This window comes from Streptomyces sp. NPDC006384, from assembly GCF_042870695.1.
Lineage (GTDB): Bacteria > Actinomycetota > Actinomycetes > Streptomycetales > Streptomycetaceae > Streptomyces.
Genome location: NZ_JBIAHR010000010.1, coordinates 166,929 through 221,799, shown reverse-complemented (window position 1 = coordinate 221,799; position 54,871 = coordinate 166,929). Strand labels below are relative to the sequence as shown.

Annotated in this window: 52 protein-coding genes and 3 pseudogenes (2 of these 55 only partly in view); 22 read left to right on the top strand and 33 right to left on the bottom strand. The window is 74.7% G+C overall.

The annotated features are described in order from the left end of the window. A protein-coding gene (locus ACFYOJ_RS16420) for a helix-turn-helix transcriptional regulator (RefSeq protein ID WP_356557108.1) crosses the window boundary here: on the top strand, positions 1-179 show its final stretch. 742 nt of this gene lie to the left of the window's left edge; only the last 179 of its 921 coding nucleotides appear in the window; the start codon falls outside the window, past its left edge; its stop codon occupies positions 177-179. A 62-nt stretch (positions 180-241) separates the two neighbouring features. Here the strand turns inward: ACFYOJ_RS16420 and ACFYOJ_RS16415 are convergent, their stop codons facing one another. From ACFYOJ_RS16415 to ACFYOJ_RS16375, 9 genes are all read right to left on the bottom strand, one after another. Further along, a complete protein-coding gene (locus ACFYOJ_RS16415) occupies positions 242-1,060 on the bottom strand; it encodes an SAM-dependent methyltransferase (protein ID WP_356557107.1) in 819 nt (272 codons plus the stop codon). Positions 1,061-1,205: 145 nt separating this feature from the next. Then, complete coding sequence (locus tag ACFYOJ_RS16410; protein ID WP_356557106.1) at positions 1,206-2,498, bottom strand: ABC transporter substrate-binding protein; 1,293 nt, start codon at positions 2,496-2,498, stop codon at positions 1,206-1,208. Further along, positions 2,495-3,634 (bottom strand): branched-chain amino acid ABC transporter permease, encoded by a 1,140-nt coding sequence (locus tag ACFYOJ_RS16405; protein ID WP_356557105.1) that lies wholly within the window; start codon positions 3,632-3,634, stop codon positions 2,495-2,497. The genes ACFYOJ_RS16410 and ACFYOJ_RS16405 overlap by 4 nt, the downstream gene beginning before the upstream one ends. Beyond that, positions 3,627-4,523, bottom strand: coding sequence for a branched-chain amino acid ABC transporter permease (locus tag ACFYOJ_RS16400; protein WP_356557104.1), 897 nt, complete (start codon positions 4,521-4,523; stop codon positions 3,627-3,629). The genes ACFYOJ_RS16405 and ACFYOJ_RS16400 overlap by 8 nt, the downstream gene beginning before the upstream one ends. Beyond that, positions 4,520-5,380 (bottom strand): ABC transporter ATP-binding protein, encoded by an 861-nt coding sequence (locus ACFYOJ_RS16395; RefSeq protein ID WP_356557103.1) that lies wholly within the window; start codon positions 5,378-5,380, stop codon positions 4,520-4,522. The genes ACFYOJ_RS16400 and ACFYOJ_RS16395 overlap by 4 nt, the downstream gene beginning before the upstream one ends. Further along, entirely contained in the window at positions 5,377-6,234 is an 858-nt protein-coding gene (locus ACFYOJ_RS16390) for an ABC transporter ATP-binding protein (RefSeq protein ID WP_356557102.1), read from the bottom strand. The genes ACFYOJ_RS16395 and ACFYOJ_RS16390 overlap by 4 nt, the downstream gene beginning before the upstream one ends. A 398-nt stretch (positions 6,235-6,632) precedes the next feature. Then, positions 6,633-7,916 carry a helix-turn-helix domain-containing protein gene (locus ACFYOJ_RS16385; protein WP_356557101.1) on the bottom strand — a complete coding sequence of 428 codons (1,284 nt, stop codon included), beginning with the start codon at positions 7,914-7,916 and terminating at the stop codon, positions 6,633-6,635. A 116-nt stretch (positions 7,917-8,032) separates the two neighbouring features. Then, positions 8,033-10,891: a LuxR C-terminal-related transcriptional regulator gene (locus tag ACFYOJ_RS16380; protein WP_356557100.1), complete on the bottom strand. Its 2,859-nt coding sequence runs from the start codon at positions 10,889-10,891 to the stop codon at positions 8,033-8,035. Between the two features lie 239 nt (positions 10,892-11,130). Next, positions 11,131-12,051, bottom strand: coding sequence for a dienelactone hydrolase family protein (locus ACFYOJ_RS16375; RefSeq protein WP_356557099.1), 921 nt, complete (start codon positions 12,049-12,051; stop codon positions 11,131-11,133). Between the two features lie 295 nt (positions 12,052-12,346). Between ACFYOJ_RS16375 and ACFYOJ_RS16370 the strand changes: the two genes are divergently transcribed. Beyond that, positions 12,347-13,231: a Gfo/Idh/MocA family oxidoreductase gene (locus ACFYOJ_RS16370; RefSeq protein ID WP_356557098.1), complete on the top strand. Its 885-nt coding sequence runs from the start codon at positions 12,347-12,349 to the stop codon at positions 13,229-13,231. 6 nt (positions 13,232-13,237) lie between these two features. On the opposite strand, the gene ACFYOJ_RS16365 is transcribed toward ACFYOJ_RS16370, so the two are convergent. From ACFYOJ_RS16365 to ACFYOJ_RS16355, 3 genes are all read right to left on the bottom strand, one after another. Next, entirely contained in the window at positions 13,238-13,423 is a 186-nt protein-coding gene (locus tag ACFYOJ_RS16365) for a hypothetical protein (protein ID WP_356557123.1), read from the bottom strand. A 103-nt stretch (positions 13,424-13,526) separates the two neighbouring features. Further along, a complete protein-coding gene (locus ACFYOJ_RS16360; protein WP_356557122.1) occupies positions 13,527-13,898 on the bottom strand; it encodes a MerR family transcriptional regulator in 372 nt (123 codons plus the stop codon). Positions 13,899-13,924: 26 nt separating this feature from the next. Continuing rightward, the gene (locus ACFYOJ_RS16355) at positions 13,925-14,683 is read right to left on the bottom strand and encodes an SDR family oxidoreductase (RefSeq protein ID WP_356557097.1); all 759 of its coding nucleotides are present in this window, start codon (positions 14,681-14,683) and stop codon (positions 13,925-13,927) included. A 54-nt stretch (positions 14,684-14,737) separates the two neighbouring features. Between ACFYOJ_RS16355 and ACFYOJ_RS16350 the strand changes: the two are divergent. Continuing rightward, positions 14,738-15,026: pseudogene (locus ACFYOJ_RS16350) on the top strand (beta-1,3-glucanase family protein); the annotation flags it as partial. Between the two features lie 100 nt (positions 15,027-15,126). Here the strand turns inward: ACFYOJ_RS16350 and ACFYOJ_RS16345 are convergent. After that, the gene (locus tag ACFYOJ_RS16345) at positions 15,127-16,074 is read right to left on the bottom strand and encodes an RNA polymerase sigma-70 factor (protein WP_356557096.1); all 948 of its coding nucleotides are present in this window, start codon (positions 16,072-16,074) and stop codon (positions 15,127-15,129) included. Between the two features lie 200 nt (positions 16,075-16,274). Here ACFYOJ_RS16345 and ACFYOJ_RS16340 point away from each other — a divergent pair, with 200 nt between their 5' ends. Further along, entirely contained in the window at positions 16,275-17,783 is a 1,509-nt protein-coding gene (locus ACFYOJ_RS16340; RefSeq protein ID WP_356557095.1) for an MFS transporter, read from the top strand. Positions 17,784-17,883: 100 nt separating this feature from the next. Further along, complete coding sequence (locus ACFYOJ_RS16335) at positions 17,884-18,105, top strand: hypothetical protein (protein WP_356557094.1); 222 nt, start codon at positions 17,884-17,886, stop codon at positions 18,103-18,105. Positions 18,106-18,189: 84 nt separating this feature from the next. On the opposite strand, the gene ACFYOJ_RS16330 is transcribed toward ACFYOJ_RS16335, so the two are convergent. The 4 genes from ACFYOJ_RS16330 to ACFYOJ_RS16315 all read right to left on the bottom strand — a co-directional run bounded on the left by ACFYOJ_RS16330 (position 18,190) and on the right by ACFYOJ_RS16315 (position 23,499). Next, complete coding sequence (locus ACFYOJ_RS16330; protein WP_356557093.1) at positions 18,190-18,675, bottom strand: DUF5709 domain-containing protein; 486 nt, start codon at positions 18,673-18,675, stop codon at positions 18,190-18,192. Positions 18,676-18,774: 99 nt separating this feature from the next. Next, positions 18,775-20,253 carry a hypothetical protein gene (locus ACFYOJ_RS16325; protein ID WP_356557092.1) on the bottom strand — a complete coding sequence of 493 codons (1,479 nt, stop codon included), beginning with the start codon at positions 20,251-20,253 and terminating at the stop codon, positions 18,775-18,777. Between the two features lie 154 nt (positions 20,254-20,407). Then, positions 20,408-22,762: a glycosyl hydrolase family 65 protein gene (locus ACFYOJ_RS16320; RefSeq protein ID WP_356557091.1), complete on the bottom strand. Its 2,355-nt coding sequence runs from the start codon at positions 22,760-22,762 to the stop codon at positions 20,408-20,410. Next, positions 22,759-23,499, bottom strand: a complete 741-nt coding sequence (locus tag ACFYOJ_RS16315) for a beta-phosphoglucomutase family hydrolase (protein ID WP_356557090.1) — start codon at positions 23,497-23,499, stop codon at positions 22,759-22,761. The genes ACFYOJ_RS16320 and ACFYOJ_RS16315 overlap by 4 nt, the downstream gene beginning before the upstream one ends. Positions 23,500-23,655: 156 nt before the next feature. On the opposite strand from ACFYOJ_RS16315, the gene ACFYOJ_RS16310 reads away from it, so the two are divergent. Next, on the top strand, positions 23,656-24,327 hold the full coding sequence (locus ACFYOJ_RS16310; protein WP_356557089.1) for a nucleoside/nucleotide kinase family protein: 672 nt from the start codon (positions 23,656-23,658) through the stop codon (positions 24,325-24,327). Between the two features lie 414 nt (positions 24,328-24,741). Here the strand turns inward: ACFYOJ_RS16310 and ACFYOJ_RS16305 are convergent, their stop codons facing one another. After that, positions 24,742-24,903 (bottom strand): hypothetical protein, encoded by a 162-nt coding sequence (locus tag ACFYOJ_RS16305; RefSeq protein ID WP_356557088.1) that lies wholly within the window; start codon positions 24,901-24,903, stop codon positions 24,742-24,744. A 224-nt stretch (positions 24,904-25,127) separates the two neighbouring features. Between ACFYOJ_RS16305 and ACFYOJ_RS16300 the strand changes: the two are divergent. Together ACFYOJ_RS16300 and ACFYOJ_RS16295 are read left to right on the top strand one after the other, a co-directional pair. Beyond that, positions 25,128-25,286, top strand: a pseudogene (locus tag ACFYOJ_RS16300) (ANTAR domain-containing protein); the annotation flags it as partial. A gap of 171 nt (positions 25,287-25,457) precedes the next feature. Next, positions 25,458-26,627, top strand: a pseudogene (locus ACFYOJ_RS16295) (PP2C family protein-serine/threonine phosphatase); the annotation flags it as partial. Between the two features lie 9 nt (positions 26,628-26,636). On the opposite strand, the gene ACFYOJ_RS16290 reads toward ACFYOJ_RS16295, so the two are convergent. Then, positions 26,637-27,125, bottom strand: coding sequence for a flavin reductase family protein (locus tag ACFYOJ_RS16290; protein WP_356557086.1), 489 nt, complete (start codon positions 27,123-27,125; stop codon positions 26,637-26,639). Positions 27,126-27,362: 237 nt separating this feature from the next. On the opposite strand from ACFYOJ_RS16290, the gene ACFYOJ_RS16285 reads away from it, so the two are divergent. Continuing rightward, the gene (locus tag ACFYOJ_RS16285; protein ID WP_356557085.1) at positions 27,363-27,776 is read left to right on the top strand and encodes a zinc ribbon domain-containing protein; all 414 of its coding nucleotides are present in this window, start codon (positions 27,363-27,365) and stop codon (positions 27,774-27,776) included. Positions 27,777-27,783: 7 nt separating this feature from the next. Here ACFYOJ_RS16285 and ACFYOJ_RS16280 read toward each other — a convergent pair whose 3' ends face one another. The 6 genes from ACFYOJ_RS16280 to ACFYOJ_RS16255 form a co-directional block, all read right to left on the bottom strand. Beyond that, positions 27,784-28,170, bottom strand: a complete 387-nt coding sequence (locus ACFYOJ_RS16280; protein ID WP_356557084.1) for a PPOX class F420-dependent oxidoreductase — start codon at positions 28,168-28,170, stop codon at positions 27,784-27,786. Positions 28,171-28,323: 153 nt separating this feature from the next. Further along, on the bottom strand, positions 28,324-28,509 hold the full coding sequence (locus ACFYOJ_RS16275; RefSeq protein ID WP_356557083.1) for a hypothetical protein: 186 nt from the start codon (positions 28,507-28,509) through the stop codon (positions 28,324-28,326). Positions 28,510-28,686: 177 nt separating this feature from the next. Beyond that, positions 28,687-29,382: a L,D-transpeptidase gene (locus tag ACFYOJ_RS16270; protein WP_356557082.1), complete on the bottom strand. Its 696-nt coding sequence runs from the start codon at positions 29,380-29,382 to the stop codon at positions 28,687-28,689. Positions 29,383-29,661: 279 nt separating this feature from the next. Next, positions 29,662-30,576 carry an SDR family oxidoreductase gene (locus ACFYOJ_RS16265; RefSeq protein ID WP_356557081.1) on the bottom strand — a complete coding sequence of 305 codons (915 nt, stop codon included), beginning with the start codon at positions 30,574-30,576 and terminating at the stop codon, positions 29,662-29,664. Positions 30,577-30,718: 142 nt separating this feature from the next. After that, the gene (locus ACFYOJ_RS16260) at positions 30,719-31,348 is read right to left on the bottom strand and encodes an MBL fold metallo-hydrolase (protein ID WP_356557080.1); all 630 of its coding nucleotides are present in this window, start codon (positions 31,346-31,348) and stop codon (positions 30,719-30,721) included. Further along, positions 31,348-32,436 (bottom strand): S-(hydroxymethyl)mycothiol dehydrogenase, encoded by a 1,089-nt coding sequence (locus ACFYOJ_RS16255; protein ID WP_356557079.1) that lies wholly within the window; start codon positions 32,434-32,436, stop codon positions 31,348-31,350. The genes ACFYOJ_RS16260 and ACFYOJ_RS16255 overlap by 1 nt, the downstream gene beginning before the upstream one ends. Positions 32,437-32,893: 457 nt before the next feature. Between ACFYOJ_RS16255 and ACFYOJ_RS16250 the strand changes: the two genes are divergently transcribed. Beyond that, positions 32,894-34,165 (top strand): YncE family protein, encoded by a 1,272-nt coding sequence (locus ACFYOJ_RS16250; RefSeq protein WP_356557078.1) that lies wholly within the window; start codon positions 32,894-32,896, stop codon positions 34,163-34,165. On the opposite strand, the gene ACFYOJ_RS16245 is transcribed toward ACFYOJ_RS16250, so the two are convergent. From ACFYOJ_RS16245 to ACFYOJ_RS16235, 3 genes are all read right to left on the bottom strand, one after another. After that, positions 34,162-34,737: a metallophosphoesterase gene (locus ACFYOJ_RS16245; RefSeq protein WP_356557077.1), complete on the bottom strand. Its 576-nt coding sequence runs from the start codon at positions 34,735-34,737 to the stop codon at positions 34,162-34,164. The two genes, ACFYOJ_RS16250 and ACFYOJ_RS16245, sit on opposite strands and share 4 nt — an antisense overlap. A gap of 95 nt (positions 34,738-34,832) precedes the next feature. Next, on the bottom strand, positions 34,833-35,012 hold the full coding sequence (locus ACFYOJ_RS16240; RefSeq protein WP_356557076.1) for a hypothetical protein: 180 nt from the start codon (positions 35,010-35,012) through the stop codon (positions 34,833-34,835). Between the two features lie 297 nt (positions 35,013-35,309). Next, positions 35,310-37,751 (bottom strand): SpoIIE family protein phosphatase, encoded by a 2,442-nt coding sequence (locus tag ACFYOJ_RS16235; RefSeq protein WP_356557075.1) that lies wholly within the window; start codon positions 37,749-37,751, stop codon positions 35,310-35,312. A 649-nt stretch (positions 37,752-38,400) separates the two neighbouring features. Between ACFYOJ_RS16235 and ACFYOJ_RS16230 the strand changes: the two genes are divergently transcribed. The 9 genes from ACFYOJ_RS16230 (at position 38,401) to ACFYOJ_RS16190 (ending at position 47,956) form a co-directional block, all read left to right on the top strand. Next, complete coding sequence (locus ACFYOJ_RS16230; protein ID WP_356557074.1) at positions 38,401-38,616, top strand: type A2 lantipeptide; 216 nt, start codon at positions 38,401-38,403, stop codon at positions 38,614-38,616. A gap of 129 nt (positions 38,617-38,745) precedes the next feature. Then, on the top strand, positions 38,746-39,552 hold the full coding sequence (locus ACFYOJ_RS16225) for an HlyD family efflux transporter periplasmic adaptor subunit (protein ID WP_356557073.1): 807 nt from the start codon (positions 38,746-38,748) through the stop codon (positions 39,550-39,552). A 104-nt stretch (positions 39,553-39,656) separates the two neighbouring features. Then, positions 39,657-41,774, top strand: coding sequence for an NHLP family bacteriocin export ABC transporter peptidase/permease/ATPase subunit (locus tag ACFYOJ_RS16220; protein WP_388597140.1), 2,118 nt, complete (start codon positions 39,657-39,659; stop codon positions 41,772-41,774). Position 41,775: 1 nt separating this feature from the next. Next, positions 41,776-44,637, top strand: a complete 2,862-nt coding sequence (locus ACFYOJ_RS16215; RefSeq protein WP_356557071.1) for an NHLP bacteriocin export ABC transporter permease/ATPase subunit — start codon at positions 41,776-41,778, stop codon at positions 44,635-44,637. A gap of 55 nt (positions 44,638-44,692) precedes the next feature. Continuing rightward, a complete protein-coding gene (locus ACFYOJ_RS16210; protein ID WP_356557070.1) occupies positions 44,693-45,703 on the top strand; it encodes a Ppx/GppA family phosphatase in 1,011 nt (336 codons plus the stop codon). An 85-nt stretch (positions 45,704-45,788) separates the two neighbouring features. Then, positions 45,789-45,965 (top strand): hypothetical protein, encoded by a 177-nt coding sequence (locus ACFYOJ_RS16205; RefSeq protein WP_356557069.1) that lies wholly within the window; start codon positions 45,789-45,791, stop codon positions 45,963-45,965. A 55-nt stretch (positions 45,966-46,020) separates the two neighbouring features. Continuing rightward, positions 46,021-47,052 carry an iron-containing redox enzyme family protein gene (locus ACFYOJ_RS16200; protein WP_356557068.1) on the top strand — a complete coding sequence of 344 codons (1,032 nt, stop codon included), beginning with the start codon at positions 46,021-46,023 and terminating at the stop codon, positions 47,050-47,052. Between the two features lie 30 nt (positions 47,053-47,082). Then, positions 47,083-47,727, top strand: coding sequence for a HemK2/MTQ2 family protein methyltransferase (locus ACFYOJ_RS16195; RefSeq protein WP_356557067.1), 645 nt, complete (start codon positions 47,083-47,085; stop codon positions 47,725-47,727). After that, positions 47,708-47,956: a CDGSH iron-sulfur domain-containing protein gene (locus ACFYOJ_RS16190; protein ID WP_356557066.1), complete on the top strand. Its 249-nt coding sequence runs from the start codon at positions 47,708-47,710 to the stop codon at positions 47,954-47,956. Before ACFYOJ_RS16195 ends, ACFYOJ_RS16190 begins: the two co-directional genes overlap by 20 nt. Positions 47,957-48,006: 50 nt before the next feature. Here the strand turns inward: ACFYOJ_RS16190 and ACFYOJ_RS16185 are convergent, their stop codons facing one another. The 3 genes from ACFYOJ_RS16185 to ACFYOJ_RS16175 form a co-directional block, all read right to left on the bottom strand. After that, positions 48,007-48,612 (bottom strand): class I SAM-dependent methyltransferase, encoded by a 606-nt coding sequence (locus tag ACFYOJ_RS16185; protein ID WP_356557065.1) that lies wholly within the window; start codon positions 48,610-48,612, stop codon positions 48,007-48,009. 67 nt (positions 48,613-48,679) lie between these two features. Further along, on the bottom strand, positions 48,680-49,057 hold the full coding sequence (locus ACFYOJ_RS16180) for a toxin Doc (RefSeq protein WP_356557064.1): 378 nt from the start codon (positions 49,055-49,057) through the stop codon (positions 48,680-48,682). A gap of 3 nt (positions 49,058-49,060) precedes the next feature. Next, the gene (locus tag ACFYOJ_RS16175) at positions 49,061-49,309 is read right to left on the bottom strand and encodes a hypothetical protein (protein WP_356557063.1); all 249 of its coding nucleotides are present in this window, start codon (positions 49,307-49,309) and stop codon (positions 49,061-49,063) included. A 304-nt stretch (positions 49,310-49,613) separates the two neighbouring features. On the opposite strand from ACFYOJ_RS16175, the gene ACFYOJ_RS16170 reads away from it, so the two are divergent. Both ACFYOJ_RS16170 and ACFYOJ_RS16165 read left to right on the top strand, forming a co-directional pair. Further along, positions 49,614-51,992, top strand: coding sequence for a SpoIIE family protein phosphatase (locus tag ACFYOJ_RS16170; protein WP_356557062.1), 2,379 nt, complete (start codon positions 49,614-49,616; stop codon positions 51,990-51,992). A gap of 109 nt (positions 51,993-52,101) precedes the next feature. After that, positions 52,102-52,806 (top strand): DUF4232 domain-containing protein, encoded by a 705-nt coding sequence (locus ACFYOJ_RS16165; RefSeq protein WP_356557061.1) that lies wholly within the window; start codon positions 52,102-52,104, stop codon positions 52,804-52,806. 61 nt (positions 52,807-52,867) lie between these two features. Here the strand turns inward: ACFYOJ_RS16165 and ACFYOJ_RS16160 are convergent, their stop codons facing one another. Next, the gene (locus ACFYOJ_RS16160; RefSeq protein ID WP_356557060.1) at positions 52,868-53,410 is read right to left on the bottom strand and encodes a flavoprotein; all 543 of its coding nucleotides are present in this window, start codon (positions 53,408-53,410) and stop codon (positions 52,868-52,870) included. 196 nt (positions 53,411-53,606) lie between these two features. On the opposite strand from ACFYOJ_RS16160, the gene ACFYOJ_RS16155 reads away from it, so the two are divergent. Then, positions 53,607-54,056: a nitroreductase family deazaflavin-dependent oxidoreductase gene (locus tag ACFYOJ_RS16155; RefSeq protein WP_356557059.1), complete on the top strand. Its 450-nt coding sequence runs from the start codon at positions 53,607-53,609 to the stop codon at positions 54,054-54,056. A gap of 65 nt (positions 54,057-54,121) precedes the next feature. Here ACFYOJ_RS16155 and ACFYOJ_RS16150 read toward each other — a convergent pair whose 3' ends face one another. Beyond that, positions 54,122-54,871: the 3' portion of a cation diffusion facilitator family transporter gene (locus tag ACFYOJ_RS16150; protein ID WP_388597084.1), read on the bottom strand. It continues 333 nt past the right edge of the window; the window shows 750 of its 1,083 coding nt (coding positions 334-1,083); its start codon lies off the right edge, out of view; the stop codon is at positions 54,122-54,124.

Here is a 54,871-nt window from a genome sequence, read left to right as displayed (position 1 = left end):
GCGACCTGCCCGACGTGGTCTACCTGGAGCACATCAGGAGCGCCAACTTCCTCGAGGACCGGGACGAGACCGAGGAGTACCGGGTCGCGCTGGACCGTCTCGCGGACGAGGCGCTGACGCCGCGCGAATCGCTGGAGCTGCTGCGCAAGACGATCGCGGAGCGTTACGCCGCGAAGTGAACGGCCGTGCGCCCCGCTTCCGCGGTCGCGCACGGCCCGGAGTCGTGCTCCCCGCCCGGCGTCTAGCGGATGCGGCCCAGGCCGCCGAACTCGATCCACTCGTCGGTGAGCTGACGGGGCACCACCTCGTTGTCCGGGCGCCAGGTGGAGACTTCCACCAGTCCCGGCTCCAGGATGTCCATGCCCTCGAACCAGGCCTCCACGTCCTTCGGTTCGCGGACGCGGCCCCAGTGCCCCTGCGTCACCTTGTCCATGAACTCCGTGACGAACTTCCGCACCTCGGGGTCCTCGCTGACCAGCTGGCACATCACGGCGTAACTGCCGGGCACGAGCCGCTCGGTCACACGGCGGACCACGGCCGGCGGACCGTCGGTCTCGCTGTCCGGGATGCAGTGGAAGACCGAGTTGAACAGCACCGCCACCGGCTGCGAGAAGTCGATCAGGCGCCGGGTCTCCGGGTGGGAGAAGATCTCCTCGGTCGAGCGCATGTCGGCGTGTATGACGGCGGTGCGGTCGTTCTGGTCGAGCAGGGCCCGGCCGTGGACCAGCACCATCGGGTCGTTGTCCACGTAGACGACGCGGGACTCGGGGGCCACGCGCTGTGCGATCTGGTGCACGTTGTCCTGCGTGGGCAGGCCGGAACCGTGGTCCAGGAACTGGCGTATGCCGTAGTCCTCGGCGAGGACCCTGACGACGCGCTGGAGGAAGCGCCGGTTGTTCAGTGCCAGGCGACGCGTGCTGGGGACGACCTTGTCGAGTTCCTCGACCGCCGCGCGGTCGGCCGCGTAGTTGTCCTTGCCGCCCAGGTAGTAGTCGTACATGCGTGCTGCTGTGGGCACGTTGGCGTCGATCTCCGTGGACAGCTGCCTGTCGGCTTGCATCTTTCCCCCAGCTCGTACTGCGCCAACTGCACTGGCATGACAGAGAGTACATCTTAGAGACGCGGTGGTCAGGTGAACCAGTGGGGTGACCGAGGGGGCCGCCAACACCGCCGGGCGCAAGGTGAGTTGGCGGCCCCTCCCGGGGTCAGCCGCGCTCGGCCAGGTAGGCCTTGATCTGCGGTGCCTCGTGGGCCTCCTCGACGCCGATCAGGCCGCCGACGGCCTTGGCGTCGGGCTTCAGCACGTAGGTGGCGCGGCTCGCGGGCGCGGAGACGTCGGTGAAGTTCTGCGGGGTGCCGAGGCCGGTGTCGGCGTTCGCCTGCGAACGGTGTGCCTTGACCACGTCCTCGCGGGTGAGGCTGCCGGCCTCGCACGCCTTCTTCAGGTCGGCGCCGATCAGCTGGGCGGCGTTGTAGCCGGAGAGCACGCCCGAGTCGACCGGGGAGCCCGGGTACTTCTTCCCGTAGGAGGCGACCATCTTCTGGACGCCGGGCAGGTCCGAGCTGGTGGCCGGGGCCGCGCTGACCACGTGCACCATGGCCTCCAGCGCCTTCGCCGCGGGGGTCTTCATCAGCTGCGGGGCGTAGCCCGGCGCGCTGCTGACGATCGGCACCGTCAGGCCCTTGGAGGCGGCCACGCCGGCGAGGGAGGCGGTCTGGGCGGGGCCGGCGCTGATCAGGACGGCCTTGACGCCGGCCTTGCTGAGCGCGGAGACCTGGGCGGACAGGTCGGTGTCGGTGGCCTTGATCTTCTGGCCGGCCACCTTCATGCCGGCCTTCTCGGCGGCCCACGTCGAGCCCTCCAGAGCGTTGGCGCCGTAGTCGCCCTCGAAGTAGACGTGGCCGATGGTGTCGCCCTTGGCGATCTTCTTGGTGCGGGTGAGGAAGTCGACGGCGGCGATCATGTCGAGGTCGTAGGTGGTGCCGAGGACCTGGACGGAGTCCCTGCCGAGCAGGGAGGCGGCCCAGGCCTGCGGGAAGGTCAGCAGGTGGTCGCGTTCGATGTCGTCGAGCAGGGCCGCGACCACCGGGGAGCCGATGACCTGGGGCAGGGCGACGACGTCCGGGGAGATGTCGGCGTAGGCGGTGACGGCCTTCTGCACGTCGTAGCCGTGGTCCTTGACGACGATCTCCACCTTGCGTCCGCAGATGCCGCCCGCGGCGTTGGTCTCGTCGGCCCACATCTGCTGGGCCTGGACGATGGACTTGCCGAGGGTGGCGTAGGGGCCGGTCAGGTCGGTCAGGGCGCCCAGCCTGATCGTCTTCTCGGTGACTCCGGGTCCGGCCTTGACGCCGTCGGCCGCGTCGCCGGTGCTCTTGTCGTCGGCCTTGGAGCTGCAGGCGGTGCCCGCGAGCAGCACGGCGGCCAGGGCCGCGGCCAGGGCGGCGGTCCGGGTGGTGGTCCGGGTGGTGCGGGACCTCGGGTGCGTGGCGTTCACGGGGTGTGCTCCTTGGCTCGTGCGGTGGTGGCGGAGGTGGTCGGGGATGTGGTCGCGGTGCCGGGCGGGCCGGAGGCGGAAGGCCTGTGGCGCAGCCGGGCGCGGGTCCGGCGGGCCAGGCCGTGCAGGCCGTCGGGGGCGTAGAGGAGGATCACGACGATCGCGGCGCCGTAGAGGTAGCGGGCGGCCTCGGTGGGGCCGAGCGAGCCGTCGCCGGAGCCGGGGGCCGCGACCAGGGGCAGCTGGTCGGCGTAGCGCGTCATCAGCAGGGGCAGCGCGGTGACGAAGACGGCTCCGGCGGTGGCGCCGGCGACGGAGCCCAGGCCGCCGATGACGATCATGGCGAGGTAGTCGACGGAGAGGGCGAGGGAGAAGTAGTCGGGCACGACGCGGCGGAAGGAGAGGGCGAGCAGCACCCCGGCGAGGCCCGCGTACATCGAGGAGACGACGAACGCCGCGGAGCGGTACCTGGCCACGTGGACGCCCATCACACAGGCCGCGGTCTCGCTGTCGCGCAGTGCCACCAGGGCCCGTCCGGGCCGTCCACGCAGCAGCCCGCGGGCGGTGAACCAGGTGACGGCGAGCAGGACGAGGCCCAGGTACCAGAGCCGTTCCTCGGCGCCGAAGGGCACGCCGAGCACGGTCAGTTCGGGGTCGGACTCGGCGAACGTGAATCCGCCGATCTCCAGCGGCGGCACCGAGCGTCCGTTGAATCCGCCGGTGACGGAGTCCGCGGTGAGCAGGACGTGGTGGCCGAGGAAGACGAGGGCGAGGGTGGCCACGCCCAGGTAGATGCCCTTGACCCGGCCGGCGACGGGGCTGAACAGGCCGCCCGCGGCCCCGGCGAGCAGGACGGCGAGGACGGCGGCGAGCGCGGGCGGCAGGCCGGGGCCGGGCTCGCCGGCCAGCCACACGTAGCCGTAGGCGCCGACGGCGAGGAAGAAGGCGTGCCCGAGGGAGAGCTGGCCCGCGGTGCCGCTGAGCAGGCCGAGGCCGACGGCGCCGATGGCCGCGGCCATGGAGAACAGGCCGATGCGCAGCCAGAAGGCGTCCAGGTAGAAGGGCAGGGCGCACAGGAGGAGGGCGGCCGCCAGGGGCGCGCCGCGCCCGCGGAGGCCGGAGCGGAGGTCAGACACGGGCGGCTCCCTTCGCTGCGAACAGTCCGGTGGGACGCACCAGGAGGACCAGCACCATCACCGCGTACGGGGCGACGTCGCCGAACCCCTCGCCGAGGACGTGCAGGTCGGACTGGTAGCCGGCGACGAACGCCTCGGTGAGGCCGATCAGCATGCTGCCGACCAGGGCGCCGACCGGCGAGGCCATGCCGCCGAGGATGGCGGCCGGGAAGGCCTTCAGGGCGATCTGGCCGGTGGTGCGCTCCAGGCCCGGTGCCGGGAAGGCGACGAGGAAGACCGCGGCGAGCGCGGCGAGGGCGCCGGCCAGGCACCAGGCGACGGTGCGGATCCGGGTCAGCCGTACGCCCATGAGGGCGGCGGCCTCGGCGTCCTCGGCCGCCGCACGCAGGGCGAGGCCCCAGGGGGTGAACCGGAAGAGGGCGAAGGCGCCGCCGATGGCCACGGCGGACACCAGGATCGCGGCGACGCGGCTGTCGGCGATCGTCACCGGTCCCAGGTCGGTCACCGCGTCGCCCCAGGGGTCGCCGAGGGGCAGCAGGTCGCCGCCGATGCGCCGGGCGAGGTCGGTGACCAGGACGATGTCGATGCCGATGGTCACGATGGTCTGCACATGGGCGCCGTGGGCGTCCTGCTCCCCGCGCTGGAGGAGCAGCCGGTCGAGCGCGCCGGCCACGGCGGCCGTGACGACGACGGCGAGGGCCAGCGCGCCGGCGAAGCCGAGGTCGTCGTGGAGGACGGCGACGAGGTAGCCGCCGAGCAGGAGCAGGGAGCCGTGGGCGAAGTTGAGGACGCCGGAGGCCTTGAAGATGGTGACGAAGCCGAGCGCGATCAGGGCGTAGACCGAGCCGAGGGCGAGGCCGTTGAGGAGGTTGTCGAGGAAGCCGTTCACTCCGCGTCCTCCCCGGTGGTGTCGATGGTGGCGGCGGTGGTGGTGCCGGTGCCGAGGTAGGCGCGCAGCACCTCGGGGTCGCGGCGGACCTCGTCGGGGGTGCCGTGGGCGATGGCCCGGCCGAAGTCGAGGACGGTGACGTCGTCGGCGAGCCGCATGACCAGGCCCATGTCGTGCTCCACCAGGACGACGGACAGGCCGAGTTCGGCGCGGACCTCCCGGACCACCTCGGTCATGCGGACGCGTTCGGCGGCGTTCATGCCGGCCACGGGTTCGTCGAGCAGCAGCACACGGGGCTCCAGGCAGAGGGCGCGGGCGAGTTCGACCCGCTTGCGGTCGCCGTAGGACAGCAGGGCGACGGGTGAGTCGAAGTGGGCTCCGAGCCCGGTGAGTTCGGCGATCTCCCGGGCCTTGGCGAGGTGCTCGCGCTGCTCGCGCACGGCGCGCGGCAGACGCAGGGCGCTGGCGGCGAAGCCGGCGCGGGACAGGGCGTGGCGGCCGAGCATCAGGTTGTCGGCGACGGTGCCCTGGGTGGTGACGATGTTCTGGAAGGTGCGGGCGACGCCGAGGGCGGCGATGCGGTGCGGGGCGAGCCGGGTCAGGTCGGTGTCGCCGAGCCGCACGGTGCCCGTGGCGGGCCGGTACAGGCCGGACAGGACGTTGAAGCAGGTGGACTTGCCGGCGCCGTTGGGGCCGATGACGGCGTGCACGGTGCCGGGGGCGACCGTGAAGGAGACGCCGTCGAGGGCGGTGAGGCCGGCGAAACGGACGGTGACGTCGCGCACTTCGAGCACGGGGGGTGCGGTGGGTGCGCCGGTCGTGGGGGCCGCGGTGGCCGCGGTGGTCCGGGGGGTCATGCCGCCCCCCGGTCGTCGGTGGTCCGGTCGGTGGTGGTCCGGTCGGTGGCGGACCGGTCGGTGGCGGGCTCGTCTTCCGCCGGTTCGTCGCCGTCGGTCTCACCCAGGTAGAGGCGGCGTACGGCGTCGGTCCGCGCGAGTTCGCCGGCCGGGCCGGACAGGCGGACCTCGCCGACCTCGAGGACGTGGGCGTGGTCCGCGAGGGAGAGCGCCATGCCGGCGTTCTGCTCGACCAGCAGGACGGCGGTGCCCTGCGAGTTGATCTCGCGGACCACCTCGGTGATCCGGTCGACCATCAACGGGGCGAGTCCCAGGGAGGGTTCGTCGAGGAGGAGCAGACGGGGGGCGGCCATCAGGGCGCGGCCGATGGCCAGCATCTGCTGCTCGCCGCCGGACAGCAGACCGGCGGCCTGGCGGGTGCGTTCGGCAAGGCGCGGGAAGAGGGTGAAGACCCGGTCCCGGGCCTCGCGGACCTGATACGGGGCGCGCCGGTCGAGGCCGAGGCCGCCGGCCCGCAGGTTCTCGTCGACGCTGAGCCCGGCGAACACCCGCCTGCCCTCGGGCACCTGTACGACACCGGCGCGTACGGCGGCGACCGGGTCACGGCCGTCCAGGACCGTGTCGCCGTAGCGGACGCGGCCGGCCGTGATCGCGCCGCGGTGCAGGCGCAGGGTGCCCGACACCGCCCGCAGCAGGGTCGTCTTGCCGGCGCCGTTGGCGCCGAGCAGCGCGACGACGCCGCCGTGGGGGACGGTCAGGGACACGGAACGGAGGGCGGACAGTGCGCGCCCGTACGTCACGTCGAGGCTCTCGACGTGCAGCGCGGGCTCACCGTCCGGTGGTGCTGCGGGCATCGCGGCTCCTGAGGACCGTGCCGGAGCGGCACGGTGACGGGGAAAGAGGGGGCCTCACGACAGCACGGGTGCCGGGGGCCGTACAGGGGGTTCACACAGGGTCGCTGCGGCGTCCCAGTCCGGGGGCGGCGAGTCTGTGCGGATGCCCAGGGGTGCGGGCCGGGGGTGGGTGGGCTGCTCTGTGCGGGCAGGGTGTCCGGTGTGGACGCGGGCGCGGCGGTGGGTGCGCTGCCCGGCGTGAGCGGGGTGCCTCCCCCGGAGGGGGGACCCTCAGCGCCCTGGGGGTCCCTTCCAGGCCGTTCAGGCACTGGGGGAGGCACGACTTGCCCGCAGCTGGGGCGGCACAGCAGTGGCCCGCAGCCGGGGCGGCGGGCCGTCCGCGTCCGGTGCCGGTGAGGTCAGGGGTGGAGGAGGCGGTGGGCGGTGAGGGCGAGGCTGATCTCGACCACGTCGGCCGGGCGGGCCAGGGAGCGGCCGGTCAGCTGTTCGCAGCGGCGCAGCCGGTTGAGGACGGTGTTGCGGTGGCAGTAGAGGCGCTCTCCCGCCCGCTGCGCCGAGCCGTCGCACTCGAGCCATGTCGTCAGGGTGTCCAGCAGGACGTCCCGGTCGGCGGGCTCCAGCCGCAGCAGCGGGCCGAGCACCCGGCCGGCGAGGGCCCGGCCGAGGTCGGGGCCGGAGACGACCAGGGCGGCGGGGAGGTGCTCGGCCAGCCGGACGGTGCCGCCGCCCTCGGGGCAGATGCGCAGGGCGGTGTCGGCGAGCTCGCGCGCCTCGCCGACGGCGGCCAGTCCCTCGACGGCGCTGCCGACGCCGATCCGCAGTCCCGGGACCGTGTCGCCCGGGACCGGCGGCTCCTCGTCCCCGGCGCCGAGCAGCACGATGCCGTGGTCCACCTCCGCCCCGGTGTGCCAGTGGACGCGGACCCCCTCCGGCACGACGGCGGCACGGGCGGCGGCGGAGCGGACGGCCGCGGAACGGACGGGATACGCGCCGGCGACCGCGACGACGGCGTACCGGCCCTGTTCCGGCAGGTCCAGCGTCTGCGCCGCCTCCGGCAGATCGGCGATGCGGCTCGTGCCGTCGAGCAGACCGGCCGCCAGCAGCCGGGCCCGGTTCTCACGGCGCCGGCTCAGCTGCCACTCGGTCTGCCGGTAGGCGTCCGCGACGAGCGTGCAGTGCTCGTCGACGAAGTTCCACACGTCGGCGGCCACGTGCACCAGCAGCCGGACGTCCTCGGGCGCGATGCGCGAGGTCTCCTCGACCAGCCGCTGCCACACCAGGGACCCCCCGAGGCGGAAGGCGTGCAGCAGGGCGTCCAGCGGCAGTCCCTGTTCGGCGCGGGTGGTGCCGATCCGCCAGGAGCAGCGGCGGGCCGCCTCCCGGGCGCCCCGCGGATCGAGCAGCGAGGTCACGCTGTGCCGCAGTGAGCGGTGCACCTCCTGCCAGGTCACGGTCGGGTCCCTGGTCAGGGCGGTGCGGTACGCCGGTTCCTGCTCCCGCAGCAGGGCCACCAGCCGGTCGGTGAGCCCGGGCAGGTCGTCCAGCAGGAGGCGGGCCGCCCGGTGCAGGACGCGCAGGGCGTCGGCGTCCATGAGCGAGGCGACACCCGGCGTCCTCGGGCGCGGAACGGGCGTCAGTCCGGCGGTGCGGATCGCTGCTCGTGACCGTACGGCGTGCTGCATCGCGGTCCTCCCCGGGTCAGGGCTTGCGGGGGCGGCCCCGGCGGGCCGTCCGCCCGCGCCGGGCCTGCCCCCTGACTCGTCCTGCCCCGAAGGATGGCATACCGTCCGGTCGGTCCCTAGGGTTGTGCACCGGTCTTTTCGGCGCGTTGTGCCTGTTCCTCCTGTTCCGCCTGCCCGATCAGCCGGGCGAGCTCCAGCCGGGACCGTACGCCGAGGGCCGCGAAGACCTTGCGGAGGTGGTAGTCGACGGTGCGGGTGCTCACCGCGAGGCTCAGCGCGACCTCCCGGTTGGTGGCGCCCTCGGCGACCTGCCGGGCGATGCGCAGCTGCTGCGGCGTCAGCCGGGTGAGGGCCCCGGCCCCCGCGGTTCCCTGCGAGGGCGCGCCGAGGGCGCGCAGTTCGCCGCGCGTCTGCTCGGCCCAGACGCCGGCGCCGCACCGCTCGAAGCCGGCCAGCGCGGCGCCGAGGCGGACGCGTGCCTCCCGAGGCCGGCGCCGCCGGCGCAGCCACTTGCCGTACAGCAGCGTGGTGCGGGCCCGTTCGAAGTCGCCGCCCGCCTCGTCGTGCCGGGCGAGGGCGCGCAGGTACAGGGCGTCGGCCTCGTCCGGCGGGGCCAGCAGGGCGCGGCAGCGGGCCAGTTGCGCGGCCGCCTGCCGGTCGGCGCCGAAGGCCGCCCAGCCGGCGAAGTCCGTCATGAGCGTGCGGGCGTCCTCGTGCCGGCCGGCGAGGACGGCGGCCTCCACGAAGCAGGGCACGGCGAGCCGCCACACCGCGAAGTGCCCGCGTCCGGGGCCGGGCAGGACGAGGAGGCCGAGCCGGTCGGCGGCGTCGAAGGGGCGGCCGCGTCCGAGGTCGGCGCGGGCGGCGGCCCACTCGGCCAGGGTGGCCGTCTGGGCCAGCCCGTGCCGGCGGGCGGTGGCCAGCGCGGCCGTCACGTGCCGGGTGACGACGTCGGGCTCGTCCTCGATCGACGCCGCGAGGGCCAGCACCGCGTGGTGCTGGGCCGCCGTGTTGCACCGGCCGGCCCGCAGCGCGGCGCGCAGACCCTCCTCGGCGTGGGCGCGGGCCTGCGGGTGCCGGCCGGCGCGCAGTTCGGCGTAGGCGAGGTACTCCAGGGCCTGCGGGACCAGCGCGTCCGTCCCCAGGTGGCGGGCGGCGGCGAGGGCCCGCGCCCCGGCCCGGCGGGCGGCGTCCACCTCGCCCAGCAGCAGCGCGGCCGCGGCGGCCCGCAGCAGATTCTCGGGGCGCTCGTCGGCCCGGGCCCGCGCCACCACGTGCCCGAGCGGTACGGCCGCCCGGTCGAGCCGGCCCTCCAGCAGCGCCCGCAGGCCGGCTCGGTGGTCGCGCACGGGGTCGGACGGCGGCGGGGCACCCGGCGCGGCATGCGGTGCGCCGGGTGCCGCGGTGCCCGGTGCGGCGTCCGGCGGCGTGGTCGTGGTGCGCGGCGGGTGCCCGTGGGGCGGGCCGTCGCCGGGCCGGGCCGAAGGGCAGGGGACCGGGCCGGGTGCCGGGTCGGGTGCCGGGCCGAGGGTGGTCAGGCACGCGGTCAGGTCTCCGGCCGCCCAGGCCGCGTCGACGGCGGCCATGAGGGCGGCCGCCGCCCGGTCGGGTGCCTCGGCGGCGAGCAGGGAGGCGGCCAGCAGCAGGGACTGGTGGGCGTCACCGACGGGCCCGTCCCCCAGTTCCGTGAGTCCGCGCACCAGCTCGGCGCGGCCGCGCACCACGGCGGGCGCGGTGCAGCCCAGCGCGGCGGTGAGCAGGGGACGTACCCGGTCCGGGCGGCCGGCGCGGAGTTCCTGCTCGGCCGCCGCCGTGTACCGCTGCGCGCGTACGGCCCCGTCGGCCGACAGCTCGGCGGCACGCGCGTACGCCGCGGCGCGCAGCCGGTGCGAGGCCCCGGCCGCGCCGGCCGCCGCGTCCGCGAGCGGACCGGCCAGGTCCGGTGCGGGTCCGGCACCGGTCAGGGTCCAGGAGCGGTGCAGCAGCGCGGGCAGCCGGTGTCCGGCGGCCTCCAGTACGCCGGCCAGCGCGCGGTGGGCGGCGCGGCGCCGGTCGGGTGCGGCGGTGGCGTGGACGGCGCGGCCGGCCAGCGGGCTGTGGAAGCGGACCCGCCCCTCGGTGAGGGCAAGCAGTTCGGGCGGCGGTTCCAGGCACGGCTCCCGCCCCGCGCCGGCCGGCCCCAGGCGCCGTACGGCGCGCAGGACCAGGTCCGCGTCGGCGTCCGGGGCGTCGGGGACGTCCGCGGCCCGCGCGGCCGCCGCCACCGTCAGCAGCAGGTCCCGCGCGTGCGGCGGCAGCCCGGTCAGGGCGGCGCCCGCCACGGCCGCGAGCGTCCCGGCGTCGGCCAGGGGCCTGGGCAGTGGCCGGTGTCCGCGCAGTTCGGCGGGCGACAGGCGGCGGACCAGGGCGAGCAGCAGTCCCGGGTTGCCCTCCGCCTCGGCCAGCAGCGCCGCGCGCACGGCCGGGTCGGCGGCGCCGTCGGTCGCCTCATCGAGCAGCGCGCCGGCCTGCGGCGGCGTCAGCGGGTCCAGGCGTACGACGGGCAGGCGGGCGAACTCCGGGTCGACGGCCCGGTACCCGGCCACGGAGAGGAGCAGGCCGATCCGGTCGGCGGGACGCAGGCGTTCGGCGGCACCGGCCAGGGCGGCCCGTGCCGGGGGTTCCCACAGGTGTACGTCGTCGGCGCACACGAGCAGCGGCCCGCCGCCGGCCGCCGCCCGCAGGGCGGTGAGCAGCTGCCCGGCCGACTCCGGCGGGCGCGGGCACCTCGCCGCGTCGAGGCGCAGTACGGGGCCGGCCGTGAAGGAGTGTGCGGCCCACCGGAGGAGGGTGGTGCGGCCGGTCCCGGGTTCACCGGTCACGACGAGGTGCCCGCCGCGGGTGCGCAGCCGGTCCGTCAAGGCGTCCACCACCTGCCTCCGGGCGTCCCGGCCGTGGATCCGCGCGGCCGTGCGTACGGTCGTCTCTGCGGTCATCCCCGGGAGGTTACGCGCGCGTAACCGGATGCGGAAGCCATCGGTCCAGGCCCCGTCCGCGCCGGTCCGCACGCGTTCCGGCCGCTCCACCAGCGGTTCGGTCCCGCCGGGCCGGAACAGGGTGTGTGCCGCCGCCCAGCGCGCCGGCCGCCGGGCCGTGCCGGGGCACAACGCGCCGGCGGCGGCCGCGCCGTGCGCGCGACCGCCGCCGTCCGTGCAAAGGAGTTGCGGAGGGGGTGTCAGGAGCCGTGCGGGCAGTTGCCCCGGTACTCCTCGATGGTCAGGCTGGGCCGCGGCAGCGGGCAGAGGAACTGCTCGTAGCGGGTGTCGTTGTCGATGAACCGCTTGAGCCAGGAAATGCTGTACTTCGCGATGGTCGTGTTCGACGTGTTCGGTGCGAAGTGGGTGGCGCCGTTCAGCTCCAGGTACGCCCGGTCGGTGGTGGCGGGCAGGCTGGAGTAGAAGGGCTCGGAGTGGGAGGCGACCGGGGCGACGGAGTCGCCGTCGGCCCCCACGATGAGCGTCGGGGTCCTGACCTCCGGCCAGGTCTTGTCCAGGTTCCAGGGCGTGAGGGGGATCGCGGCCTGGAGCGAGGGCCTCGACTTGGCGGCCTCGAGCGCGCCGCCGCCGCCCATCGAGTGCCCCATCACGCCGAGCCGGCTGCTGTCGATCCGGCCGCGCACGGAGCTGCGCTCGGTGAGGTAGTCCAGCGCGGCGAGCAGCTGGCGGCCCCGGGAGTCGGGCTGGTCCATGGTCGTGAGGGTGTCGATGGTGAAGACGACGAAGCCCTGCGAGGCCAGGCGCGGGCCGAGCCAGGCGATGGAGGACTCGTACGCGGTGAAGCCGGGCGAGATCACGACGGCGCCGAACGTGCCGTCGCCGGTGGTGGTCGGGTAGTGGATCGTGCCGCCGCCGAAGCCGGTGACGGCGAGCGAGGAGACGTTGGTGTCCGCCACGGCGTAGGGGCCGCGCAGGGCCTCGATGCTGGAGTTCGTGGGCGCCGGGCCGCGCTCGTACGGGTTGTCGGCGGCGTGGGCGCCCGGGCCGGTGAGGGTGCCGAGCATGACGACGGCGGTGGCGAGTGCCGCCGTGACACCGGCCAGCCGCCGGCGCGTGCCGCTGCCGCGGGAGGCGGCGGGGGTGTGAGGGTGCTGTTGCACGACGAGTCGTCCTCTCTGTCCTGGCGAGCCGCCCGGCCGGTGGTCGCACACGTCCCGGAACGCGTGGGGTCGCGTCCGGCACATCCACCGGAGGGCCTCGCCGATGAGCTGGCGGTGCCACTGTCGACGGGCGGGGCGGCCGTGCGGATCAGCAGAATCACCGGTCTCGTGGGAGGACGGACGGAGGCGGAGGGTGCCGGGCCCGCGGACTTGCCGGGGTGCCCGGCGCGTGTGACAGGCTCGGTGGTGCCCGCGTGCCGGCCGGCGCCGGGTTCACCGTGGGAGAGGCGGCGGCATGCGCATCGGACTGCTCGGTACGGGCCCCTGGGCCAAGAGGACGCACGCGCCGGCCCTGAGCCTGCACGACGGCGTGGACTTCGCCGGTGTGTGGGGGCGCCGGCCGGACGCCGCCGGGGAACTGGCGGAGCGGTACGGCACCCGGGCCTACGACGACGTGGACGCCCTGCTCGCCGACGTGGACGCCGTCGCGGTGGCGCTGCCGCCGGACGTCCAGGCCGGGTTCGCGGTGCGGGCGGCACGGGCCGGGTGCCACCTGCTGCTGGACAAGCCGCTCGCGGCGACGGTGGAGCAGGGGCGGGCGGTGGCCGAGGCCGCGCGGGAGGCCGGAGTGGCCTCCGTGGTGTTCTTCACGCTCCGGTTCCGGCCCGAGACGCAGGCGTGGATCGCCGAGCAGGCGGACGCGGGCGGCTGGTTCACGGCGCGGGCGCAGTGGCTCGCCGCGGTGTTCACCGGCGACAGCCCGTACGCGCACTCGCCGTGGCGGCGGGAGAAGGGCGCCCTGTGGGACGTGGGCCCGCACGCCCTGTCCGTCCTGCTGCCGGTCCTCGGGGACGTACGGCGGGTGGCGGCGGCCGTGCCCGGCCCCGGGGACACCGTGCACCTGGTTCTCGGCCACGCGGGCGGGGCGTCCAGCACGCTCACGCTGAGCCTGACGGCACCGCCGGCCGCGGCGGGCGCCGCGGTGGAGCTGCGGGGCACGGCCGGTGTGGCCCAGCTGCCGCAGGCCTCCGAGGGCCCGGTGCCCGCACTGCAGCGAGCCGTGGACGCCCTCCTGGCCGCCGCACGCACCGGAAACCCGCACCCGTGCGACGCCGCCTTCGGACTCAGGGTCACCGAGATCCTGGCCGGAGCCGAGTCCCTGCTGGGCGACGCACGCTGAGACCGGTCAGCCGCCGCCGTCCCGCTCGGCCAAGGCGAGTTCGCGGGCGAACAGGTCCTGGAGGGCGGCATACGCGGCCCCTGGGGCGAACCGGCCCGAGAGCCAGGGGAAGTCCGCGTCGTCGACGACGATCCCGCCGGCCTCCGCTCCCGTCACGTCCCGCACGCGCCAGACCCCACGCTCGAACCCCACGCCGCTCCCCGCCCCTTCCGCCGACCTCGCTACGGGCAGCGTGCCACCCGGCACCGGGCGGCGGAGCGACGCGGCATCGCCCGGAGGACGGCAGGGCGGCGGGTCAGGCCGCCGGCCGGATGCGGTCCGCCGTCCGTTCCCGGAGTGCGGCCGCGAGCCTGTCGCGGACCTCGGTCTGGGCGGCGATGCGTTCCTCGAGGACCGCCAGCCGTTCCCGCGCCACCCGCAGGCCCTTGTCCGAGGGCGGGCCCGCGGTCACGTCGCCGTCCAGGCACGGCAGGAACACCCGTACGTCGTCCAGGGTGAGCCCGACAGCCAGCAGGCTGCGGATGTTGCGGACCCGTACCACGGCCTTCTCGTCGTAGACGCGGTAACCGTTGTGCTCCCGCTCGGAGGAGATCAGCCCGGCCTGCTCGTAGTGCCGCAGGGCACGAGCGGTCGTCCCGGTCTCCCTGGCCAGTTCCCCTATGCGCACCAGCCCCACCTCCCGGAGCATCCTTATCACGCCACGACCGCCCCGCCGTCGACGGGAAGAACAACCCCGGTGACGAACGACGCGGCGGGAGCGGCGAGTCGGGTGATCGCCCAGGCCACCTCCTCGGGCCGGCCGATCCGGCCCAACGGTGTGTGCGCCAGCTGCCACTGCCGCACCGCGGCCACCCGCTCCGGTGACAGGCCCTGGTGCTCGCCGATGGGTGTGTCGATCGCGCCCGGGGCGACGGCCACCACCCGGACTCCGCGCGGGGCCAGTTCGACCGCCCAACTGCGTGTCAGCAGTTCGAGGGCGGCCTTGGTGGCGGCGTAGACCGAGTTGCCCGGCCAGGCGCGCTGTCCCACCGACGTACTGACGTTGACGATCACCCCGCCCGCCGTCTCCAGGTACGGCAGCGCGGCCTGGGTCAGCAGGACGGGGACGACGAGGTTCGTGGCGAGCTGGGCGGTGATCTGCTCCGTGTCCAGTGCGCCGAGGCCGGCGCCGCGCACGATGGCGGCGTTGTTGACCAGCACGTCCAGCCGGCCGTGCCGTTCCACCACCGCGCGGACGATCCGCTCGGGCTCGCCCTCGGCGGTGATGTCGGCCGTCAGGGGTGTGATCCGGTCGTGGGCGGACGCCGTCTCCTCGAGCGGGTGGTGCCGGCGGCCGACGGCGACGACGTGGGCTCCTTCGGCGGCGAAGGCCCGGGCGGTCGCCCGGCCGATGCCGGTGCCGGCCCCGGTGACGACGACGGTCCTGCTGCTCCGCGGTGCGGTGGTCTCCATGCCGCAGATCGTGCAACCCTGCCGCCGGCGGCAGGGTCAACCCGTCGGGCCCCCGGTCAGCGGGCGGCCGTCTTCGAGGCGGTGCGACGGGTGCCGGAGTTCGCCGCGCCGGCTGTGGACGACCGCCGCGTGATCGCTCCCGGGCACGGCCTGGACGCCGGGCTGTTCCCCGGGGACTGCCTCGCCCCGTACATCGACGAGGTGTGGAGCACGTACACCGGCCGCGACCTCACGGTCACCACCGGCGCGGGCACGTTCACGGGCCGGGTGCGCGGCGACCGGCCGAGCTTCGACGGGCCCGCCCGGGTGTCCTTTCGCCAAGCCGTCCGCCCGGGACGTCCTGTCAGGACACCGCCCCGACCGGGATCCGGCTGACGCTCACCGCGTTCCAGCGGGCCGCCGCGAGCGGCACCGTGCCGCCGGTGCGCACCGGCGGTACGGCCTCAGCGGCTCACGGTGGTCACCCGTCCCATGTGCGACAGCTTCTCGGGGTTGCGCACGTGGTAGGCGCCGGTGACACGGCCGCCCTCGACCCGTACCGCCATCACTCCGTCGATCTCGCCGTCGACCCGGACCAGCAGGCCCGGACCGCCGTTGACCTGCACCACCTCGACCGACCTCGTGGCCTCGCGCCGCCACCAGCCGGCCGCCAGCAGGCGGGCCACCCTGTCGGCACCCACGACGGGCCGGGGCAGGGCGTGCTTGATCCCGCCGCCGTCGCTGAGGGCGACGACGTCCGGTGCCAGGATGTCGATCAGGCTCTGCAGGTCGCCGGTTTCGACCGCGCGCTGGAACGCCTCCAGCGCGGCGCGGATCTCGGCCGGGGTGACGGCGCCGCGCGGCCGGCGGGCCGCGACGTGGGAGCGCGCCCGGTAGGCGGTCTGGCGCACCGCCGCCGGGGTCTTGTCGACGGCTTCGGCGATCTCGCCGTAGTCCAGGCCGAACACGTCGCGCAGCACGAAGACCGCCCGTTCGACCGGCGCGAGTGTCTCCAGCACCAGCAGCATCGCCATCGACACGCTGTCGGCCAGTTCGACGTCCTCGGCCACGTCAGGCGTGGTCAGCAGCGGCTCGGGCAGCCAGGGGCCGATGTAGGTCTCCTTGCGCCGGCCGAGCGCGCGCAGCCGGTCCAGCGCCTGCCGGGCGACGATCCGCACCAGGTAGGAGCGCTGCTCCCGGACGGTGGCCAGGTCGACGCGGACCCAGCGCAGCCAGGTCTCCTGCAGGACGTCCTCGGCGTCGGCGGCCGATCCGAGCATCTCGTAGGCGACGGTGAACAGCAGGTTCCGGTGGGTGACGAAGACCCGGGTCGCCGCGTCCACGGTGTTCGCCCGGCGGGGACCGCCGGGCCGCCCGGCCGTGTCCGCCGCGAATTCGCTCTGCTGGTCCATACCTGGCTCCCGCCTGTCCGGCCTCGGTCCTGTCACACCCACCGGACGCCGCCGCCCGCCGCCCTGTGACATCCGCGGCGCGTGACCCGCCTCACACATCCCGTGCTGTTACGGCTCCCGGGTCGCCAGCGTCCTGTGGCCGTCGGGAGGCCGCGCCGACGAGCCGCGCGGCACGCGGGACCACGAGTGAGGACGAAGTCATGCCGACCACGAAGGAGCAGGCCGCGGGGGACGACCCGCGCCGTTGGGCAGCGCTGTTCTTCATCGCGCTGGCCCAGCTCATGATCGTCCTGGACGGGACGGTCGTGAACATCGCGCTGCCGTCGCTCCAGCGGGACCTGGGGATCTCCGACGGCGACCGGCAGTGGGTCGTCACCGCGTACACGCTCGCCTTCGGCAGCCTGCTGCTGCTCGGCGGCCGGATCGCCGACGTCGCGGGCCGCAGGCGGACCTTTCTGACCGGTCTGCTCGGCTTCGCCGGCGCGTCGGCGCTCGGTGGCGCGGCGGACGGTTTCGGGACGCTGCTGAGCGCCCGTGCCCTGCAGGGCGGTTTCGCCGCACTGCTCGGGCCCTCCGCACTGTCGTTGCTGACGGTGACGTTCACCCGGCCCGGGGAGCGTGCCAGGGCGTTCGGGATCTGGGGCGCCGTCACCGCCGTCGGCGGCGCGATCGGGCTGCTGGCTGGCGGGGCGCTGACCGCCTACCTGGACTGGCGCTGGTGCCTGTACGTCAGTGTTCCGATCGCCCTGGTCGCGCTGGCCGGCGGCCGGGTACTGCTGACCGAGTCCCGGAGCGGGGCGAGGGCCCGGTTCGACCTCCCCGGCGTGCTGCTGGTGACCACCGGACTGGTCGCGGTCGTGTACGGCACGAGCCGGGCGGAGTCCGACGGCTGGGACTCGGCGAGCGTCCTGGGGCCGCTGGCCGCGGGCGCCGTGCTGCTGGCCGCGTTCGCTCTCGTCGAGAGCCGGGTCTCCCAGCCGCTGCTGCCGCCCCGGCTGGTCGCCGACCGGACCCGCGGCGGCGCCTATCTGAGCGTCGGGCTGGCCATGGTCGGCATGTTCGGGGCCTTCCTCTTCATGACCTACTACCTGCAGGTCGTCAAGGGTTACTCGCCGATGAGGACAGGCGTGGCCTTCCTCCCCATGACCGTCGCCGTGCTCGTGTCGGCCGGCGGTGTCGCCACCCGGCTGCTGCCCAGGGTCCCCCCACGGGCGCTGATCGTGCCGGGCATGTCACTGCTCGCCTCCGGCATGCTGTGGCTGCGCACCATGGAGACCGGCACCTCCTACGCCGAGGGCGTGCTGGTCTCCGGGCTCCTGCTCGGCCTCGGGGCGGGCATGATCATGCCGGTGGCCTTCGACTGCGCCACCCACGGTGTCGACCGGCGCGACGCGGGCGTCGCCTCGGCCGGCGTCAACACCGCGCAGCAGATCAGCAGCTCGGTGGGGACCGCGCTGCTCAACACCATCGCCGCCGGCGCGACCGCGGACCACCTGGCCTCGCACGCCTCGCGGGGCCCGGGTCCGGCGGCGGCCCGGGAGGCGATGCTGGAGGGGTTCGTGACGGCCGGCACCTGGGCCGCGGGGATCCTGCTGGCAGGCGCGCTGGTCGTCGCCGTCCTGATGAACACCCCGCGTCCCGGGCGGCGGGGCGCCGCCGCGGACGCCGGGGACGTACGGGACACGGGCCCGGCGCCCGCTCACCGCTGATGTGTGGTGCACTCCGGCATTGAATGGTGTTATCGGGATAGTCGGGACCGATAGCGTCGCATCGGCGCCGACGCAGCGAACCGGACCGAGGAGCAGTGACATGTCGACGACAGAGCCCGATCCCTCCCGCCCGTCCGCAGTCCGTGCGGACGAGGACCGCATCACCCCGGACGACCGGCTCCACGCCCGTACCGGCACCGAGGTGTCCCCCGAGGACATCGTTCTCGCGGCCGGCCGGGACCTCACCCCGAAGAACCTCGACTGGGCCAGGAACAAGCTGGCCGAGGAGGGCCCCGCCGCCCTCGACAAACTGCTGCCCTGAGCGAACCGCACAACGAGTACGACCGAGTACGAGGGGGTCCCCCGGCCGGACGGCCGGGGGACCCCCTCGTACTCGGTCGGCCCGCTATCTGCCGTCGCCGTCCGGCAGTGCCGTGTCGTCCTCCACGACGTGCACGGCGGCCTCCTCGGCGCCGGCCGCGCCCCCGTCGATGCCGACGTCCTCGGCCACGGCCTCCTTCGTCGTGTCGGTGTGCGCGCCCTCGTCGGGGGCGACCAGGCGGCCGGAGCGGCCGGTGCCCGCCTCGGGGTCGACCGGTTCGCCCTCGCCGCCGGGCTGGTCGCCCACCCCGTCGCCGGCGGGCTGCGACACGTCGGGGACCTCCTGCGCCAGCCGTTCGTCGAGGGTCTCGCCGTCGTGCTGCTCCGCGGCCGTCGTGCCGTGCTTGGTCACACCGAGGGGCTTCTCCGGCGGGGAGTAGCCCTCGTCGAGCATGTCGTCGTAGTCCCGCTCGTCGACGGCGTCCTGGAGGTCGAGGGGCGCGGCGTCCTCCTGCTCCTCGTTGGTTCCGGTGGGCTGGTAGGCGTCGTCGGCCATCGGGTCCGTGCCCATCGCTGCCTCCCTCTCGCGCTGCGGCGGCTCGGTGTTCTGCGTGGTTCTGCGTGCCCGGTTCGCGTTTCCCGTCACGCGATCTTTAACCGTTCCCGGCTGTCACCCCGGTGGCGCGATCCGGACGCTCAGGTCGCCGATGCGGTGCGAGGGCCAGGTGCGGGCGTACGCGGGCGGGGTGCCGCCCGGCCCGGTGACGGCGGCCACGGGGATCCGGCGGGCGGTGTCCAGAATCTCGGCGGGGGTGGTGTTCTCGTTGTTGCCGCTGACCGCGCCGGAGGAGCAGCCGGTGTAGTAGCCGATCGGGATGGCCTCGTGGCCGGTGAGCAGGCAGGGCGGGCGGACGCCGAGGCGGTGCAGGGCGTCCGCGGTGCGGGCCCAGTCCTCGCGGCTCTCGGCGGTGCGGTCCACCAGGTACACGAGGACGACGAGCTGCACCGCGAGGTGTCCGGCCAGGGCGAGGGCGACCAGCGGGGCGCCCACCGGCCGCCACCGGCCGCGGGGGGTGCGGGCCAGGTGCCACAGCGCGTCGGCGACGGGGACGGCCAGCAGGGCGTAGGCGGGCTGCAGGAAGCGGGGCGCCGCGTATCCGATCATGAACAGGTACGGCAGGGCGGCGGTGGCGGCGCAGGCGAGCGGGACGAGCGTACGGGCGGTGCGCCGGGCCCGGACCGCGACGGCCAGGGCGAGGAGGGCGAGGACCGGCAGCAGGAGCCACCACAGGGTGACGGGCGGGGGCGGGATCGATCCGGTGCACGGGCGGCACAGCGCGCGTCCGCCCAGGCTGCGCAGCTGGTCGTCGACGGCGAACTGCAGGCCGAGGCCGCCCTGGACGCGGGAGGCCTCCGCCAGCCGCTCACCGAGGCCGCCGTACCAGGCGTACGCCTCGATCACCCACTCCACTCCCCCGGCCGCGAGGCCGCCCGCGAGGGCGAGCAGCAACCGCAGGTGCCGGCGCGCCAGGGCGAGGAGCAGCAGGGGCAGGGTCACCCAGACGGCGTCGGTGGGCCGCATCCACGCCATGAGGGCGGCGCCGGCCACCACGCCCCACAGCACCGCCCGGCCCGCCCCGTCCCGCCGGGCCCGCAGGAAGCAGCCGACGCAGACCAGCGCGCCGACGGCGACCCAGTAGTTGGGCATGGCCTGCGGGCCGTAGAAGAGGGTCACCCACAGGCCGGCGAAGAGGGCGCCGCCGGTGGCCAGGACGCGGACCGGGAACAGGCCCCGCCAGGCCCGCATCCCCAGGTACAGGCCGGCCCCGGAGAGCACGGCGAGGTAGACGCGCAGCAGTCCGGTGGACGACGACCAGGAGGCGACGGGCGCCACCAGCAGGGAGACCCCGCGGGAGCGCGGGGCGCTGAAGAAGGCGGCCGGGTGGTGGGTGGTGACCTGGCTGACGTAGACGATCTCGTCCCAGCCGAGGCCGAGGCCGGGGCGTACGAGGAGCAGCTGGGCGAGGGTGAAGACGGCGGCCACCGCGGCGAGCGGCAGGTCGCCGCGGAGGCGGCCGGGGGCACCCGGCGTGTCCGCCGCCCGGCGTCGCCGTCCGCCGGTGAGCAGGGCGGTCGCGCCGTCGGCCATCGTGCACTCCTCATCCCCGCCGTCCGCGGGGCCGCTCGAGATCCCACCTCCCGCCGCCGTCGGCGGGAGCCCGGCAACCCGGGGCCGGGGCCAACCTAACCCGCGCGTCACCCGCGCGCAGGCGATCCGCCGACCGCTGGGCGCCGGGCTGCGGTCAGCGGTCGTTCGGGCGGCGGTGCGGGGGCTGCTCGGGGGTGGGGCGCCGCGTGGCCTCGGGGACGGCGCGGGTGACCGGACCGCTGCCGTCGAGGAGCACCGGGCTCCCGTGGTGGTGGATGGTGAGCGGCGCTCCGCTCAGCAGGGTGTACGTCGCCTTGCCTGCGTCGATGTCCACGCTCAGGCACCGGCCGCGGAACTGGAGCCGGAAGGCGAGCCGGCTGAACTTCTCGGGCAGCCGCGGTGAGAAGCGCAGGCTGTCGCCCTCGCGGCGGGTGCCGCCGAAGCCGGCGACGAGCGCCATCCAGGTTCCGGCGAGGGAGGCGATGTGCAGGCCGTCGCGGGTGTTGTGCTCCAGGTCGGCCAGGTCCATCAGGGCGGCCTCGGCGGCGTAGTCGTAGGCCAGGCGCAGATGGCCGGTCTGGGCGGCGACGACGGCCTGGCAGCACGCCGACAGGGAGGAGTCGCGCACGGTCAGCGGCTCGTAGTAGGCGAAGTTGCGGGCGATCTGGTCCTCGTCGCAGTGCGCGTCGAACCAGCTGCCGCAGGTGTACATGGCGAGGACCAGGTCGGACTGTTTGACGACCTGCTTGCGGTACAGGTCGAAGTAGGGGAAGTGCAGCATCAGCGGGTACTGGTCCGCGCCGGTGTGCGCGAAGTCCCAGCGCTGGTGGCGGGTGAAGCCGGCGTCCTGCTCGTGCACGCGCAGCTCTTCGTTGTACGGGATGTGCACGGCCTCGGCGGCGTCGCGCCAGGCGGCGCTCTCCTCCTCGTCGACGCCGAGCCGGGAGGCCAGGTCGGGGTGGCGTTCGCAGGCGTCGGCGGCGTTGAGGAGGTTCGAGCGCGCCATGAGGTTGGTGTACACGTTGTCGTCGGCGATGGCGCTGTACTCGTCGGGGCCGGTGACGCCGTCGATGTGGAAGACGCCGTGGTGGTCGTGGTGGCCGAGGGAGCGCCACAGCCGGGCGGTCTCCACGAGGAGTTCCAGGCCGGTGTCGCGTTCGAAGCCGGTGTCGCCGGTGGCCGCCACGTAGCGCACCACCGCGTGCGCGATGTCGGCGCCCACGTGGAAGGCGGCGGTGCCGGCCGGCCAGTACGCGGAGCCCTCCGAGCCGTCGATGGTCCGCCAGGGGAACGCGGCCCCGCGCAGCCCGAGCTGGGCGGCGCGGTCCTTGGCCGCGGGCAGGGTGGCCTGACGCCAGCGCAGCGCCTCGGCGACGGCCTTGGGTTCGGTGTAGGTGAGCACGGGCAGCACGAACATCTCGGTGTCCCAGAAGGCGTGCCCGTCGTATCCGGAACCGGTCAGTCCCTTGGCCGGGATCGCCCGCTGCTCGGCGCGCGCGCCGGCCTGCAGGACGTGGAACAGGGCGAAGCGGACGGCCTGCTGGATCTCCTCGTCGCCGTGCACCTCGACGTCCGCGTGGGCCCAGAAGTCGTCGAGGTAGGCGCGCTGTTCGGCGACCAGTCCGTCCCAGCCGCTCTGTGCGGCGGCGGCCAGCGCCGCCTCGACCTGGTCGCTCATGGCGGGCCGGGAGCGGGCGCTGGACCAGCCGTGGGCGACCGTCTTCTGCACGCGCAGCCGCTGGCCCGGTTCCAGGACGGAGGTGATCGTCAGCCGGGCCACGTCGACGTTGCTCTCGCTGTCGGTGGTGGTGTGGTCGGGGCCGTCGACGACGTGGTCGGCGGCCACGGCGACCCGCAGGCCGCTGCGCCGGGTGCGGTGGACCAGGCGCAGGCGGGGGCCGAGCGCGAGGTCCTCCTCCGGTTCGAGCGGGGACTTGAGCGCCTTGGCGGTGCGCGGGTCGCCGTCGGGGTCGGGCAGGCTCTCGTTGGTGACGAGTTCGGACTGGATGACCACGCGGGTGCGGCTGTCGACGGGTTCCACCTCGTACTCGACGGCGGCGATGGCCCGTTGGGTGAGGGAGACCAGCCGGGTGGAGCGCACCCGGACGGTGGTGCCGGCCGGCGAGGTCCACTCGCAGACCCGTTCCAGGACGCCGCGGCGCAGGTCGAGGGTGCGTTCGTGCTTGACGAGGCGTCCGTAGCGCAGGTCGAAGGGCTCGTCGTCGACGAGCAGGCGCAGCAGTTTGCCGTTGGTGACGTTGATGACGGTCTGTCCGGACTCGGGGTAGCCGTAGCCGGCCTCGGCGTAGGGCAGCGGGTGGAGTTCGTAGACGCCGTTGAGGTAGCTGCCGGGCAGTCCGTGCGGTTCTCCCTCGTCGAGGTTGCCGCGCCAGCCGACGTGCCCGTTGGACAGGGCGAAGACGGACTCGCTCTGGGCGAGGAGGTCGAGGTTGAGCTCGGTCTCGCGCACCGACCAGGGCTCGACGGTGTAGGTGCGGTTGGTGATCACGCGTGACCCCCGAGCTCGGCGAGGTCCTTGACGACGCGGTCGGCGCCGTGGGCGTACAGGGCGTCGGTCTGGCCGACGCGGTCGACGCCGACGACGTAGCCGAAGTGCCCGGAGCGGCCGGCGTCCATGCCGGCGAGGGCGTCCTCGAAGACGGCGGCGCGGGCGGGTTCGACGCCGAGGTCGCGGGCGGCGGCCAGGAAGGTGTCGGGGCGTGGTTTGCCCGGCAGTTCCCGTTCGCGCGCCACGACGCCGTCGATCCGTACGTCGAACAGGTGCTCGGCGCCGATGGAGCGCAGCACGTCCACGGTGTTGGCGCTGGAGGAGACGATCGCGGTGGCGAGTCCGGCCGCGCGCACCGCGCCGATGTAGCGCAGGGTGCCGTCGTAGGCCTCGACGCCCTCGGTGCGGATCTTCTCCAGGACCAGCTCGTTCTTGCGGTTGCCGACCCCGTTGACGGTCTGTGCGTCGGGCGGGTCGTCGGGGTCGCCCTCGGGCAGTTCGATGCCGCGCGAGGCGAGGAAGGTGCGCACGCCGTCGGCGCGGGGGCGGCCGTCGACGTACTCGTCGTAGTCGGAGTCGGTGAAGGGGCGGAAGTCCGCGCCGTCCCGCTCGCGCAGGAAGGCGTCGAAGGTCTCCTTCCAGGCGGCGGCGTGCACCACCGCCGTCCGGGTGACGACCCCGTCGAGGTCGAAGAGGCAGGCCTGGATGTCGTCGGGAAGTCCGAGCTGCGTCGTCATACCCGTCACCGTTCCCCGCCGGGGCGCGTCCCATCGGGTGGTGCGTCCCACAGGGCGACGGGGCGGCCCTGTGACATGTGCCGGGGCCGTCCGGGCGCGGCCGGCGGGGCGGGGGCCGTCCGGGTGACGGTCCGCCTGGCTGGCACACTCTGCGGTGTGCCGCTGACCTTCGACGACCTCCTCGCCCGGGCCCGTTCGCTCCCACGGGACGGACGGCGCGCGATCCTCGGCATCGCCGGGAGCCCCGGCGCCGGAAAGACGACGCTCGCCGAGGCGCTGGTGCGGGAGCTGAACGGGACCGGCGGCGCATGGGCCGCGCACGTCCCCATGGACGGCTTCCACCTCGCCGACGCCGAACTGGACCGGCTCGGCCGCCGCGGCCGCAAGGGCGCTCCGGACACCTTCGACGCGGCCGGGTACGCGGCGCTGCTGCGCCGTCTGCGCGAGGAGGAGGCGGAGGGCGGCGACACGGTGTACGCGCCCGGTTTCGAACGGGTGCTGGAGCAGCCGATCGCCGGGGCCGTCCCGGTACCGCCGTCGGCCCGGCTGGTCGTGACGGAGGGCAACTACCTGCTGCTGGGCACGGGTGCCTGGGCGCGGGTGCGGTCCCTGCTCGACGAGGTCTGGTTCTGCGAGGTGCCCGAGGAGGAGCGGGTCCGGCGGCTGGTCGCCCGGCACGAGGAGTTCGGCAAGTCCCCCGGGGAAGCGCGGGCCTGGGTGCTCGGCACCGACCAGCGCAACGCCGGTCTGGTGGCGGCGACCCGAGGCCGCGCCGACCTCGTCGTGCCGGCGGGCGCGCTGCCCGGCCCGGATCGCCGGACGGTGTGATCCACCGCGCCGGCGCCCCCCCCGGGGGGGGCGAGCCGCCCCTCGTACCGGCCGCGGCGCTGTGCCGGTGCGTGTCACCGGGCGCATGCGGCCGTCGTGACGGCGCTCCGGGACGGCCCCGCCGTGCCGGCCGGAGCGGCGCTGTCCGGAACGGGGACCGCCGGGTGGTGCGGGCCACGACGGTACGGCGCCGGGCACCGGGTGCGCGTCGCGTGCCGCGCCGGCGGACGCTCCCCGGGTGGTGCCCTGTCCGCGGCGGGATGCGCGGAACCCGCGCCGCTCCTCACGCCGTGCCCGTCGGCGGTCGCCGTACGCGGGACCGGACGGGCGCGGTGCCGTGGGGAGACGGCACGGGGAGCGGCCGCGGCGGCTCTGTCCCGGATGTGCGCGCCGGCGCGCGACGCCGCGGTGCGGTCATTCCTCGTCGTAGTCGTCGGGGCGTACGTGTGCCTCCTCCAGCGCTTCCCGCATGGTCCGGCCGGTGCCGCCGGGCGGGCGGGGCGCGTTCTCCTCCCGCTGTCCGAGAACGTCGTCGGTCGTGTCGGTCTTCGGCCGGTTCTCTTCCGGGACGGTCATGACGGGCTCCTCGTCGAGGGTTCGGGTCCTTGCGTGCGGCGGGTTCCCGCACAGCACGGGGCTACCCCCCTGCGGACGGCACACGGGTCAGGGCCGGCCGGAGAATCGCATACCGACGAGCGGGTCATCACCCCCGGTCCGTGTGCCATGCTCGACGAGTGACGAGCGAGCACGCCACACCGGGGGATTCCGGCGCCGCGCCCGGCCCGGCCGCCCCCGGCCGGATGGCCGCCGCACAGCGTGCCGGGGCGGGCCGGCCGCGCGGTCCGGCCACGGCGTCCGCCGTCGTGGAGCAGGCGAAGGGCGCCGTGATGGCCCTCACCGGATGCTCCGCCGAGGCCGCGCACGAGACGCTGGCCCGGCGGGCGGAGGCCGGGCGGCGCACGCTGCTCGACGAGTGCCGGATCACGCTCGACGCCCTGGCGTCACCGCCCGGCGCGGCGCGCCGCTCCGTCTCCTCCCCCGCGCCCGGGCCCGTTCCGGCCGGTCTCCGCGGCGTCCTCGCCCCGCCCGCCGAGGACCGCCCCGGGAGCGCCGGGTCCGCCGGGACGGACCCCTCCGGCCGGCGGGAGCGGCGGCTGGCCGATCTGCAGCGGCTGGGCGACCTGGGCTGGGCGGACTGGAACCTGGTGACCGGCGAGGCCTCCTGGTCCGGCCAGGTCTTCGCCATCCTCGGACGGGATCCGGCACACGGCCCCGTCCGCCTCACCGGCCTGTCCGGCCTCGCGCTGCCCGACGACGCGCCCCCGCTGGCCCGGGCCGTACGGGCGCTGACGCGCGAGGGACGGCCGTGCGACGTCCCGTTCCGTACGCGGACGTCCGGCGGGGTCCGGCATCTGCGGATCGTGGCCGAGGCCGTGACGGACAGCGGCGGCACACCCGTGGAGGTGCACGGCTTCGTCCAGGACCTGACCGCCCGGCGGCGGGCGGAGCTGGCGCTGGTGGAGAGCGAGCGGGCGATGCTGACCCAGCACGACGTGCTGCTGGCCGAGCGGACCCTGGCCTCCCGGCTGCAGGACGCGCTGCTGCCCCTGCCCCGTGGGTTCGTGCGGCCGGCCGGGCTGCGCGTCGAGGTCGCCTATCTGCCCGCGCAGGCGGGTGTGCAGGTCGGCGGTGACTGGTTCAGCGCCATAGACCTGCCCGGCGGGGACGCCCTGTTCGTCGTCGGCGACGTCGCCGGTCACGGGGTGGACGCGGTCGCCACGATGGCCCAGCTGCGGTTCACCGCGAAGGGCATGGTGGTCACGGGCTCGTCGCCGACCGACGCCCTCACCCGCCTCAACGCGCTGCTGCTGCACTCCCGCGGGGCCCACGGCACCGCGAGCATGGTCCTGGCCCGTTACTCGCCCGGCCGGCGGCGGCTGGTCTGGGCCCAGGCCGGGCATCTGCCCCCGCTGCTGCTGCGCGGCGGTGAGGCGCGCTTCCTGGACCGGCCGAAGGGCGTCCTCCTCGGGGCGACCACCACGCCGGTGTTCGCGGAGGCGGAGTGCGCCCTCGAGCCGGGCGACCGTCTCCTCCTGTACACGGACGGCCTGGTCGAGCGGCCCCCCGACAGCATCGACCGGGGTCTGGAACGGCTCGCGCGCGCCGCGGCGGCCGGCGGGGCCGGCGCCTCGGGCACCCTGGAGCCGCTGCTGACCGCGCTGCTCCCGGGGGACGAGCTGCGCGACGACGTCTGCGTCCTCGACATACGGGTGCCGGACGGTCCGGTGCGACGGCCGTAGCCGGGCGGGTCAGTCCGCCGGGTGGCCCGCGTCGATGGTGCGGGCGTCGCCGAGCCGCAGCAGGGGTCCGCCGGACGACTCGCGCCCGCCCCACTCCACCGGGTCGAGGACGTGTCCCACGTGGTCGCCGCCGGGCACCCGTGCCACGACCCGGCCGACGAACCACGCCTCGGCGTCCTCCAGCAGGACCGCGCCGCCGTACCCGAGGCGCCAGCGGACCCGCGCGAACTTGTCCGCCCGGTCACCGGTCAGCCCGCCGAACACCTCGGCCGTCCCGTACCGGTCGCGGGCGAGCAGGTGGACGGCGAGGTACTCGGCGTCGCGGGCCACCCGGAAGGTCCGGTTGGCCTCGGACAGCCACACGACGAACCGCACGGGTTCCAGCGAGCACTGGGAGGCGAACCCGACGAGACAGCCCGCCCGTTCGCCGCCCGCGGAGGCGGTCACCACGCACATGTCCGGGTCGAGTCTGCCGAGAAACACGTCCATGCCGGCCATGCTAGGCGGGCCCGGTACGGGACACCGGTGCGGCGGGTCCCGCGGGGACCCGGGAGGACGGCCGGGGGCGGACGACGCCCGCAAGGGAACCACATCAAAGGGCACCCAGTGCCTTTACGAGTGACACTGCGTGCCATAACCTGTCCGGCGTGCACGGTGGCACGGTCGCCGCGCACACGCGTGCCCGGGCGACCGCGTACGCGTGATTCCGGCCCGAGTGCAGGGAGTTGAACCAGCGTGTACCACCCCTCAGGAAGCGTCGCCCGGCAGACGGCCGGCTCCGCGACGGGCGTGCTCGACCCCGGGGCCCCGGAGACCGAGGTCATCCATTTCCAGCGCTGCACCTGGTGCGGCACCTCCATGTACCACCGGCTGCTGTGTCCGGTGTGCCGCGGCAGCGACCTGCGGACGGAACGCAGCGAGGGCACCGGGACGGTCCGCCACACCACGGTGGTGCACCGCAACACCCCGGCCGCGCGCAACGTGTCCCTGATCGAGATGGCCGAGGGCTTCGTGGTGCGCGGCCGGGTCATGGGCCCGCTCATCGGCATCCACAGCGGTGACCGGGTGCGGCTGTCCACGGCGAAGGATCCCGTACGCGGCGAGCCCGTCTTCCAGTTGGTCGACGAACCGTACCGGGCCTGGACCTGACGGGGACTCAGGGGTCGAGGGTGATCCGCATCCCCACGGTTCCGTCCAGGCCGCGGCGCAGCCGGCTGCCGAGGAGCGTGAGCCGTCCGACGACGCCGTACTTGCGGGCGATCAGTGCGCGGTAGCGGCCCGCGGTGGCCGGGTCGACGATCTCGGCGGTCGCGGGGACCTGCCCGCCGGTCGGATTGCCGCGCAGGTCGCAGGGGCCGACCAGGACGTCGGCGCGCCTGCGGACGCGCTTGACCTTCCACGAGTCGGCGGCCGTCCACACCCCGAGCGTGTCCCCGTCCCGCACCACCCACACGGGGGTGGGCACGGGTGTGCCGTCCTTGCGGTAGCTGGTGACCAGAAGGTACTTGCCGGCCCCGAGCCGGGCCACTGACGCCTCGTCCATGGCCCGGCAGTCTAGGGCCTGCCGGGGCGATCGGGGCGTCCCGTTCCGGACGGGATCACGCCGCGAGGAGGGCGACGGGAGAGTGACACCCGTCACTGTGCGGATGCCGTACGGCGGGAGGCTTCCGAGGCGCCGGGGAGACCCGGGCGTCGCTCAGGCGGCGTTCGCCGACTCCGGGGCCGCGGCGGCCCACTCCATGACGAGCCGCTGGTACTCCTCGCGCTGCTCGACGCTCAGTGTCCCGCCCGACCGGAGCCACAGGGCCCGGATCTCCTCGTTGACCTCGTCAGCCGATCGCTCGGAAGAAGGTTCAACACTGGTGGACATGGTGTGAAGCATACGGCGCCGGACGTGAAGACGAGGTGAGTAATCGCCAGCTAAACGGACATATCAGACCGTGTTACTGGTCACGTCGATCGCCTCATCTGTCAAGGGCCGTCGGCGAGTTCGTTCGCCCCGTGTGTGTTCTGCCGCACACGGGACGCACGTTCGCCGACGGCCCTCGCCGCCCGGCCGTCAGGTGCCGGGCTTGCGGCCGTAGACGTACACGTCGTCGCCCTTCCGCAGCAGCGACCAGTACTTCCTGGCGTCGGTCCTCGTCATGTTGACGCAGCCGTGCGAGCCCGGCGGGTTCCACATGCTGACGCCGGCCGAGTGGAAGGCCTGGCCGCCGTCGAAGAACTGGCTGTAGGGCATCGGCACGTCGTAGAGGGTCGAGTGGTGGTCGATGTTCCGCCAGTAGACCTTCTTGAGGCCGGTGCGGGTCTCGTGGCCGTCGCGGCCGGTACGGACCGGCACGGGACCGTACACGAGCTTCCTGCCGTCCTGGATCCAGCTCAGCTGGAGGGTCAGGTCCACGCAGGCGATGCGGCCCTTGTTCACGGGGCACTTGCCCGCCCGGTTCGGGTTCTTCCCTACGGCCCGCTGCTTCTGCATGAGGTCCATCACACCCCAGGTGACGGGACCGGCGTAGCCGGCGTTCGGGGTGATGCCGTGCTCGGTCTGGAAGGCCCGGATCGCCTTGCAGTCGGCGGCGGACTGCCTGCCGTCCGCCGGGCGGCCGAGGAACTTCTCGACCTTCTTCTGGTACGGGCCCGTCTTCGTGGTGCAGCTCGCCGCCTGCGCCGGAGCGGCACCGAGCGCGAGTGCGAGCGGTGCCACCAGTGCGGTGAGTGCGAGTGCGACGGCGCCCCGTCTGCGTGTGTCCCCCATGGCCGGTCAGCCTTTCGCGTCGAAGCGGTGGAGCGGGCGGCCGCCTCCCCTGGTGCGGCCTCCCGTCGTTCCAGACCACCGCCCGGCGTCTCCGGTTGCCCCCGGCGCCACGTCGCGACGCAATCGTGACGAATGACACCGGACACCGACGGTCCGCGCTCGTGACCGGCGCTCCGCGGCCGGCGGGACGCCCCTGTGCCGCTCCTGCCCGCGTCCGCCGGGTCCGCCGCGTCCGCCGCGTCCGCAGGGGAACGCTCCCGCCCGGGCCGCTGCCGCCGGTCAGCGGTAACCGGTGACGTCGGCCGGCTTGTCCGCGTCCTGGACCTCGACGAGGTAGCGCCAGGCGTCGGGACGGCTGCCGTCGAGGTCGGTGAAGCCGTACTCCTGCGCGAGCCCGCCGCTGGACAGCGACCGGCCGTTGAAGCGCGCCACGGCCGGGTCGGCGGCCAGCGCGGTGACGGCCCGGCCGACGTAGCGGGGGGACTCGGAGATGGCGAAGTGGGGGACGCGGTCGAGGGCGTCGCGCCAGTTGTCCTCCCGCACGCCGAAGTGGTCGAGCATGATCTCCGAGCGCATCCAGCCGGGCGTCAGGGCGACGGCCGTCGCGCCGCGCGGACCGAGCTCGTGGCCGAGGGCGAAGGCCATGCGCAGGACGGACGCCTTGGCGAGGTCGTAGAAGAAGGAGACCCGGTAGTGGTCCCGGTTGTAGTCGGCGGTGCCGTCGGTGACCTCGACCACCAGACCGCCGGGGCGGCGCAGCAGCAGGGGCAGCGCGTGGTGGCTGGTGATCGCGTGGGTCTCGACGGCGAGCCGCAGCAGCCGCAGCCCTTTGTCGAGGTCGTGCTCCCAGACGGGGCTGTCCCATTCGAAGAGGTTCTCGCCGCCCCAGATGTCGTTGACCAGGATGTCCAGGCGGGCCTGTTCCCGGGCGATGCGGTCGACGAGCGCGGCCACCTCGTCCGGCTCCAGGTGGTCGGTGGGGACGGCGATGCCCCGGCCACCGGCCTCGGTGACCAGGTCGGCGGTGTCCTCGAGGGTCTCGGGGCGGTCGTACTCGGAGCGCCGGGCGCGGGTGGTGCGGCCGGTGACGTAGACGGTGGCGCCGGCCGCGCCGAGTTCGACGGCGATGCCGCGTCCGGCGCCCCGTGTCGCCCCGGCGACCAGTGCGACCCTGCCTTGGAGTGCCTTTGCCATGTCCGGCTCCCGTTCCCTCTCGCCATGTACCCGTCGCGCGCTGCGCTCGGGCGATGTCGTGATCGAGACTGCCCGGGATGCCGGACATCTTCTGTCACCTTTTCCGCGTGTCTCCCAGCTTCACCGCGTCACCGGCCGGTCGTCAGTGGCCGCGTTCGATCCATTCCCGCAGGTGCGGGGCCTCGGCGCCGATCGTGGTCGGGTCGCCGTGACCGGTGCGGACCTCGGTCTCGGGCGGGAGCACGAGCAGCCGGTCGCGGATGGAGTCGATGATGGCCGGGAAGCTGGAGTAGGAGCGCCCGGTGGCGCCCGGCCCGCCCTGGAACAGGGTGTCGCCGGTGAAGACGGTGCCGAGCCCCGGGTCGTACAGGCAGACGGCGCCGGGCGCGTGGCCCGGGGTGTGCAGGACCGTGAGGTCGGCGCCCGCCGCCTCGATGACCTGGCCGTCGGTCAGCCAGGCGTCCGGTTCCCGGTCGGGATGGGTCTGCCGCCACAGGACCAGGTCGTCGCGGTGCAGCCAGATGGTGGCACCGGTGCGCTCGGCGAGGGCCGGCGCGGCGTTCACGTGGTCGTTGTGGGCGTGGGTGCACACGATGGCCGTCAGACGGCGGTCCCCGACGGCCTTCAGGATGGCGTCGGCGTCGTGGGCGGCGTCGATGACGACGACCTCGTGGTCGTCGCCGACGAGCCAGACGTTGTTGTCGACGTCCCAGGTGCCGCCGTCGAGGCTGAACGTGCCGGAGGTGACGAGGCGTTCGATGCGGGCGGTCATCACAGCACCACCACCGAGCGCAGGACGTCGCCGTGGTGCATGCGCTCGAAGGCCTTCTCGACCTCGTCGAGCCGGATGGTCTCGGTGACGAACTTGCCGAGGTCCAGGCGGCCCTGGAGGTGGAGGTCGACGAGCATCGGGAAGTCGCGGGAGGGCAGGCAGTCGCCGTACCAGGAGGACTTCAGCGAACCGCCGCGGCCGAAGACGTCCAGCAGCGGCAGTTCCAGCTTCATCTCGGGCGTGGGCACGCCGACGAGGACGACCGTGCCGGCCAGGTCGCGGGCGTAGAAGGCCTGCCGGTACGTCTCGGGGCGGCCGACCGCCTCGATGACGACGTCGGCGCCGAAGCCGCCGGTCAGCTCGCGGATCGCCTCGACGGGGTCGCTCTCGCGGGAGTTGACGGTGTGGGTGGCGCCCATGGAGCGGGCGGTCTGCAGCTTGCGGTCGTCGATGTCGACGGCGATGATCTTCGCCGCCCCGGCCAGGTGGGAGCCGGCGATCGCCGCGTCGCCGACGCCGCCGCAGCCGATGACGGCGACGGTGTCGCCGCGGCCGACGTTGCCGGTGTTGATGGCGGCGCCGATGCCGGCCATCACGCCGCAGCCCAGCAGTCCGGCGACCTCGGCGGAGACGGCCGGGTCGACCTTGGTGCACTGTCCGGCGGCGACCAGGGTCTTCTCGGCGAAGGCGCCGATGCCGAGGGCCGGGGAGAGTTCCTGGCCGGTGGAGGCGAGGGTCATCTTCTGCTCGGCGTTGTGGGTGTCGAAGCAGTACCAGGGGCGTCCGCGCAGACAGGCGCGGCACTTGCCGCACACCGCACGCCAGTTGAGGATCACGAAGTCGCCGGGGGCGACGTCGGTGACACCGTCGCCGACGGACTCCACGACGCCGGCGGCCTCGTGGCCGAGGAGGAAGGGGAAGTCGTCGCTGATGCCGCCCTGCTTGTAGTGCAGGTCGGTGTGGCACACGCCGCAGGCCTGGATCTTGACCACGGCCTCGCCCGGTCCCGGGTCGGGCACGATGATCGTCTCGATGCGCACCGGCTCGTCCTTGCCCGGTGCGATCACGCCGCGCACTTCCTGCGCCATGGTTCTGACTCCTTCTTCGGCCACTCGTGGTTCGCCCCCGACCCTACGCGCAACCGATCGGCCGGGGGCAGGTGGCGGGGCGTTTCGCGCGGCACCGGGTGGGCGGAGGGGCGCGGCACCGCGGCCCTGTCCTCGGCGGGCACGGCGCCGGCGGCGACCGAGTCGAGCACCCGCATCGGGCTGAGCCCGCCGGCGGCGACGACACCTCGCGCGGAGACCGTGCCCTCACCGACGGCGGCACGCCGCCGAAGACGGGTGGGCGAGCGTCCTCGCCCGTCGGGAGCAGTGCCTCCCCGGCGCCAATTTTGTCGTGTACACGGTCTTGCGGGGAGGGGTGGCCCTTCCTTACTTTTCAGTAGGTTCACTCCGGAAGCGGCTCCGGTCGAACGCCGCCCGCGCCACCGTGTCATCGCGCCCGGTCCTCTGCTCCACCCCCGTCCTCCAAGGAGAGAGCAGCATGCCTGCCTTCAGAACCAGGCACCTTTGCTCCGTGGCCGCCGCCCTCGCGCTCACCGTCGCCGCTCCCGCGACCTCGACCGCGACCGCCGCCACCGCGTCCCCGGACACCCCCGCCGCGCTGCGCGAGGTGATGTTCGTCGGCAACAACTGGGACGGCACCGCCGACGTCATCCGCTCCACCGGCGACTTCGCGAGGATCGGCCGGATCGACGTCATCCCGGACAGGAAACAGCGGATGGCCGAGATCAACGCCGATCCGGTCCGGTGGATCTACTTCCAGGCCATCCGCAACAGCGTCGGCGAGGGCCACGACCAGTTCGTCGACGACATGTACTCGACGCCGGACGGGAGGTCGGTCGTCGTCTCCCGGCCGAGCTTCGCGGACGTCGTGTCCATCGACCTCGCCACCGGGCGGATCAACTGGCGTTTCCCCGTGTCGGGTCACCGCTCCGACCACATGGCCGTCTCGCCGGACGGCACCCGTGTCGCGGTGTCGGCCTCCACGTCCGGCACCGTGCACGTGCTGGACATCGGCACGGGCCGGCAGCTCGGCTCCTTCCGCACGGGGGACAAGCCGCACGAGAACATCTTCACCAAGGACGGCAAGTACCTCTGGAACATGTCCATCGGCGAGGTCAACACCGCGCTCGACGCCCCCTGGCTGGACTGGACGAAGGGCGACCGGCGCATCACCGTCGTGGACGCGACGACGTTCCGGCAGGTCAGGGTCATCGACATGCGCGAGCGTCTCGACGCGATCGGTCTGGGCGAGCACTCCGACGCCGTGCGTCCCGCCGTGTTCTCGCCCGACGAGTCCAAGCTGTACTTCCAGGTCTCCTTCTTCAACGGCTTCTTCGAGTACGACCTCGCCACCGACCGGATCACCCGGACCAAGACCCTGCCGAAGAACCCCGCCACCAGCGAGGACCGCACCACCTGGGTCAACGACTCACGGCACCACGGCCTGTCCATGAGCCCGGACGGCGCCAGGATCTGCGTCGCGGGGACGATGGACGACTACGCGACGGTCGTCGACCGTACGACCCTGGAGGAGGGCCCGCTGGTCCCGGCCGCCAAGCCCTACTGGGCCACGGTCAGCGGCGACGGCACCCACTGCGTGGTCTCCGAGAGCGGCGCCGACCAGGTCACCGCCATCGACTTCGCGACCGGCGAGAAGTCGGTCTCCGTACCGGTCGGCGACCATCCGCAGCGTGTCCGGCTCGGCCATGTCACGGCCGGCTGGACCGGGCCGTCGGGCGAAGCCGGCTAGCGCCTCTCGTCCGGATCAGGCCGGGCTCCCGGGCCCCGCTCCCTGCCCCGGCCTGATCCGGACGAAAGAGCCTGACGCCGCGGCAGGCGGTGCAGTTCGACGTCCCGCAGGGCGCCGCCGTCGGCGGTGGCCGTCATGTACGTGCAGTACGGCATGCGGCGGCGGTCGGTCGGAGAGCCGGGGTTGAGCAACCGCATGCCGGTGTCCGCCGTCGTGTCCCAGGGGATGTGGCTGTGTCCGAAGACCAGCACGTCGAGGCCGGGGAAGCGGGCGGCGCAGCGTGCCTCCCGGCCCGCGGCGGCGCCCGTCTCGTGGACGACGCCGAAGCGCAGGCCGCCGAGCTCGGCGTACGCCACCTCGGGCAGCCGGGCGCGCAGGCCGGGGCCGTCGTTGTTGCCGTGCACCGCGACGAGTCGCCGGCTGCGCTCCTCCAGGAGGTCGAGGGTGTCCGTGTCGACCCAGTCGCCCGCGTGCAGGACGACGTCGGCGCGCGGGATCTCCGCCAGCAGGAGCGCGGGCAGTTCCCGGGCCCGCTTGGGGACGTGGGTGTCGGACATGATCAGCAGGCGCACGGGCACCACCTGTTCGCGAGGGGAGCGGGCCCGGACACGGGCCGCGCCGGCACGATGGCCGGCGCTCGGCGTTCTCGGTCGCGGGGTGCGGTGTGTCAGTCCTCGCCCCGGACGATGTTCGACTCCTGGCCCGCCCGCGGCGCGTGCGGGGTGTCGCCGTCCTCGACGGCCGGCACCCAGGTGCGCGGGGCGCCCTTGCCGCGCAGACGGCGGGCTCGGGACCAGCCGGTCTCCGGGCGGCGGACAGCGGGTTTCTCGCTGGTGTCCGCGGTCACGAGGCATCATCTTCCTTCTGTGTCCGGTGCCGTTCCCCTCCGGGTCCCCGGGCGCGCGCCGGTGAAACGGGCGTGCGCCGTCCTCACGGATCGGGCCGGGCCACGCCGGTGCCGCCCGGCGCCGGGCCCGGGTCGCGTTCCACGGCCAGGTCGCCAGGGCGACGACGGTCACCGGGGCGCGGTCGGTGACCGGTCCGCGCGGCCGGCCGCCCTCCGTCACCAGGACGGCTCCGAGGTCCTGGTCACGCATGACGCGGGACGGTGCGGAACGGCGTCCGGCAGACGGGCCCGGTGGCCTCAGCGGCTCAGCGCGATCTCGCTCCACACCTGCTTGCCGCCGCTGACCGGCAGCGTCCCCCACGTGGCCGACACCGCCTCGACCAACAGGATGCCGCGCCCGCCGGTGGCCTCCCAGCCGACGCCGGCCGGCCTGGCGGGCGTACGCGGCGACGCGTCGGCGACCGCGACGCGCAGCCGGCCGCCCACCAGGGTGAGATCGAGGCGGACGGCGCCGTCGGTGTGCACCAGGGCGTTGGTGACCAGTTCGGAGACGACGAGGAGCACGGCGTCGGTGTCGGCCGCCGGCACGTCCCAGGAGCGCAGGGTGCGGTGGGTGAAGCGGCGGGCGTGCCGGACGGCCTCGGGCAGCCGCCACACCGTCCAGGTCTCGCGCAGCGGGTGCGTGTCCATGCCGTCGTAGCGCACCAGCAGCAGCGCGACGTCGTCGCTGCGGCGGGCGTTGCCGAGCAGGCCGTCGGCGACGAGGCCGAGGTCGGCGGGGTCGGAGACGGCGAGCGCGTGTGCGAAGCGGTCCATGCCCTCGTCGATGTCGGCGTCGGCGGACTCCACGAGCCCGTCGGTGGTGAGGGCGATGAGGGTGCCGGGGCGCAGCGGCAGGGGGCTCATCGGGAAGTCAGCCTGCGTCATCACGCCGAGCGGCGGGCCGCCCTCCGCCTCCGCGATCTCCGTGGTGCCGTCGGGGTGGCGCAGCACCGGCGGCAGATGTCCCGCGCGGACGCACCAGGCGGAGCCCTCCTCCATGTCGAGGTCGACGTAGGCGCAGGTGGCGAAGAGGTCGGTGCCCATGTCGGTCAGCAGGCGGTTGGCCCGGGAGACGACGACGTCGGGCGGGTGGCCCTCGACGGCGTAGGCGCGCAGGGCGGTGCGCATCTGGCCCATGAGGGTGGCGGCGCCGGCGCTGTGGCCCTGGACGTCGCCGATGACGAGGGCGACGTGGTGGTCGGGCAGCGGGATGACGTCGTACCAGTCGCCGCCGAGTTCCAGTCCGGCGGTGCTGGGCAGGTAGCGGGCGACGGCGACCGCGCCGGGCAGCTCCGGCAGGCGGCGCGGGAGGAGCTGGCGCTGGAGCATGCCGACGAGTTCGTGCTCGGCGTCGAAGGCGCGGGCGCGCATCAGGGCCTGCCCGGCGAGGCCGGCGGAGGCGGTGAGCAGGGCGCGCTCGTCGGGGCCGAAGTCGTGCGGGGAGTCCCAGCCGATCAGGCAGACGCCGGCGGTGCGGCCCGCGGCCTGCAGGGGCAGGACGGCCAGGCCGCCGGGGCCGACGCCGGCGAGCGCCGGTTCCAGCTCGGTGCCGGCAGGCCGGATCCGGGCGCGGCCCTCGCGCAGCGCGGCGGCGAGGGTGGGCATGGCGCGGACGGGGGCGTCGGGCCACTCGGTGCGCCACTCCTGCCGCCACAGCTCGGGCCAGGAGTCCGGTTCGGGCGGGTCGAGGACGGTGGCGACGAGCCGGTCGTTCTCCAGCTCGGCCAGGGCGATCCGGTCGGCGCGCAGCGGTCTGCGCAGGGCGGCGACCACGGCCCGGCCGACGTCCCGGACGGTGCCCGCGGTGGCCAGGTCCGCGGCCAGGCGCTGGACGCGGGCGACGTCGGTCACGTCGGGGCGCAGGGTGGAGGCGTCGGCGACGGTGCCGACGAGGCGGGCGGGCCGGCCGTCGCCGCCGGGCAGCAGACGGCCGCGCAGCTGCAGCCACTTCGGCGGGCCGGTGGGCTGCAGCACCCGGAACTCCAGCTCCCGGTCGCCGATGGTCATGTGGTCGGCCTCGACCACGGACATCAGGGAGGGCAGGTCCTCGGGCACGGTCAGGCCGAGCAGCGTCTCGACCTTGCCGTCGAAGTCGGCCGGGGTGAGGGCGAACAGTCTCAGGATCTCGTCGCCGACCTCGACCCGGCCGGTGTCCATGGCCAGCCGGAAGGCGTCCGGGCGCAGTTCCCGGGCCTCGGTGGCGGCGGCCGGGGCGGGCCCGACGACGGCCTCGGCGACCAGCTCCAGACAGGCCCGGTCCTCGGCGTCGAAGCCCGCCGGCCGTTCGGTGAGTGCGAGCAGGCAGCCGCCGTCGCCCGGTACGGGCAGGGCGGCGAGGGAGAAGCCGCTGGAGGGGACGCGGCGCGACTCGGCGGAGTCTGCGAACTCCTCGGGGTCCAGCCACACCGGCGCCCCGCCGCGGCAGGCGTCGGCGACCGGGGAGCCGCCGGCCGCCGGGTAGCTGTCGCGCACGCCGTACAGGGTCCTCGGGGCGCCGGCGGACTCGGCGAGGCAGAGCAGGTCGCGGTCCTCGCCCGGCGTGTACACGGCGACGAACGCGGCGCCGGCGAACACGAGGGCCTGTTCCAGCACACGGCGCAGTCGCTCCGCCGGGTCCGGGAGGGCGGTGAGCATCTTCAGGGCACCCTCGGCACGCGGCGTTCTCGTCCCGTGTCCCGCGGCGCCCTCACTGACCACGTCGCCATTACAGCGCGTACGGGGCGGCCGCGCAGCCCCTGCGACCGGGGAAGCTGCGCCGGTCCGCGCGCCGGACCGCGCGCCGGTCCGCCGGGAGGGCGGCGCGCGGCCGGGAGGGCGGCGCGCGGCCGGGAGGGCGGCGTCCGGGGCGGCGGAACCCCCGCGCCGTTCCCCCTCACCCCGTCGGCACGCTCCGTGAGCGCACGGATACCTCCCGTGCCGTACACGTAGCGGAATCCCCGCTTCAGCGAATCTGCACACCGGCTGCCCAACCCGGTCACCCCGGTTGGCCGATCTCCACAACCGCGAGGTGCCCCGCACGCCTTTGGGGCGGGAGTGCCGGATTCGCCGCCGCGCGGGCAAGAGGCCTTGCGGGGTGATGCGGTGGCGGGTGTGGAGAAGTCGCCGTGAAGAGGTGTGCGCGCCTGCACGGTTGGGCGCCTCGGCCTCGCAACTTCCCAGGTGAGAGGGGTGATTGATTGGAAGGGCGGACCGGCGGCGTGCTTTGATCCATCGCACCGCGGGGGCCGCGGAGGGCTCCGGAAAGGGGCGCCCGGCCGCCCGTGGCCGCGACCGTCGTCCGTCCCCGGAAGGGGCCGGAGAGGATCGCTCCCCCTTGTGAACTGGCTATACGAAGGGAAGTTCCATCATGAACTCCACCCCCCAGGTCGAGACCGCCGAGATCTCCGACGCCGAGCTCGACGCCGTCTCCGGCGGCCTGAGCGTGAACGCCGTCGGCACCGTCACCGGCCTGGTGGACGGCATCGCCCCGGTCTCGGGCCTGCTCAACACCGCCGTCGGCACCGTCGAGGGTGTCACCGGCCTGAACACGGCCCCGGTCACGGGCCTGGTCGCCGGTCTCTGACCGCGTCCCCGTGCCGCCGGGTCCCGGAGCCGTACCCCCGGCTCCGGGGCCCGGCCGCGGTTCCCCACCGCTCCCCGCCGCTCCCCCTTCCCCGCCCGCTCCTCCTCGCTCTTCCGGGACACCTCCGACGTGCAGTTCCGCCAACAGGCCCTCGCCAGACTCCGGTCGCCGGAGGAGATCGACCTTCCGGTGCGTCTCGCCCGCCCGCAGGGCTGGCTGGTGCTGTCCGTGACCGTCGTCGCGATGGCCGCCGCGTCCGTGTGGGCGGTGACGGGGTCGGTCGCCTCCACGGTCGAGGCGCCCGCCGTCCTCACCCACGGGCAGGGCTCCTACGTCCTGCAGAGTCCGGTGTCCGGCCAGGTCACCGCGGTCCTCGCCCGCCAGGGCGAACGGCTGGCGGCCGGCTCCCCCGTGCTGAGGGTCCGTACGGGCGAGGGCGACACCGTCGTCCGCTCGCTCGACGCCGGACGGGTCAGCGCGCTCGCCGCCGCCGTCGGACAGATCATCCGCACGGGCGCGGACGTCGCGTCGGTGGAGAAGGTCGCCCACGCCGACGACCCGCTCCGCGCCACCGTGTACGTCCCCGCGCAGAACGCCGCGTCCATCCCCGACGGCGCCCCCGTCGACCTGACCGTCCAGTCGGTGCCGGCCGAGGAGTACGGCGTGCTGCGCGGCCGTGTGGAGTCGGTGGACCGCTCGGTCCAGTCGGCGCGGTCGATCGGCGCGTTCCTCGGGGACGCGCGGCTCGGCGAGCGGTTCGCCGGGGAGGGCGCGCCGGTGGCCGTGACGGTCCGGCTGACCACCTCGAGGACCACGAGGAGCGGCTACGCGTGGTCGTCCGCGGACGGGCCGCCGTACGGCCTGACCTCCATGACGCTGGCCACGGGCTCCGTCCGGCTGGCCGACCGGCGTCCCGTCGACTGGCTGCTGCCGTGAGCGCCGCGACCGGCTCCCGCGGCGGACGCCGTGCCGCCCCGCGCAAGCGGCGCACCCTGCCCGGGAAGCGGGTGCGCGCGGTGCGCACGCCCACCGTGCTGCAGATGGAGGCCGTGGAGTGCGGCGCCGCCGCCCTCGCGATGGTGCTCGCCCACTACGGCCGGCACGTCCCGCTGGAGGAGCTGCGCATCGCGTGCGGTGTCTCCCGCGACGGTTCGCGCGCCGGCAACCTGCTGAAGGCGGCCCGCAGTTACGGGCTGACCGCCAAGGGCATGCAGATGGACCTGGCCGCCCTCGCCGGGATGAGGGCACCGGCCGTCCTGTTCTGGGAGTTCAACCACTACGTCGTCTACGACGGCATGGGCCGGCGCTTCGGCAGGCGCGGGGTGTTCGTCAACGACCCCGGCAAGGGACGCCGTTTCGTGCCCCTGGAGGAGTTCGACGGCAGTTTCACCGGCGTCGTGCTGACCATGGAGCCCGGCGAGGGCTTCGTCCGGGGCGGGCGCAGGCCGGGCGTGCTCGGCGCGATGCCGGCCCGGCTGCGCGGCACCGCGGGCACGCTGCCCGCCGCCGTGCTGGCGAGCCTGCTGCTGGTGGCGGTGGGCGCGGCGGTGCCCGCGCTCAGCCGTACCTACATCGACACGTTCCTGATCGGCGGGCAGACCTCGCCGCTGGGCGTGCTGTTCACGTCGATGGCGGCCTGTGTGCTGCTGACGGTGGTGCTGACCTGGCTCCAGCAGGCGAACCTGCTGCACGGCCGCATCATCTCCTCCACGCTCTCCAGCGCCCGTTTCCTGCGGCATCTGCTGCGGCTGCCGGTGACGTTCTTCTCGCAGCGCAGCCCGGCCGACCTGGTGCAGCGCCTCCAGTCCAACGACGCCGTCGCCGAGACCCTGGCCCGCGACCTCGCGGCGGCGGGCGTCGACGCGGTCGTCGTCGTGCTGTACGCGGTGCTGCTGTACACGTACGACCCCCAGCTCACGTTCGTCGGCATCGGCGTGGCGCTGCTGAACATCGTCGCGATGCGGGTCGTCGTCGGGCTGCGGGCGACGCGCACGGCGAAGCTGCGGGCGGACTCGGCCCGGCTGGCCGGCACGGCGTACACCGGTCTCCAGCTGATCGAGACGATGAAGGCGACCGGCGGGGAGGACGGCTACTTCCGCAAGTGGGCCGGGCAGCACGCCGTCACGCTGGAGGAGCAGCAGCGGCTCGGGGTGCCGGGCGCCTGGCTGGGGGTGGTCGCGCCGACGCTCGCCACGCTCAACAGCGCGCTGATCCTGTGGATCGGCGGCATGCGGGCGGTCGAGGGGCACCTCTCGGTCGGTCTGCTGGTCGCCTTCCAGGCGCTGGTCACCCGCTTCACGGCTCCGCTGACCCGGCTGAACGGCGTCGCGGGCCGCATCCAGGACTTCGCGGCCGACGTGGCCCGTCTGAAGGACGTGGAGAACTTCCGGGCCGACCCGCTGTACGGCCGTCCCGGCGACAGCGGTTCCACGCGCCGGCTGCGCGGACACGTCGAGCTGGAGAACGTCTCGTTCGGCTACAGCCCCCTAGACAAGCCGCTGCTGACCGGCTTCGACCTGACCGTCGGCCCGGGCCGGCAGGTGGCGCTGGTCGGCGGCTCGGGCAGCGGCAAGTCCACGGTGTCCCGGCTGATCTCCGGCCTGTACACCCCGTGGGAGGGCGTGATCCGCATCGACGGGCAGCGTCTGGAGGACATTCCGCGCGGGGCGCTGGCCTCGTCCGTCTCCTTCGTCGACCAGGACGTGTTCCTCTTCGAGGGCACGGTGCGCGACAACGTGGCGCTGTGGGACCCCTCGATCCCCGACGAGGCGGTGGTGGAGGCGCTCAGGGACGCCGCGCTGTACGACGTCGTGATGCGCCGGCCGGGCGGCATCCACAGCCGGGTCGAGCAGGACGGGCGCAACTTCTCCGGCGGGCAGCGCCAGCGCCTGGAGATCGCGCGGGCGCTGGTGCGCAGGCCCAGCATCCTGGTCCTGGACGAGGTGACCAGCGCGCTGGACGCGGAGACCGAGCTGGTGGTGATGGACAACCTGCGCCGGCGGGGCTGCGCGTGCGTGGTGATCGCGCACCGGCTGAGCACGGTGCGGGACAGCGACGAGATCGTCGTCCTGGAGCACGGCACGGTCGTGGAGCGCGGGCGGCACGAGGAACTGGTGGCGCGCGGCGGCGCCTACGCGGCGCTGGTCGAGGAGCGGTGAGATGACGACGGTCCACGAAGGGCGGGGCGATCTCGTCCTGGGCGCGCTCGGCTCCCTGGGCACGCGCGTCGACTGCGCCGGGCTCAACCGCCTCGGCCTGGAGGGCCCGCAGGTGCTCTGGCTGGTCGCCTCCGGCGCGGTGGACCTGTTCGCGGTGGACGCGGAGCAGGAGGGGCACTGGCACCACCTGGGCCGCCTGGAGGCGGGCACGGTGCTGCTCGGCCCGGTGACCGGCCCCCGGCACACCCTGGTCGCCCGCCCGCTGCGGGACTGCGTGCTGCACCGCATCGGGCTGCGCGAGCTGTACCGGCCGGCGCCCGCGCAGGGCTGGTCGTACGACGAGTACGGCGACCCCCGGTACGTGCCGCCGGCGACGAGCCCGCTGGAGTACGCCCTCGCCCTGGGCGTCGGGCGCGGCCTGTCCGTCCTCTTCCAGGCGCCGATGGCCGACGAACGGACGGCGGCGCCCGGGGGTCCCCCCGCGCGAGCGTGTTCGAGCGTGGGGGACGACGACGACGTGTTCTGGATGCAGGTCCCGCCGGGCAGCGTGCAGTACGGCGCGGTGTACGGCGACGAGGCCGCCGCCGACCTGCTGATGGACCCGGCGCTGTGGCAGAGCATGGTGGACCAGCAGTACCGGCTGCTGACCACGCTGGACCGCTGGATCGAGCAGCTGGAGCGCACCCACGAGACCCGTACGGCGGCCGGCATCGAGGCCGGTGAGGCGGTACGCGCCCGGGCCGACCGGACGCTGCTGGCCTCCATCGGCGGGCGCCCCGGCAGGCGCGTCACGGCCGCCGACGCGGACGCCACCTACGCGGCCTGCGAGCTGGTCGCCCGCGCGGCCGGGATCGCACTGGCGAAGCCGGACCACCACGGCGGCGGGGGCGACGACCGGCTCGACCCGGTGGAACGGATCGCCCTCGCCTCCCGGGTCCGCACCCGGACGGTGCGGCTCCAGGGCCGCTGGTGGCGGGAGGACATGGGGCCGCTGGTCGGCCACCGGGCGCTGTCGGGCGCGCCGGTGGCGCTGCTGTGGCGGCGCGGCGGCTATGTGGCCGTGCATCCGGCGACCGGCCGGGAGACCCCGGTCGGGAAGGCGAGGGCCGGGGAGTTCGAGCCGCGCGCGGTGATGTTCTACCGGCCGCTGCCCGAACACCGGCCGGGGCCGCTGGGGCTGCTGCGGTTCTGTCTGCGGGGCACGCGCCGCGACCTGGCGGGGCTGCTGCTCGCCGGTCTGGTGACCGTGGCGGTCGGCGCGCTGGTGCCGGTCGCGACCGGCAAGGTGCTCGGCGAGTTCGTGCCGAGGGCGCAGACCGGGCCGATCGCGCAGGTGTGTCTCGCGGTGATGGCCGGCGGTGTCGTCGCGGCGGCGTTCATGCTGATGCAGAACCTCACGATCCTGCGGCTGGAGGGCCGTGTCGAGGCCACCCTCCAGCCTGCCGTGTGGGACAGGCTGCTGCGGCTGCCGACGGCGTTCTTCAGCGGCCGTTCCACCGGCGAACTGGCGAGCGCGGCCATGGGTGTCAGCGCCGTCCGCGGTCTGCTCGCCGGGGTCGGTCCGACGGTGGCCCAGTCGGTGACCGTCGGTGTCGTGAACCTGGGGCTGCTGCTCTGGTACAGCGTGCCGATGGCGCTCGCGGCGATCGGCATGCTGGTGGTCGTCGCCGGGGTGTTCCTGGGGCTCGGTCTGTGGCAGGTGCGCTGGCAGCGGCGGCTGGTCAAGCTCACCAACAAGCTGAACAACCAGGCCTTCCAGACGCTGCGCGGACTGCCCAAGCTGCGGGTCGCGGCGGCCGAGAACTACGCGTACGCGGCCTGGGCGGAGCAGTTCGCGCGCAGCCGTGAGCTCCAGCGGCGGGCCGGGCGGATCAAGAACCTCAACGCGGTGCTCGGCGCGGTCCACCTGCCGCTGTGCACCCTGCTGATGTTCATGCTGCTGGCCGGCCCGGCGCGCGGCTCGATGCCGGCGGCGGACTTCCTCGCCTTCCACGCCTCGGTGACGATGCTGCTGACCTCGGTCACCCAGCTGACCGGCGCCTTCGTGTCGGCGGTGGCGGCACTGCCGCTGCTGGAGGAGATCAGGCCGGTGCTGGAGGCGACGCCGGAGGCGCGGACGGCGAGCGCCCGGCCGGGGCCGCTGTCCGGGGCGATCGAGGCGCGGCGGCTGTCGTTCCGCTACACCGACGACGGGCCGCTGGTCCTGGACGACGTGTCGTTCTCGGTGCGGCCGGGCGAGTTCGTGGCGATCGTGGGGCCCAGCGGCTGCGGCAAGTCGACCCTGCTGAGGCTGCTCATCGGCTTCGACCGCCCCCTGTCGGGCAGTGTCCTGTACGACGGCCAGGACCTGGCCGCCCTCGACCCGTCCGCCGTGCGCCGCCAGTGCGGGGTGGTGCTCCAGCACGCGCAGCCGTTCACCGGCTCGATCCTGGACGTCATCCGCGGCACCGAGCCGTACACGCCCGAGGAGGCGATGGCGGCGGCCGAGATGGCGGGGCTCGCGGAGGACATCGGGCGGATGCCGATGGGCCTGCACACCATCGTGTCGGACGGCGGGGCGGTCTCCGGCGGCCAGCGGCAGCGGCTGATGATCGCGCAGGCGCTGATCCGCCGGCCGCGCATCGTCTTCCTCGACGAGGCGACCAGCGCCCTGGACAACGCGACGCAGCGCACCGTGATCGAGTCGACCAAGGCCCTGCGCGCCACCCGGATCGTCATCGCGCACCGGCTGTCCACGGTGCTGGACGCCGACCGTGTGATCGTGCTGGAGGACGGCAGGATCGCCCAGCAGGGGACACCCGCCGAGCTGCTCGCGGACACGGGCGGCCGGCTGCACGAGCTGGTGCGGCGGCAGCTGGCCTGAGGGTCCGGCGCCCGGGCACTGTTGGAGCGGTCCGCGAGTGGGTACCAGCGCCTTCATGCGAATCAGCGTGGTGGATGTGGGGTCGAACACGGTCCGGCTGGTCGTGGCGGACGCGGAGGGCGGGGTCCCGCTGCCGGTCCACACGGCGAAGTGGCGGCTGCGGCTGTCCGAGCAGGTCCCGCCGGGCTCCCCGGTGCCCGGGGAGGCCCTGGAGCGGCTGGTGGCGGCGGTCGCCGACGCGAACCGGACCGCGGCCCGGTGGGGCGCGGCCGAACCGCTGGCCTTCGCGACCGCCGTGGTGCGTGCCGCCCCGAACCGCCAGGAGGTGCTGCGCACCGTCCGCGACCGCACCGGGGTCGCCCTGTGCACGCTGCCGGGCGAGGTGGAGGCCGAGCTGACGTTCCTCGGGGCCCGGCGCTGGATGGGCTGGCGCTCGGGGCCGCTCGCCCTGCTGGACATCGGCGGCGGGACGTTCGAGGTGGCCTTCGGCCGCGGCCGGCTGCCCGACTTCGTGGCGTCGCTGCCGCTGGGGGCGGGGCGGCTGACCCACGAGTTCCTCGCCGGCGGTGAGGAGCCGCCGCACCCGGAGCAGCTGCGGGCGCTGCGCCGCGGGGTCCGCCACCAGCTGCGGGACGTGGCGGCGCGGATCCGCTGGGAGGGTCCGCGCACCGCGGTGGCCGCCTCGCGCACCTTCCAGCAGCTCGGCCGGCTGTGCGGGGCCCTGCCCGGCCGGCACGGGCCCTTCGAGGAACGGCGGATGACCTGCGCGGATCTCAGGCGGGCGGTCGACCGGCTGGCCGTCCTGTCCGCCGCCGAGCGGGCCCGCCTGCCGGGCATCTCCGCGCCGCGCTCCGCGCAGAGCCTGGCCGGCGCGGTGGTGGGGCACACGGCGATGAAGCTGACCGGGCTGGAGTCCGTGACGCTGTGCCCCTGGGGGATCCGGGAGGGGATCATGCTGCGCCACATCGAGGACGGCCCGTCCTGGTGGGCCGAGTTCGCCCGCGGCGGCGGCGAGCCCGCCGTCCCCGGCCCGGTGCCCCTGCGCATCGCGGCCGGGTCGCGCTGACGCACCGCCGGACTCCAACCGGGCCGGACCCGGTGACGACAGAACCGGGTGACGACACCGAACCGCACGAGAGAAGGAGCACTCCGTGACCCACGACGACCGGAACCAGAAGCCGCCCGAGACGGCCATCGACGAGGTCCTGCGCGAGATCGAGGAGGCCAGGCCCCGCGACGCGGAGTCGGACGAGGACCCGCGCCGCGGCGAGGCCGGGGACGCCACCTCGCCCGACCCCGGCGCCCAGAAGGACGCCGAGGGAGAGTGACACGGTGCTCCGCGCGGCCGGGGGTGCCACGGCTCCGCCCGGGTACCCGCGTCGCATGGAGAACGTCCGCGAAGAACCACAGCTGCCGACGGCCCGGGGCCCGCTCTCCGCGGCCGTCGGCGCGTATCTGCTCGGCACGGGTCCGCTGCCTGACCCGGAGGACGCCGCCGTCGCGCAGCCCTACGGCGACGACCTGCAGCTCGCCCTGTACCAGTGCTACGAGCTGCACTACCGCGGCTTCGCCGGGGTGACTCCCGGCCTGGAGTGGGACCCCGGCCTGCTGCGCGTCCGGGCGGCGCTGGAGGACCGCTTCCTGTCCGCGCTGCGCGCCGACACGCCCGTCCACGACAGCGTGGAGGAGGCGGTCGGGGCGCTGCTCGTCGAGCCCGTCGACGGCGAGGGCGTCAGCCATTTCCTGCGGGACGAGGGCGAGTTGTGGCAGTTGCGGGAGTACGCGGCCCAGCGCTCCCTGTACCACCTCAAGGAGGCCGATCCGCACGCCTGGGTGCTGCCGCGACTGTGGGGCCGCGCGAAGGCGGCGATGGCGGCGGTGGAGTTCGACGAGTACGGCGGCGGCCGCGCCGACCGGGTGCACGCCCGCCTGTTCGCCGACCTGATGACGGACCTGGGTCTGGACACGGCGTACGGGCGGTATCTGGACGCGGGCTCGGCCGAGTGTCTGGCGACGGTGAACATGATGTCGCTGTTCGGTCTGCACCGGGCGCTGCGCGGGGCCCTGGTCGGGCACTTCGCGGCCGTCGAGATCACCTCCTCCCCCGGTTCCCGGCGGCTCGCCCGGGCGATGCGCCGCACCGGTGCCGGGCCCGCCGCCGAACACTTCTACGACGAGCACGTGGAGGCCGACGCGGTGCACGAGCAGATCGTGCGGCACGAGGTGATCGGCGGTCTGCTGGAGCAGGAACCGCACCTCGCGGCGGACGTCGTCTTCGGCATCGACGCCACCGGCCTCCTGGAGGACCGCTTCGGCGGCCGGCTGCTCGCCGACTGGCGGGCCGGCCGCTCGTCCCTGCGCACCCCCCTCGCCCACGCGGCCCGTGCTCCTCACGAGGCCTCCCATGTTCCGTGACGAGCGGGGTACGCGGGTTCCGTGGATTTCATGGTGCTTCCGGGCGTCTACGCCCCTCAGGAGGACACCGCCCTGCTGATCGGGGCGCTGTCCGACGAGTCGCTGCCACCGGGCGCGGCCGTGCTCGACGTGGGGACCGGCTCGGGCGCCCTGGCGCTGGCCGCGGCCCGGCGCGGCTGCCGGGTCACCGCGGTGGACGTGTCCCGGCGCGCCGTGTGGGCGGCCCGGCTGAACGCCGCACGGGCCGGGGTGCGCCTCAGGGTCCGGCGCGGCAACCTGTTCACCCCCGTGCGGGGCGAGACGTTCGACCTCGTCCTCGCCAATCCTCCCTACGTCCCGGCGCCGGCCGCCGGGCGCCGGCCGCGCGGCGCGGCGCGGGCCTGGGACGCCGGTCACGACGGCCGGCTGGTCCTGGACCGGATCTGCCGCGAGGTGCCGGCGCTGCTGCGGCCCGGCGGGGTGCTGCTGCTGGTGCAGTCCGCGCTCAGCGACCCGGAGCTCACGGTCGCGTGTCTGCGGGCGGCCGGTCTGAAGGCGGCGGTGAGCCGGCGCCGGCGGATCGCCTTCGGGCCCGTGCTGCGCGGCCGGGAGCGCTGGCTGCGGCAGCGTGGCCTGCTGTCCCTTGCCGACAACGAGGAAGAGCTGGTGGTCGTCCGTGCCGAACTCCCCGTCTGACCGGCAGCCCCGCCGGATCACCGTCCAGCGGCGCGGGCCGATGCTGGTGGAGGGCCCCGTGGAGGTCGAGCTGGAGGACGGGACGACGGTGTCCTCGGACCGCTTCCGGGTCGCCCTGTGCACCTGCCGGCGCAGCCGCCGCTACCCCTGGTGCGACACCAGTCACCGCGCCCGGTCGTCCGGCCCGGGCGACGGTCCGGCGGACGGCGGGCCCGCGGCCGGGGACTGAGCGCCGCCGGGGCGAACGGCGGCGGGGCGCCGGGCCCGGGCGGGGGCGTCTCAGCGGCGGTGGACGCTGACCGCGTATCCGCCGCCGTCGTACGGGTCGGCGTCCCAGGTGGCGAAGCGGTCGGTGAGCGTGAGGCCGGCCGCGGCGCAGAAGGCGTCGTACTCCGCCAGGGTGAGGCCGGGCGGCACGGGGAGATGGTCCCGGTCCAGGCCGAACCCGGCGACGAGCAGGCCGCCCGGGCGCAGTGCCCGGGCCAGCGCGGCGGCGACGGCGGGCTCGGTGCCCGGGGCGAGGAGCGGGAAGACGTTGCCCGCGGCGACGACGAGGTCGAAGCCGGCGGCGATGCCCGCGGCGGCCGGGTCGAACTCCGCGAGGTCGGCCTGCAGCCAGGTCAGTCCGGGCGCGTTCCGGCGGGCCACCTCCAGCATGGAGGCGTCCTGGTCCACGCCCACTCCGTCGTGTCCGAGCCGGGCGAGCTCGATCAGGACCCGTCCGGTGCCGCAGCCGGCGTCCAGCACGCGTGCCCCGGGAGGCATCAGCGCGGCGCAGAACCGTGCCTCGCCGTGCACGTCCTGCCCCTGTTCGGCGAGTTCCGCGAAACGGGCGGCGTACCGCTCGCCGGAACCGCCGCCGGTCAGCTGCTCCCATCGGTTCATGTCGGCAAGCCTATGTCCGGCCGCCGGGAGGGAACCGGGCGGGGACCGGCGGCGCCCGGGGAGCGGCTCAGATCTGCCAGGAACGCAGCCGGTCGGCCGCCCCGTAGACGTCGGCGTCGCCGGTGAGCAGGTCGCGGGCGAGGTCGACGAGGGCGCCGTAGGGCGGGTCGATGCCGACGCCGCTGGCGAACATGTACGCCACCGCCGTCGCGCAGGCGAAACGGGCGTTGGCCGACGGCAGGGGCCGGAGCACGGCGAGGGTGTGCAGCAGGGCGGCGGCCCGCCAGGCGGGGTCGGAGTCCACCCCGAGGCGGGGCGGGTCGACCCGGTGCCGGGCGACGGCCGCGACCAGCGCGGAGAAGTCGTTGATCGTGGGCTGCTCCGGCAGCACCTCCTCGTGTCGCTGGAGCAGCCAGGGCACGTCGATGTGCAGAAGGGGTGCCATGGGTCAGGCGGCCCGCCCCTCGCTCCGGGCGTGCGGTGGTTCGTCGTCGGGGAAGGCGGCGGCGAATTCGTCGGCGTGGGCGGTGAAGAACCGGCGGAACGCCTCCGCGCCCTCCTGAAGTGCCCGGTGCCGGGCGATGTCGGCGGCGGCGGCCTCCCGCACGAGCGCCTTCATCGACGTACCGCGTTCCTTGGCGATCTGCCGCAGGTCCTCGAGCTCGCGGTCGCTGAACTCCACGTTCAGAGCTGGCATGCCTCCCACGGTACCGCTCGGGTACTGAACCGTAAATAGACGCAGGTCAGACGTGTGGTACGGGGGTACCGCAGGGTTGGCGGCAAGGGATCCTGGGCTCACAGGCACCGGCGTCGCGCCGGGCGGGGACGCCGGGGGCGCGGAAAGCCCTTCCCGCCTCGGGGCGGCCCACCGGTGCGCCGGTGCGCGCCCCCGGAGGGCTCCGTGAGCCCGGTGGTTCGGGTCCGCGGGCGGCCCGGACGCACTAGGCTGGGACGCAGGTGACGCGGTGTTCACTGTGGGTGTGCGCAATGGAGTGACGAGGATGAGTCCGGTCAACCCGTACGACGATGCCGCCACGGCGCGCGCCGTCGTCGACGACTCCGGCACACTGCGGGAGTGGAACGAGGGCGCGCGCCTGCTGCTGGGCCACCGGGCCGCGGACGTCGTGGGACGCCCCGCCGCCGACCTGCTGGCCGACGGCGCCGAACGTCCGGCTCCCGGCCTCGGTGAGGACCGGTGGAGCGGCACGCTGAAGCTGCGCCACCGCGACGGGCACACGGTGTCCGTCTGGCTGCTGGCGCGCCGCAGACCCCCCGAGAACGGCGGCCCGGGCACGTGGCTCGCCGTCACCCCCCTGGACGACGGCCCCGAACCGTCGGACGACCTGCTGACCAGAGCCGCCCTGGCCCAGTCGCCGTGCGCCACGATGATCTTCGACGACCGGCTCCGGCTGCGCGGCGTCAACGACGCCATGGCACGGCTGGTCGGCCTCCCCCCGGACCGCATCCGCGGCCTGCGGGCGACGGACCTCGGCGCCCGGCGCCAGACCGCCGAACTCGAGGAGCACATGCGGCAGGTGCTCGCCACCGGCGAGGGCCACGACATGCACACGCACCTCAAGGCCCCCGGTGAGAGCCGCGCCCACGCCTGGCTGGCCCGCATCGCCCCCCTCACCGGCGACGACGGCCGGGTGCGCGGCGTCTGCGTGAGCGCCCACGACTTCACCGAGCAGCACCTCGCCCGGGAACGGCTGCAGCTGGTCAACGAGGCCAGTGTGCGCATCGGCACCACGCTCGACGTCACCCGCACCGCGCAGGAACTGGCCGACGTGTGCGTCCCGGCGCTCGCCGACTTCGTCAGCGTCGATCTGCTGGACCCGCAGGAGAACGGCGGCGAGCCCGTCGCCGCGCCCACGCCGCCCGTCACCCTGCGCAGGGCGGCGCACCAGTCGGTCAACCCGGGCTGCCCGGAGGCGGTCGCCGAGCCGGGCCGGCTGGACGTCTACCCGGCGACGTCCCCGCAGGCCGAGTGCCTGGTCGCGGGGCACGCGATCGTCGCCGCCGTGCCCAGCGGCGACCTGGAGGTGTGGCGGCAGTGGGATCCCGTCCGCGTCGGGCGGGTCGAGGAGTACGGCATCCACTCCACGATGTCCGTGCCGCTGCAGGCGCGCGGCGCGACCCTGGGCGTCGCGGTCTTCACCAGGTTCCGGCACCCCGACGCGTTCACCCACGACGACGTGCTGCTGGCCGAGGAGGTCAGTGCCCGCGCCGCCGTCTGCATCGACAACGCCCGCCGGTACTCCCGCGAGCGTGAGACGACCTTGACCCTGCAGCGCAGCCTGCTCCCCCGGTGGCTGCCGCCCACCGCGGCGCTGGAGGCCGCCTCCCGTTATCTGCCCGCCGCCCGTTCCGGGGTCGGCGGCGACTGGTTCGACATCATCCCCCTGTCGGGGATGCGGGTCGCGCTGGTCGTCGGGGACGTCGTCGGCCAGGGCATCCAGGCCTCGGCCACCATGGGCCGGCTGCGCACCGCCGTGCGCACCCTCGCCGACATCGACCTGACCCCCGAGGAGCTCCTCACGCACCTGGACGACCTCGTCGTCCGGCTGTCGGAGGAGTCCGGCGGCGACGGCACGGGCGAGCTCGGCGCCACCTGTCTGTACGCGGTGTACGACCCGGTGTCGCGGCGCTGCTCCCTGGCCCGGGCCGGGCATCCGCTGCCCGTTCTGATGCCGCCGGACGGGCCGCCCCGGCAGGTCGCGCTGCCGTCGGGTCCGCCGCTGGGCGTGGGCGGCCTGCCCTTCGAGTCCGCCGAGCTGGAACTGCCCGAGGGCAGCGTGCTGGCGTTCTACACCGACGGGCTGGTCAAGAGCGGGGAGCGGGACGCCGACGCGGGCCAGGCTCTGCTGCGCGAGACGCTGGCCCTCCCCGCCGACTCCCTGGAGGCGGCCTGCGACCGGGTGCTGCACGCGCTGCTCCCGTCCGGCGGGTCCTCCGACGACGTGGCGCTGCTGCTGGCCCGTACCCGGGGGCTGCCCGCCGGTCAGGTCGCCACCTGGGACATCCCGGCCGACCCGTCGCTGGTCGCGCCGGTCCGCAAGCAGGTCGTCGACCAGTTGTCCGCATGGGCGCTGCTGGAGGCCTCCTTCACCGCCGAGCTGGTGGTGAGCGAGCTGGTCACCAACGCCATCCGGTACGGGGCGCCGCCCATCCGGCTGCGGCTGATCCACGACGCGACGACGCTGATCTGCGAGGTCTCCGACACCAGTCACACCGCGCCGCACCTGCGGCGGGCCAAGACCTGGGACGAGGGCGGGCGCGGCCTGCTGCTGGTGGCCCAGCTCACCCAGCGCTGGGGCAGCCGGCACACCGCCGAGGGCAAGACCATCTGGGCGGAGCTGGCGCTGGTCGAGGAGGAGTGAGCCGCGGTTTCCCGCCCGCCGCGGCGGGACACCCGAAGGCGCAGGGCGTGCGGTCCGGCGCCTCTGCCGGAAGTCGTGCGCGACGAACCCACGGGAGTGTGGAGAAGCGATGGCGAAGACGAACCGGCCCGCAGGCCGTACGGCCCTGCTGGCGAGCGCGGTGGCGGTGCTCGGCCTGCTGACCGCCTGCGGCACCGACGACGGCACGGCGAGCGCGACACCGTCCGGGCAGGCCGACTCCGCTGCCGCCGCCCCCGGCAGCAGCGCGCCCGCGCCCCGTGACACCGGCGGCGGGCCGACGGCCGGCACCACACCCGACGACACCGCTCCTGACGGCACCGCCGGCACCGCGTCCGGTGACAGCGCCGGATCCGCGTCCGCCTCGGCGCGCGCCGAGGGGCGCTGCCGCGCCTTTGAGCTGCGCGCCTCGGTCGGCCGCGTCGACCCGGGCGCCGGACAGCGCAACTTCCCGGTCGTGCTGACCAACACCTCCGCGCGCACCTGCACGCTGTACGGCTTCCCGGGCGCCGCGTTCGTGGACGCGTCCGGCGAGCAGCTCGGCCCGGACCCCGAGCGTGCCCCCGCGTCGCCGCGGAAGGTCACGCTGGAACCGGGCGGGAGCGCGTGGGCCGGGCTGTCGTTCTCCAGCCCGCAGATCAGCGGCGCCCGCACCGCCACCCCGGCGGCGCTGCTCGTGACGCCGCCGGACGAACGGGAGTCGCTCACGGTGAGGTGGACCGCCGGTGAGGTGCCGGTGGGCGGCAACGCGTCGTCGGTGACGGTCACCGCCCTGGAGGCCGGGACCGGCCCCTGAGTCCCTGCCCCCCCTGAGCCCTGGGGGCAGCCCGCCGCCCCGGCCCTGATCCGGTGCCGGGTCAGCCCTCCTCGACGAGGTCCAGGGCACGCTCCCAGGCGAACCCGGGACGCGTGCCGTCCGCCGCCGCCTGCCCCGTGTACGGGGCCCCGAAGCGCACACCCATCGCGCGCAGCCGTACCAGGCTCTCCCGGTAGGCGGGGTGGGAGGCCAGCGCGTCGGCCACGCAGGGCAGGACGGCGACGGGGACGCCGAGGCCGGACGCCTCGCACAGGGTGGCCACGGCGAGGGTGTCGGCCAGTCCGGCGGCCCACTTGTTGACCGTGTTGAAGGTGGCGGGCGCGACCACGACGGCGTCGGGCGCCGGGAAGGGGCGCGGATCGTCCGGCCGGCGCCAGGCCGAGCGGACGGGGCGGCCGGTTTGCGCCTCGACGTCGGCGACGTCGAAGAAGCCGCCCATGGCGACCGGGGTGGCGAGGACACCGACATCCCAGCCGCGTCCCTGCGCGGCGGCGATCAGCCCGCCGACACCGTCGGCCACACCGGCGGCGCAGACGACGACGTAGAGAAAGGGCTTCTCGCTGTTCCGGGCCTCTCGGGTCACGCCGGAACCTTACTCAACTCCCCGCACGGCGCCCACCGCACGGGAAGACACCGGACCCGACCGCGGACGACGGCGCTCCGTGTCGCGCGGCTTCCGGCGGTACGGGGCCGGAACGGGGTAGGGATGGAGCCGTGCACCGGCCGGTGTCGGACCGCGGTGCCAGTCAGCCGTACGACGTGAGGACGGGACGAGAATCATGCCTCTTGAGGGCGAGTACGAACCCAGCCCGACGCGGTGGGTGCGCGAGCAGGTGGAGCTCTACGAGAGCTCCGGCGGCACCGAGGGGACGACCCTGGCGGACACGGGCCGGCCCGTGGTCGTGCTGACCACGCGGGGCGCCCGCAGCGGAAAGATCCGCAAGACGCCGCTGATGCGCGTCGAGCACGAGGGCCGCTACGCGGTGGTCGCCTCCCTGGGCGGTGCGCCCGAGCATCCGCTCTGGTACCACAACGTCAAGGCCGACCCCCATGTGGAACTGCAGGACGGCCCGAGGAAGCGGGACATGACGGCCCGTGAGGTCACCGGCGCGGAGAAGGCCGAGTGGTGGGAGCGTGCCGTCGCGGCGTACCCGGCGTACGCGGACTACCAGAAGAAGACGGACCGTGAGATCCCGGTCTTCGTCCTGGAGCCGGCCGACGGGAACTGATCCGGGCCGGGGAAGGAAATCCCGGTTCCGCGTGCATGTCCCGGCCGATGCCGGGCACGCGGAGTTCAGGCCCCGCCGCGTTCCCCCGTCGCGGCGGGGCTTTCCGCTGCCTCCCGCGCGCGGCGGTCGGTGACGTCGAGGAAGATCTGCCGGGCCTCGGGGACGGTGTGCGCGAGGGACCTCTTGATGCGCACGGACACCTCCTCCACCCGCTCGCTGTCCAGGCCGGGGACGAGGTCGATGCGGGCGGCCACCAGCGTCGAGTCGAGCCCCGTCTTCATCGTGAACAGCGCCTCGACGCTGTCGATCTCCGGCTGCGCCTCCAGCAGTGCGCGGATCCGTCCGCTCGCCTCCGGGTCGGCGGCCTCGCCGATCAGCTGGTCGCGGGCCTCGCGGCCCAGCCGGTACGCCACGTGGACGAGCAGCGCGCCGATGGCGAGCGAGGCGCACGCCTCCCACACCACCTGCCCGGTGACCATGTGCAGGACCATGCCGATCATGGCGAGGACGACGCCGAGCACCGCGGTGCCGTCCTCGGCGACGACCGTGCGCAGCGCCGGGTCGCGCATCCCTTCGGCGGCACCGCCCTGCCGGCGCACCTGGTGCAGCGCCCGCAGCAGCGAGGTCCCCTCGGCGAGCAGCGCGACACCGAGCACGACCAGCCCGGCCACATAGCCGCCGAGATCCTCCTCGGCGCCCGTCCTGAGGGCCTCGACGCCCTGGAAGAAGGAGAAGCAGCCGCCCATGACGAAGATCCCGACGGCTGCCAGCAGCGACCAGAAGAAGCGTTCCTTGCCGTAGCCGAAGGGGTGGCG

Bases quoted from the DNA above. Each gene is read 5' to 3' on its own strand.
- ACFYOJ_RS16385 (WP_356557101.1), bottom strand. From the start codon at position 7,916: ATGCAGCACGCCGTACGGTCACGAGCAGCGATCCGCACCGCCGGACTG.
- ACFYOJ_RS16230 (WP_356557074.1), top strand. From the start codon at position 38,401: ATGAACTCCACCCCCCAGGTCGAGACCGCCGAGATCTCCGACGCCGAG.
- ACFYOJ_RS16290 (WP_356557086.1), bottom strand. From the start codon at position 27,125: ATGGCCGGCATGGACGTGTTTCTCGGCAGACTCGACCCGGACATGTGC.
- ACFYOJ_RS16255 (WP_356557079.1), bottom strand. From the start codon at position 32,436: ATGGCGCAGGAAGTGCGCGGCGTGATCGCACCGGGCAAGGACGAGCCG.
- ACFYOJ_RS16390 (WP_356557102.1), bottom strand. From the start codon at position 6,234: ATGCCCGCAGCACCACCGGACGGTGAGCCCGCGCTGCACGTCGAGAGC.
- ACFYOJ_RS16260 (WP_356557080.1), bottom strand. From the start codon at position 31,348: ATGACCGCCCGCATCGAACGCCTCGTCACCTCCGGCACGTTCAGCCTC.
- ACFYOJ_RS16280 (WP_356557084.1), bottom strand. From the start codon at position 28,170: ATGGACGAGGCGTCAGTGGCCCGGCTCGGGGCCGGCAAGTACCTTCTG.
- ACFYOJ_RS16155 (WP_356557059.1), top strand. From the start codon at position 53,607: ATGCCTCTTGAGGGCGAGTACGAACCCAGCCCGACGCGGTGGGTGCGC.
- ACFYOJ_RS16325 (WP_356557092.1), bottom strand. From the start codon at position 20,253: ATGGCCGACGGCGCGACCGCCCTGCTCACCGGCGGACGGCGACGCCGG.
- ACFYOJ_RS16185 (WP_356557065.1), bottom strand. From the start codon at position 48,612: ATGAACCGATGGGAGCAGCTGACCGGCGGCGGTTCCGGCGAGCGGTAC.
- ACFYOJ_RS16200 (WP_356557068.1), top strand. From the start codon at position 46,021: ATGGAGAACGTCCGCGAAGAACCACAGCTGCCGACGGCCCGGGGCCCG.
- ACFYOJ_RS16355 (WP_356557097.1), bottom strand. From the start codon at position 14,683: ATGGAGACCACCGCACCGCGGAGCAGCAGGACCGTCGTCGTCACCGGG.
- ACFYOJ_RS16345 (WP_356557096.1), bottom strand. From the start codon at position 16,074: ATGGACCAGCAGAGCGAATTCGCGGCGGACACGGCCGGGCGGCCCGGC.
- ACFYOJ_RS16175 (WP_356557063.1), bottom strand. From the start codon at position 49,309: ATGCCAGCTCTGAACGTGGAGTTCAGCGACCGCGAGCTCGAGGACCTG.
- ACFYOJ_RS16265 (WP_356557081.1), bottom strand. From the start codon at position 30,576: ATGGCAAAGGCACTCCAAGGCAGGGTCGCACTGGTCGCCGGGGCGACA.
- ACFYOJ_RS16340 (WP_356557095.1), top strand. From the start codon at position 16,275: ATGCCGACCACGAAGGAGCAGGCCGCGGGGGACGACCCGCGCCGTTGG.
- ACFYOJ_RS16315 (WP_356557090.1), bottom strand. From the start codon at position 23,499: ATGACGACGCAGCTCGGACTTCCCGACGACATCCAGGCCTGCCTCTTC.
- ACFYOJ_RS16210 (WP_356557070.1), top strand. From the start codon at position 44,693: ATGCGAATCAGCGTGGTGGATGTGGGGTCGAACACGGTCCGGCTGGTC.
- ACFYOJ_RS16415 (WP_356557107.1), bottom strand. From the start codon at position 1,060: ATGCAAGCCGACAGGCAGCTGTCCACGGAGATCGACGCCAACGTGCCC.
- ACFYOJ_RS16220 (WP_388597140.1), top strand. From the start codon at position 39,657: ATGGAGGCCGTGGAGTGCGGCGCCGCCGCCCTCGCGATGGTGCTCGCC.
- ACFYOJ_RS16180 (WP_356557064.1), bottom strand. From the start codon at position 49,057: ATGGCACCCCTTCTGCACATCGACGTGCCCTGGCTGCTCCAGCGACAC.
- ACFYOJ_RS16195 (WP_356557067.1), top strand. From the start codon at position 47,083: ATGGTGCTTCCGGGCGTCTACGCCCCTCAGGAGGACACCGCCCTGCTG.
- ACFYOJ_RS16270 (WP_356557082.1), bottom strand. From the start codon at position 29,382: ATGGGGGACACACGCAGACGGGGCGCCGTCGCACTCGCACTCACCGCA.
- ACFYOJ_RS16395 (WP_356557103.1), bottom strand. From the start codon at position 5,380: ATGACCCCCCGGACCACCGCGGCCACCGCGGCCCCCACGACCGGCGCA.
- ACFYOJ_RS16215 (WP_356557071.1), top strand. From the start codon at position 41,776: ATGACGACGGTCCACGAAGGGCGGGGCGATCTCGTCCTGGGCGCGCTC.
- ACFYOJ_RS16275 (WP_356557083.1), bottom strand. From the start codon at position 28,509: ATGCTTCACACCATGTCCACCAGTGTTGAACCTTCTTCCGAGCGATCG.
- ACFYOJ_RS16380 (WP_356557100.1), bottom strand. From the start codon at position 10,891: ATGACCGCAGAGACGACCGTACGCACGGCCGCGCGGATCCACGGCCGG.
- ACFYOJ_RS16305 (WP_356557088.1), bottom strand. From the start codon at position 24,903: ATGACCGTCCCGGAAGAGAACCGGCCGAAGACCGACACGACCGACGAC.
- ACFYOJ_RS16335 (WP_356557094.1), top strand. From the start codon at position 17,884: ATGTCGACGACAGAGCCCGATCCCTCCCGCCCGTCCGCAGTCCGTGCG.
- ACFYOJ_RS16170 (WP_356557062.1), top strand. From the start codon at position 49,614: ATGAGTCCGGTCAACCCGTACGACGATGCCGCCACGGCGCGCGCCGTC.
- ACFYOJ_RS16370 (WP_356557098.1), top strand. From the start codon at position 12,347: ATGCGCATCGGACTGCTCGGTACGGGCCCCTGGGCCAAGAGGACGCAC.
- ACFYOJ_RS16330 (WP_356557093.1), bottom strand. From the start codon at position 18,675: ATGGGCACGGACCCGATGGCCGACGACGCCTACCAGCCCACCGGAACC.
- ACFYOJ_RS16250 (WP_356557078.1), top strand. From the start codon at position 32,894: ATGCCTGCCTTCAGAACCAGGCACCTTTGCTCCGTGGCCGCCGCCCTC.
- ACFYOJ_RS16165 (WP_356557061.1), top strand. From the start codon at position 52,102: ATGGCGAAGACGAACCGGCCCGCAGGCCGTACGGCCCTGCTGGCGAGC.